At 60.1% G+C, this 57,671-nt stretch carries 45 protein-coding genes (1 of these 45 running past the window's edge); 16 read left to right on the top strand and 29 right to left on the bottom strand.

Translation table 11 applies throughout. The annotated features are described in order from the left end of the window. From C4S63_RS14930 to C4S63_RS14920, 3 genes are all read left to right on the top strand, one after another. Nucleotides 1-361, top strand: partial view of a MerR family transcriptional regulator gene (locus C4S63_RS14930; protein ID WP_103918102.1) — the end only. 485 nt of this gene lie to the left of the window's left edge; the window shows 361 of its 846 coding nt (coding positions 486-846); its start codon lies beyond the left edge, outside the window; its stop codon occupies nt 359-361. A gap of 330 nt (nt 362-691) precedes the next feature. Next, nucleotides 692-3,781 carry a penicillin acylase family protein gene (locus C4S63_RS14925; protein WP_103918069.1) on the top strand — a complete coding sequence of 1,030 codons (3,090 nt, stop codon included), beginning with the start codon at nt 692-694 and terminating at the stop codon, nt 3,779-3,781. Between the two features lie 203 nt (nt 3,782-3,984). Further along, nucleotides 3,985-4,965: an NADPH:quinone oxidoreductase family protein gene (locus tag C4S63_RS14920; protein WP_103918068.1), complete on the top strand. Its 981-nt coding sequence runs from the start codon at nt 3,985-3,987 to the stop codon at nt 4,963-4,965. 36 nt (nt 4,966-5,001) lie between these two features. Here C4S63_RS14920 and C4S63_RS14915 read toward each other — a convergent pair whose 3' ends face one another. Together C4S63_RS14915 and C4S63_RS14910 are read right to left on the bottom strand one after the other, a co-directional pair. Then, nucleotides 5,002-5,442 (bottom strand): thioesterase family protein, encoded by a 441-nt coding sequence (locus C4S63_RS14915; RefSeq protein ID WP_103918067.1) that lies wholly within the window; start codon nt 5,440-5,442, stop codon nt 5,002-5,004. 143 nt (nt 5,443-5,585) lie between these two features. Further along, nucleotides 5,586-6,980, bottom strand: a complete 1,395-nt coding sequence (locus tag C4S63_RS14910) for a phospholipase D family protein (RefSeq protein ID WP_103918066.1) — start codon at nt 6,978-6,980, stop codon at nt 5,586-5,588. 212 nt (nt 6,981-7,192) lie between these two features. Here C4S63_RS14910 and C4S63_RS14905 point away from each other — a divergent pair, with 212 nt between their 5' ends. Next, nucleotides 7,193-9,052 carry a hypothetical protein gene (locus C4S63_RS14905; protein WP_103918065.1) on the top strand — a complete coding sequence of 620 codons (1,860 nt, stop codon included), beginning with the start codon at nt 7,193-7,195 and terminating at the stop codon, nt 9,050-9,052. A gap of 66 nt (nt 9,053-9,118) precedes the next feature. Next, entirely contained in the window at nt 9,119-11,119 is a 2,001-nt protein-coding gene (locus tag C4S63_RS14900) for a bifunctional 2',3'-cyclic-nucleotide 2'-phosphodiesterase/3'-nucleotidase (protein WP_103918064.1), read from the top strand. Here C4S63_RS14900 and C4S63_RS14895 read toward each other — a convergent pair whose 3' ends face one another. Next, entirely contained in the window at nt 11,120-12,010 is an 891-nt protein-coding gene (locus C4S63_RS14895) for a DNA ligase (RefSeq protein ID WP_235000042.1), read from the bottom strand. It lies immediately after the preceding gene. Nucleotides 12,011-12,161: 151 nt separating this feature from the next. Here C4S63_RS14895 and msrB point away from each other — a divergent pair, with 151 nt between their 5' ends. After that, on the top strand, nt 12,162-13,223 hold the full coding sequence (msrB, locus tag C4S63_RS14890; RefSeq protein WP_103918062.1) for a peptide-methionine (R)-S-oxide reductase MsrB: 1,062 nt from the start codon (nt 12,162-12,164) through the stop codon (nt 13,221-13,223). Here msrB and C4S63_RS14885 read toward each other — a convergent pair. Next, nucleotides 13,206-14,531 carry a Na+/H+ antiporter NhaC family protein gene (locus C4S63_RS14885; protein ID WP_103918061.1) on the bottom strand — a complete coding sequence of 442 codons (1,326 nt, stop codon included), beginning with the start codon at nt 14,529-14,531 and terminating at the stop codon, nt 13,206-13,208. The two genes, msrB and C4S63_RS14885, sit on opposite strands and share 18 nt — an antisense overlap. 305 nt (nt 14,532-14,836) lie before the next feature. Then, complete coding sequence (locus C4S63_RS14880; RefSeq protein WP_235000041.1) at nt 14,837-18,190, bottom strand: carboxyl transferase domain-containing protein; 3,354 nt, start codon at nt 18,188-18,190, stop codon at nt 14,837-14,839. A gap of 322 nt (nt 18,191-18,512) precedes the next feature. Between C4S63_RS14880 and C4S63_RS14875 the strand changes: the two genes are divergently transcribed. Next, a complete protein-coding gene (locus tag C4S63_RS14875) occupies nt 18,513-18,773 on the top strand; it encodes a hypothetical protein (RefSeq protein WP_103918059.1) in 261 nt (86 codons plus the stop codon). 47 nt (nt 18,774-18,820) lie between these two features. Further along, nucleotides 18,821-19,444: an FMN-binding negative transcriptional regulator gene (locus C4S63_RS14870; protein WP_103918058.1), complete on the top strand. Its 624-nt coding sequence runs from the start codon at nt 18,821-18,823 to the stop codon at nt 19,442-19,444. Between the two features lie 37 nt (nt 19,445-19,481). Here the strand turns inward: C4S63_RS14870 and C4S63_RS14865 are convergent, their stop codons facing one another. From C4S63_RS14865 to mnmG, 19 genes are all read right to left on the bottom strand, one after another. Then, the gene (locus C4S63_RS14865; RefSeq protein WP_103918057.1) at nt 19,482-20,966 is read right to left on the bottom strand and encodes a carotenoid oxygenase family protein; all 1,485 of its coding nucleotides are present in this window, start codon (nt 20,964-20,966) and stop codon (nt 19,482-19,484) included. Nucleotides 20,967-21,174: 208 nt separating this feature from the next. Further along, a complete protein-coding gene (locus tag C4S63_RS17325; RefSeq protein ID WP_146063395.1) occupies nt 21,175-21,798 on the bottom strand; it encodes a YceK/YidQ family lipoprotein in 624 nt (207 codons plus the stop codon). Nucleotides 21,799-21,830: 32 nt separating this feature from the next. Continuing rightward, nucleotides 21,831-22,250, bottom strand: coding sequence for an RDD family protein (locus tag C4S63_RS14860; protein ID WP_103918056.1), 420 nt, complete (start codon nt 22,248-22,250; stop codon nt 21,831-21,833). 94 nt (nt 22,251-22,344) lie between these two features. Further along, the gene (gene glmS, locus C4S63_RS14855) at nt 22,345-24,174 is read right to left on the bottom strand and encodes a glutamine--fructose-6-phosphate transaminase (isomerizing) (RefSeq protein ID WP_103918055.1); all 1,830 of its coding nucleotides are present in this window, start codon (nt 24,172-24,174) and stop codon (nt 22,345-22,347) included. 90 nt (nt 24,175-24,264) lie between these two features. Next, on the bottom strand, nt 24,265-25,623 hold the full coding sequence (gene glmU, locus C4S63_RS14850; RefSeq protein WP_103918054.1) for a bifunctional UDP-N-acetylglucosamine diphosphorylase/glucosamine-1-phosphate N-acetyltransferase GlmU: 1,359 nt from the start codon (nt 25,621-25,623) through the stop codon (nt 24,265-24,267). 204 nt (nt 25,624-25,827) lie between these two features. Further along, entirely contained in the window at nt 25,828-26,250 is a 423-nt protein-coding gene (locus C4S63_RS14845) for a F0F1 ATP synthase subunit epsilon (RefSeq protein ID WP_062815055.1), read from the bottom strand. Between the two features lie 21 nt (nt 26,251-26,271). Beyond that, nucleotides 26,272-27,654, bottom strand: a complete 1,383-nt coding sequence (gene atpD, locus C4S63_RS14840; protein ID WP_062815056.1) for a F0F1 ATP synthase subunit beta — start codon at nt 27,652-27,654, stop codon at nt 26,272-26,274. A gap of 58 nt (nt 27,655-27,712) precedes the next feature. Then, nucleotides 27,713-28,573, bottom strand: a complete 861-nt coding sequence (gene atpG / locus C4S63_RS14835) for a F0F1 ATP synthase subunit gamma (RefSeq protein WP_062815057.1) — start codon at nt 28,571-28,573, stop codon at nt 27,713-27,715. A gap of 23 nt (nt 28,574-28,596) precedes the next feature. After that, nucleotides 28,597-30,141 carry a F0F1 ATP synthase subunit alpha gene (gene atpA / locus C4S63_RS14830; protein WP_062815058.1) on the bottom strand — a complete coding sequence of 515 codons (1,545 nt, stop codon included), beginning with the start codon at nt 30,139-30,141 and terminating at the stop codon, nt 28,597-28,599. A gap of 16 nt (nt 30,142-30,157) precedes the next feature. Then, entirely contained in the window at nt 30,158-30,694 is a 537-nt protein-coding gene (locus C4S63_RS14825; protein ID WP_062815059.1) for a F0F1 ATP synthase subunit delta, read from the bottom strand. A 15-nt stretch (nt 30,695-30,709) separates the two neighbouring features. After that, nucleotides 30,710-31,180 (bottom strand): F0F1 ATP synthase subunit B, encoded by a 471-nt coding sequence (locus C4S63_RS14820; protein WP_062815060.1) that lies wholly within the window; start codon nt 31,178-31,180, stop codon nt 30,710-30,712. Between the two features lie 64 nt (nt 31,181-31,244). Beyond that, nucleotides 31,245-31,466 carry a F0F1 ATP synthase subunit C gene (gene atpE, locus C4S63_RS14815; RefSeq protein WP_007151035.1) on the bottom strand — a complete coding sequence of 74 codons (222 nt, stop codon included), beginning with the start codon at nt 31,464-31,466 and terminating at the stop codon, nt 31,245-31,247. Between the two features lie 56 nt (nt 31,467-31,522). After that, complete coding sequence (gene atpB, locus C4S63_RS14810; protein WP_062815061.1) at nt 31,523-32,434, bottom strand: F0F1 ATP synthase subunit A; 912 nt, start codon at nt 32,432-32,434, stop codon at nt 31,523-31,525. A gap of 16 nt (nt 32,435-32,450) precedes the next feature. Next, nucleotides 32,451-32,876, bottom strand: coding sequence for an ATP synthase subunit I (locus C4S63_RS14805; RefSeq protein ID WP_231866127.1), 426 nt, complete (start codon nt 32,874-32,876; stop codon nt 32,451-32,453). A 230-nt stretch (nt 32,877-33,106) separates the two neighbouring features. Further along, the gene (locus C4S63_RS14800) at nt 33,107-34,234 is read right to left on the bottom strand and encodes a hypothetical protein (RefSeq protein ID WP_103918053.1); all 1,128 of its coding nucleotides are present in this window, start codon (nt 34,232-34,234) and stop codon (nt 33,107-33,109) included. A gap of 27 nt (nt 34,235-34,261) precedes the next feature. After that, complete coding sequence (locus C4S63_RS14795) at nt 34,262-35,182, bottom strand: ParB/RepB/Spo0J family partition protein (protein WP_062815063.1); 921 nt, start codon at nt 35,180-35,182, stop codon at nt 34,262-34,264. A gap of 13 nt (nt 35,183-35,195) precedes the next feature. Continuing rightward, nucleotides 35,196-35,993, bottom strand: a complete 798-nt coding sequence (locus C4S63_RS14790) for a ParA family protein (protein ID WP_062815064.1) — start codon at nt 35,991-35,993, stop codon at nt 35,196-35,198. Between the two features lie 34 nt (nt 35,994-36,027). Next, nucleotides 36,028-36,660 carry a 16S rRNA (guanine(527)-N(7))-methyltransferase RsmG gene (rsmG, locus tag C4S63_RS14785; protein ID WP_103918052.1) on the bottom strand — a complete coding sequence of 211 codons (633 nt, stop codon included), beginning with the start codon at nt 36,658-36,660 and terminating at the stop codon, nt 36,028-36,030. Next, nucleotides 36,657-38,552, bottom strand: coding sequence for a tRNA uridine-5-carboxymethylaminomethyl(34) synthesis enzyme MnmG (gene mnmG, locus C4S63_RS14780; protein WP_103918051.1), 1,896 nt, complete (start codon nt 38,550-38,552; stop codon nt 36,657-36,659). The genes rsmG and mnmG overlap by 4 nt, the downstream gene beginning before the upstream one ends. 530 nt (nt 38,553-39,082) lie before the next feature. Here mnmG and C4S63_RS14775 point away from each other — a divergent pair. The 3 genes from C4S63_RS14775 (at nt 39,083) to C4S63_RS14765 (ending at nt 43,935) form a co-directional block, all read left to right on the top strand. Next, the gene (locus C4S63_RS14775; RefSeq protein ID WP_062815067.1) at nt 39,083-40,783 is read left to right on the top strand and encodes a potassium/proton antiporter; all 1,701 of its coding nucleotides are present in this window, start codon (nt 39,083-39,085) and stop codon (nt 40,781-40,783) included. Between the two features lie 159 nt (nt 40,784-40,942). Further along, entirely contained in the window at nt 40,943-41,752 is an 810-nt protein-coding gene (locus C4S63_RS14770; protein ID WP_103918050.1) for an SDR family oxidoreductase, read from the top strand. 368 nt (nt 41,753-42,120) lie between these two features. Beyond that, the gene (locus C4S63_RS14765) at nt 42,121-43,935 is read left to right on the top strand and encodes an acyl-CoA dehydrogenase C-terminal domain-containing protein (RefSeq protein ID WP_063508333.1); all 1,815 of its coding nucleotides are present in this window, start codon (nt 42,121-42,123) and stop codon (nt 43,933-43,935) included. Between the two features lie 517 nt (nt 43,936-44,452). On the opposite strand, the gene C4S63_RS14760 is transcribed toward C4S63_RS14765, so the two are convergent. Beyond that, on the bottom strand, nt 44,453-46,051 hold the full coding sequence (locus C4S63_RS14760) for an isocitrate lyase (protein ID WP_063508332.1): 1,599 nt from the start codon (nt 46,049-46,051) through the stop codon (nt 44,453-44,455). A 492-nt stretch (nt 46,052-46,543) separates the two neighbouring features. On the opposite strand from C4S63_RS14760, the gene C4S63_RS14755 reads away from it, so the two are divergent. From C4S63_RS14755 to C4S63_RS14740, 4 genes are all read left to right on the top strand, one after another. Then, nucleotides 46,544-47,917, top strand: a complete 1,374-nt coding sequence (locus C4S63_RS14755; protein WP_062815071.1) for a wax ester/triacylglycerol synthase family O-acyltransferase — start codon at nt 46,544-46,546, stop codon at nt 47,915-47,917. Nucleotides 47,918-48,118: 201 nt separating this feature from the next. After that, nucleotides 48,119-49,006, top strand: a complete 888-nt coding sequence (locus C4S63_RS14750; protein WP_103918049.1) for a D-hexose-6-phosphate mutarotase — start codon at nt 48,119-48,121, stop codon at nt 49,004-49,006. Between the two features lie 195 nt (nt 49,007-49,201). Continuing rightward, the gene (locus C4S63_RS14745; protein WP_011590014.1) at nt 49,202-49,405 is read left to right on the top strand and encodes a cold-shock protein; all 204 of its coding nucleotides are present in this window, start codon (nt 49,202-49,204) and stop codon (nt 49,403-49,405) included. Nucleotides 49,406-49,629: 224 nt separating this feature from the next. Beyond that, nucleotides 49,630-50,073 carry a transposase gene (locus C4S63_RS14740; protein ID WP_103918048.1) on the top strand — a complete coding sequence of 148 codons (444 nt, stop codon included), beginning with the start codon at nt 49,630-49,632 and terminating at the stop codon, nt 50,071-50,073. 102 nt (nt 50,074-50,175) lie between these two features. On the opposite strand, the gene C4S63_RS14735 is transcribed toward C4S63_RS14740, so the two are convergent. From C4S63_RS14735 to C4S63_RS14720, 4 genes are all read right to left on the bottom strand, one after another. After that, the gene (locus tag C4S63_RS14735; RefSeq protein WP_103918047.1) at nt 50,176-50,841 is read right to left on the bottom strand and encodes a M48 family metallopeptidase; all 666 of its coding nucleotides are present in this window, start codon (nt 50,839-50,841) and stop codon (nt 50,176-50,178) included. A 215-nt stretch (nt 50,842-51,056) separates the two neighbouring features. Then, nucleotides 51,057-54,152 (bottom strand): efflux RND transporter permease subunit, encoded by a 3,096-nt coding sequence (locus C4S63_RS14730; protein WP_103918046.1) that lies wholly within the window; start codon nt 54,150-54,152, stop codon nt 51,057-51,059. After that, complete coding sequence (locus tag C4S63_RS14725) at nt 54,149-55,270, bottom strand: efflux RND transporter periplasmic adaptor subunit (protein ID WP_103918045.1); 1,122 nt, start codon at nt 55,268-55,270, stop codon at nt 54,149-54,151. Before C4S63_RS14725 ends, C4S63_RS14730 begins: the two co-directional genes overlap by 4 nt. 364 nt (nt 55,271-55,634) lie before the next feature. Beyond that, complete coding sequence (locus C4S63_RS14720) at nt 55,635-57,266, bottom strand: fatty acid--CoA ligase (RefSeq protein WP_103918044.1); 1,632 nt, start codon at nt 57,264-57,266, stop codon at nt 55,635-55,637. Nucleotides 57,267-57,398: 132 nt separating this feature from the next. Here C4S63_RS14720 and C4S63_RS14715 point away from each other — a divergent pair. Continuing rightward, nucleotides 57,399-57,671: transposase (locus C4S63_RS14715; protein ID WP_146063394.1), on the top strand; the 273-nt coding region annotated here is incomplete at its 3' end.

Below are 57,671 nucleotides of genomic sequence, written 5' to 3'. Positions count from 1 at the left end.
AGGTATGCGCCTGCGCATTCCCTACCCGCGCATTTACAACGCCGGCAAGGAACTCAGCGAGGCCGGTGTGCCCCTGGACGCGGTGCTCACCCAGGTAACCCTGGTGCGCGAGGAAGTGGACAAGCTGGCCGAGCGTTTTATCGGCATGATCATTCACTACCTGGTGGACGAGAAGTACGGCGACGAAGGCCTGCCGGAAGGCGAAGACGTGCCCAAACTGGCCGACTTCATCACCCGCATCCGCCCGCTGGCCGACGCGGTGGTCAGCGACGAGCTGGGCCGGGTCCTGGAAAAGAGCATCAACAAGATTCTGGTCGACCGCCTGGCCAACGTGCTGGCGCATATCGAAAAGAATATCTGAACACACCGCGCCTCTACGTAGGCGCGTCGCTGGCGGCGCGATCATACCCCCAGCTTCGAGGTACGAGTCACGGGGAGCGAAAACCCGGTCCTCAAGCGATAGGGTTTGATTTTCGACACTCGCATCTCGTAACTCGCACCTCACAAAATCACGCCGCGAGCAACGCTCCTACCCCCTCCTTTACACACCGATACATGATTAGCCGCCGGTTGGCTTTTCTTGCTGTTTTGTTGCCGGGGCTCCCTTCATACCCGCGGGAATGCCAATCTTGGGACGTTAGTGCGAATCTTGTTCGCCCTGCCAAAATAATAATGTCCCGAGGAGAGCCCCATGAAACCCGGCCTGTTACTCAGTACCCTGCTGAGCGCCAGCCTGCTTGCCGCCTGTGGCGGCGGCGGTTCCAGCAACCCGGCACCAGCCAGCAACACCCCCACACCCAGCAATCCATCGACGCCGGAAACGCCCACGGGCCCGGAACCGCGTCCTTCCAATGTCACCGCCCCCTTTGCGGATTACGGCACTGTTCTCAATATCCTGCCCCCGGGTCAGGATGATATCGGCGGGGTGGCCAACCTGGCTGCCGACATTCCCGGCCTGGGCGATCTGCTCAGCACCCTGTTCGACGACCTGGTGGCGGAAACCGGCCTGGTACCGGCCCTCAGCAAGGAGCCCCATTTCGACGACCAGCTCGGTCTCTACGATGCCCTGGTGCGCAGCGAACCCGGGCTGACCGATGACCAGCTCGGCGACTACTTCAAGGCCGCCCCACTGCTGGCGCCGGACGCGGGCAACTGGGAAAGCGAGCTGAGCCTGGATGCGGCCGGCTATCAAGTGGATATCAAGCGCGACAATTTCGGGGTGCCCCACATTTTCGGTGACTCCCGTCGCGATGCCCTGTTTGGCGTGGGCTATGTGACCGCTGCCGACCGCCTGTTCCTGCTCGACGTGCTGCGCCGCGCCGGACGCGGTGAGTTGTCCCGCTTCCTGGGGCCAGCCGACTTCTCCTTCGACAAGGATATCGCCGTCAACGCTCCCTACCGGGAGGAGGATCGCACCACCATGATCGCCAATACCATCGCCCGCTTCGGCGACGATGGCGCCCAGGTGTTCGATGATGCCACCAACTATGTGGCCGGCCTCAACCAGTACGTGGCCGACGCCCGTAGCGGGCTGCTGCAAGTGCCCGTGGAATACGTGGCCCTGGGGGTGCAACTGGAACCGTTCGTGATTGAAGACGTGGTCGCCATCGCCACCCTGATCCAGGGCATCTTCGCCGGCGGCGGCGGCAACGAACACAACAATGTGCTGCTGCTCCAGGCCCTGGAGGCCCAGACCGGCAGCAAGGACATCGCCTGCGACCTGTGGAAGGACCTGCGTCATGGCACCGATCCGGAATCCTCCGTGACCACCACGAAATCCTTCGCCACCCAGTCCCCCCCCACGCTACCGGACATCTGTCCGCTCAGTGGTGAGCTGGCTGGCCAGTTCCCCGGCGCGGTAATGTTCGATGCCGGTTCCTTCCAGAGCTATGACCCGCTCAGCCATGCACCCTGTGGCCGCCCCGGCCAGCCCGAGTGTCCGGAAGCCCTGGGCAATGTTCCCGCCCTGCCCGGCACCGGTGTGGTCGGTGGTCTGCTGGATACCGTGGGTGACCTGCTCGGCGGCATCCTGTCCCTGTCCTTCCTGGACGATGGCGGCCAGGCCCTGTCACAGCAGTGGGCCAGTCTCACACGCCAGTTGCCCGCACTCTGGACCCGGGAGCACAGCCTCAGCGAGCAACAGCAGCAACAGGCCATGCAGCGCATCGCCGCCATCGAAACCGGCATTCAGGGTCTGCGTGACGGCTTCCCCAGCGTCATGTCCAATGCCCTGCTGCTCAATGCGGAGCATTCCGCCAGCGGCCAGCCACTGGCCGTGTTCGGTCCGCAGACCAGCTATTTCGTGCCCCAGCTGCTGCTGGAAATGGCCGTCCATGGTGGCGACATCAACACCCGCGGCATGACCTTCACCGGACTGCCCTATGTGGTCATCGGGCGCGGCCCGGACTTCGCCTGGAGCGCCACCTCCGGCAGCTCCGACCTGACCGACGTGCGCGTCGTGCAGCGCTGTGAACCGGCGGAGTCGCCGGCCCATGGTGAGGGTGGTTACCAGGTCAACGGCCAGTGCAAACCCTTCGATGTGATCGACGAGCAATGGGTGGCCCGCTGGAATCTGGCCTCTTCCACCGATCCGGAAGCAGTGGGTCAGAACGAAGCGGTCACTCGCCGGGTGATCCGCACCGAGGAATACGGCCCGGTGATCGGCTTTGCCACCGTGTCCGGCATGCCCGTGGCGGTCACCCGCCAGCGCAGCACCTACTTCGCGGAGCTGGATACCGCCCTGCCGTTCCTGCAGGCCAGCCGCAACGATGTGCACGACGTGCAGAGTTTCTACGACGTGTTCCACAACACCACCGGCAGCTTTAACTGGTTCTATATCGATGATCGGGATATCGCCTTCTTCCATTCCGGCGACTACCCGCAACGGGCCAACGGCATCCATCCGGAGTTGCCCAGCTGGGGCAATGGCCAGTACGACTGGAACGGCTTTATCCCGCAACAGGCACACCCGCAGGAGAGCAACCCGCCGCGCGGCTACCTGGCCAGCTGGAACAACCGCCCGGCCCGGGACTGGTGGGCCGCCGACGCCCATGCGCCCTATGGTTCCGCCCATCGCAACGACATCCTCGATGTGCGTCTGCAGCAACTGGTTGAGGAAGGCAGCGTAACCCGGGCGCGCATGGTGGAAGCCATGGGCGACGCCGCCACCGTGGATCTGCGCGGCCAGGAAATCGTCCCCGCCGCCCTGGCGTTGCTGGAAAGCGCGCCGGTCACCGGCGATCAGGACAGCGCCATCCGCCTGATGCAGGACTGGGTCGCCAACGGCGCCCTGCGCCGGGACCGGGACGGTGACGGCAACTACGACGAGGAAGCCGCCGTGGCCCTGATGGATGCCTGGTACCCGCTGATGATCGACACCCTGCTGCCGCAGATTACCGCTGTGGAAGACGTGGATGGCCAGAACCTGTCCCTGATGGGGCGTGACAACAAACCTGGCGCCATGGGCTCGGCCTATAACAATGGCTACTACGGCTATCTGGAGCGGGTGCTGGAACAGGCCGCGGGCACCAGCGCCAGCCCCTACCGGGCCCTGCGCTGCGCCGGCAGCAATGACCTGGCCACCTGCCGCAGCGCCCTGGCCAACAGCCTCAACCAGGCCATAGCAGAACTGGGCGGCATCGCCAGCATGGACAGCTGGAACGTGGACGAAACCCAGGACCAGATCCAGCATCGCGCCATCGGCCTGGCCAGCGTGCCTGCCATCCACTGGCAGAACCGCCCCACCTTCCAGCAGGTGGTGGAGTTCACCGGGCATCGGTAAGCCCCCTCTGTAGGAGCCATGCTTGCATGGCGAACCGGCTCGCGATAGCCCATCCTCAGGGCTATTCGCCATGCGAGCATGGCTCCTACCCTTCTTTATAAGCCGCCTTTATTCCCCCCCATCCACCCCATGCATTTGTCTAATCCCCCCATCGGCGTTAGCGTCTGCTACACATAAAAAACGGAATTCCGGGAGAGCAACGCATGCGCGCGATTTTGTGTAAGGAACTGGGACCGGCGAATACGCTGGTCATCGACGACATCCCTTCCCCCGAGCCGGGCAAGGGTCAGGTGAAGGTACGGGTAAAGGCCGCCGGGCTGAATTTCCCCGACACCCTGATCATCGAAGGCAAGTACCAGATCAAGCCGGAGCTGCCGTTTTCACCGGGTGGCGAAATGGCCGGTGAAGTACTTGCTGTGGGCGAAGGCGTTCAGCGTTTCAAACCCGGTCAGCGGGTCATGGGCCTGACCGGCTACGGTGCCTTTGCGGAAGAAATCCTGGTGCCGGAAAACCAGCTGATCCCGGTGCCGGACGGCATGAACGACCACACCGCCGCCGCCTTCTCCATGGTCTACGGCACCAGCTACCACGCCCTCAAGCAGCGCGCCAACATCCAGCCCGGGGAAACCCTGCTGGTGCTGGGTGCCAGCGGCGGGGTGGGCCTGGCGGCCGTGGAGCTGGGCAAGGCCATGGGCGCCACCGTGATCGCCTGTGCCAGCAGTGAAGAGAAACTGGCGGTGGCCAAAGAGGCCGGCGCCGATGACCTGATCAACTACGCCGAGGAAGACCTGAAGGACGCGCTCAAACAGCGTTATCCGAAAGGCGTGGACGTGATCTACGACCCGTTGGGCGACAAGTTCACCGAAGCCGCCATCCGCAACATGGCCTGGAACGGCCGCCTGCTGATCGTCGGCTTCGCCGCCGGCGACATTCCGAAAATCCCCGCCAACCTGGCACTGCTGAAAGGCTGCTCCATCGTCGGCGTGTTCTGGGGCGCCTTCACCCAGAAGGAGCCACAGACCAACATCCAGAACATCATGGAACTGATGCAGCTCTTCAATCAGGGCAAGATCAACCCGCGCATCAGCCAGGTGTTCAAGTTCGAGGACTACGAACAGGCGCTCGCCGCGCTCACCTCACGTACCGCCAAGGGCAAAGTGGTGCTGGATGTGGCAGGCGACTGAGTCGCAAATCGCAAGCTGTAAGACGCCTTGCAGTTTTTAACGCCCACTCTGGTCAATCACCACACCCGGTGCCCCGGTCTGTAGCAGTTCGCGCAGGCCCTCCGGCACCGGTGTTTTCGCAAACGGTTCCGTGGTCATCATCACGTACACCGCTTCCGCGCGAGCGATGGCGCGCCCTTCATCCGCATGGCGAATATCCGCTTCCAGAGTGAAGGAGGTGTTGCCCAGATGTGTGAGGGATACGAACACCTCCAGCACGTCATCAAAGCGTGCCGAGGATTGCCATTCCGTGGTCAGCTTCACCACCTGGTTATCCAGCCCCTGGGCCAGCAGCTGGTTGTAGTCACAGCCCATGGCGCGCATAAACTCGGTCATGGCGAGATCCACGTAATCCCCGTAACGGGCATTGAAAACCACTTGCTGGGCGTCGCATTCGTTGTAACGAACCCGAAAGCGGAAACAGAACGGCTGGGGCATGACATTCTCCAAAACTTATCAATACTCTACGAAGCAACTGTTGGAGCTATGCCTGCATGGCGAATGGAGCATTGTTCGCCATGCAAGCATAGCTCCAACAGCAGAAATAAGATGGTTTTGAGCATTGCCAGAGCTTGCCGCGCTTACAACATCCGCTCAATGGGCAATAGCGACAGCAACCACGCCAGCATGCGTCGCCATACGGTCACGTCGGGTTCGTTATGGTGCACCTCCGGCCGACCGTCATGGCCATCCCCGGCCCAGGCCAGTGCTCCCTGCTCTTTATCGACCCGATAACTGTTTTCCGGCGCCAGGCCTTCTTCGATGAACGCCGCGACCTGCTGGCCCAGTTCCGCAGACGCCACGTAGTAGCCCATCTCCGTGTTCAGATGTACCGAGCGCGGATCAATATTGAACGAGCCCACGAACACTTCGCGCCGGTCCAGCACCATGGCCTTGGTATGCAGGCTGGCCCGGGAGCGCCCCTTGAACAACCGTACCTGACGGTGCAGGGCACGGGCGTTGGCTTTCAATTCGTGCAGCTCCACACCAGCCTCCAGCAAGCCATTCCGGTACCGGGCATAGGCACCGTGGGCGGCAATCACATCATTGGTGGCCAGGCTGTTGGTGAGCACCGCCGCGCGGCCACCCCGTTGTTTCATCTCCGCCAGCTCCGCCACAAAGGCATCGCCGGGAATAAAGTAGCTGGCCTCCATCAGCAGCTCCTGATGGTCGTCCCGGGCCAGCAGGTGGGCGAGTTGATCGCCCATCAACGTCTGCTTGACCCCGGCGGCCTTGTCCGGGCTGTCGAACAGCAACACCGCATGGGCCTGCACACACTGGCGATCCTGGGCCGCCAGGTATTCGTTGAAGAACGCTTCGTGCTGGGGAAACAGGTAGGGGTAGTTCTTGAGAGAGCGGCGCCATTGCCGCAACCACTGCCAGACTCGATCCGCCGCCGTTTCCCGGTAACGACGCAGGGTCTTCATGGGCATGGCCAGCGGGCTGTCCCAGTAGCAGTCAAAGGCGGCCTGGGTATCGGCAACGATGGGGCCGCGGGCGTACAGGTCCAGATCACGAAAATTGGTGGACGCATTCACGCCAAAATAATGATCGGCAATATTACGACCGCCCACGATTGCCCGTTCGCCATCCACGATCCAGGCCTTGTTATGCATGCGGTGATTCAGCAGCGGCGCATGGTGCAACCATTGCAGGAAGTGCTTGTAGCGACCATGGAAGGCGTTGAAAAGACGCACCTCGATATTGGGGTGCGCGTCCAGTGCCGCCCACTTCACATCCCGGCCCAATTGATTGGCGTGATCCAGCAGCATGCGCACTTTCACCCCCCGGCGCGCCGCTTCCAGCACCCGGTAGATCAGCAGCTTGCCGGTGGTGTCGTCATCCCAGATGTAATACTGCACATCCAGGGTTCGCCGGGCCAGACGGACCAGGGTGACACGCAGGGTGAACGCCTGGTCGCTGTCAGACACCAGCGACAGGGAGGACAGTGCCGTCGGGCTGGCCTGCGCACTCATAATGTTCCCTCTCCATTCACCCACACCGCTCCATTGCCGTTGTTATGACCCGCTCATGACCGGGCCATGATGATTGTCCTGTTTTCGTCGGTAATGCCTACCCTGCCATAAAACGAACGGCATTCACCTAAAATTCACAGGTTTTTTACGGCCGGGACTTGTCACGCCGCCACCCTCTGGGCACTCCATTTTCTGCTCAGGGATGAACACTCATGAAGCACATTCTTTTCGCCGGCCTGCTGGCCGCCTCACTGGGGTCGGCCCATGCCTACCAGTGGAACTACCCCGCCCCCATCAAGACCCCCGGCGCCAACGACAACGGCAAGGTGGTGCTGTTCGACGTGTCCCACGGGGGCACCGAAGGCAACGCGGACTGGGTGATCGACGGCGCCTTTTCCGACTTCGCCGATGCGCTGGTGGCCGAAGGCTATACGGTGCAGGAATACCGGGGTGTGGACAAGAACAGTGACGGCGTTATCCAGTTTGTGGACGACTACACCACCCCAACCATCGCCAACAGCAACGCCAACGAAGCGGTCATCACTTACACCGCCATCAGTCACGCGGATGTGCTGGTACTGGCGGAAAGCAACCGTCCCTTCACCCTGGCCGAACAGCAAGCCCTGGAAGATTTTGTGGCCGACGGCAAGGGCATTTTCTTTGTGGCCGACCATTACAACGCGGACCGCAACCTGAACACCTGGGACAGCACCGAGGTGTTCAACGGCTATAACCGTTCCACCCTGTCCCAGTTCAATGTGGGCGGCAGCTATGGCGACCTGCGCAATCCCGGTACCGCCAGCGGCTGGCTGGCGCAGGAATTCGGCATTCGCTTTCGTTTCAACGCCATCGACTGGCACAGCGGCGCCAGCGGTATCGAGCCGGCCAGCCAGGTAGAGGGGCTTACCACCGGCGTAGGCCCGGTACTGATGGCCGGCGGCGCCACCCTGGCCATCACCGACCCGAACCGGGCCAAGGGCCTGGTGTATTTCTCCACCAGCGACAGCCCCAGCCGCTGGAGCCATGCTGTGGATTCCGGGCTCTACTTCGGCGGCACCGCCGAGGGCCCCTACGTGGCCATCGCCAAGTCCGGTGCCGGCAAGGCCGCCTTTATCGGCGACTCCAGCCCCATCGAAGATGCCTCACCCAAGTACAAGCGCCAGGACAATGGCAACACCAAGAGCACCTACCCGGGTTGGACCGATGCCGGCAACGCCGCCCAGCTCAGCATTAACCTGATCGACTGGCTGGCCACCCCGGAAAGCTACACCCAGTTCAACAGCAGCGCCCACCCGGCCGGCACCGCCACACCCACCCCCATGGCCAGCGAAGAGCTGGACGACCCGGACAACGGCCAGCCCTGGAATACCCCCTCCGGCGGCTATAACCCCTGGGATGCCAGCACCTTCGACTATGGCGCCTACGGTGCCCCGAACGGCCCCGGTGGCAGCTCTAGCGGCGGGGAGGTGCTGTCCGTCAGCGAGGCCCTGGCCGAACCCACTGGCACCTCCGTCACCGTGGAAGGCGTGATTACCCAGGCCATCAACGGCGAGTACGCCCTGGAAATAGAGGACAGTGCCGGCAGCGCCACCCTCTACGTGAAACTGGAAAGCCAGTACCGCAACGACTTCAGCCCGCAGAACAACCCGGCAGTGATCGGTGAAACCCTGCAGGTGAGCGGCGAGCGTGATGTCTACATGGGTGAGCCCAGCATCGAGTACGTCACCGACATGCAGCTGGTGGATGGCAGTACCGGCGGCGGCAGTTGTGGCAGCAGCGGCGCGGTGTCGGTAAGCGACGCCTACGCCAGCAGCCAGGGCACCCCGCTCACCGTAATCGGCGAAGTCATCAGCGGCGTCAACGACCCCTACGCCCTGGAGCTGGGCGACCTGAACAACAGCACCACCATTTACGTAAAGCTGGAATCCGACCAGCGCGCCGAATACAGCCCCGCCAACAACCCCGCCATGATCGGCCAGACCCTGGAAGTGGACGGCGTGCGCGACCTCTACATGAGTTACCCCAGCCTGGAATCGGTGAGCTCACTCACCGTGATCAGCAACTGCCCCTGACTCTTTTTGAACCCTTGCCTGGCGGCGTTCGCGCCGCCTTTCCCAACCCGACACACAGGACACATCATGAAAGCTTCACTGCGATTCCTGCTCGCCCTGTCGCTGGCCGGCGGCGCCCTGCTCAGTGGCTGCGGCGGCGATAATGACAACAACGCCGCAGAGCAGAACACCGGCCCCCGAGTGGATCTGCGTCTGATGGAAACCACCGACATCCACGCCAACGTGATGGACTACAACTACTACAGTGACAGCGTGGACAACGGCCATGGCCTGGTGCGCACCGCCATGCTGGTCAAACAGGCCCGCGCCGAAATCACCTACCCGGAAAATTCTGCACTGGTCGACAACGGCGACCTGATCCAGGGCAGCCCCATGGGCGACTGGCGCCAGGCGCAGGGGCTCACCAGCGGCGAGGTGCACCCGGTCTACAAGGTGATGAATGAAATGGCCTACGACGTGGGCAACTACGGCAACCACGAATTCAACTACGGCCTGGATTTCCTCGCCGAAAGCGTGGACGACGCCGCCTTTCCCTACATTAGCGCCAACGTGTTCAGCGCCGACGGCAGCACCCCGTATTTTGATCAGTACAAACTGATCACCAAGACAGTCTACGACCGGGACGGCAACCCCCACGACCTGACCCTGGGCTTTATCGGCTTCCTGCCACCGCAAATCATGCAGTGGGACAAGAAGAACCTGGAAGGCAAGGTCACCGCCAAGGACATCAAGGCCACCGCGGAGTTGCTGGTGCCGCAGATGAAGGCAGAAGGCGCAGACATCATCGTTGCCATTCCCCACTCCGGCATCAACACCACCGCCTACTCGGAAGAGGCCAAGGCAGAAAACAGCAGCTGGTACCTGGCGGACGTGGATGGCATCGATGCCATCATGTTCGGCCACAGCCACCTGACTTTCCCCTCGGACAGCTTTGCCAACACCGCCAACGTGGATCTGGAAAAAGGCACCATCAAGGGCGTGCCCTCGGTCATGCCCGGCTACTGGGGCAGCCACCTGGGCATCATCGACCTGACCCTGGCACTCAATGAGGACGGCGAAAGCTGGACCGTGGTGAACAGCAAGGTGGAAGCCCGCGCCCTGGACCCGGAAGGTGAAGCCGATGCCGCCCTCACCGCCCTGGTAAAGCCCGACCACGACGCCACCCTGAACTACATGGGTCAGGTGATCGGCGAGTCCACTGACGACATCTTCAGCTTCCTGGCAGTGGTGAAGGATGACCCTTCCATCCAGATCGTCAGCGATGCCCAGAAAGCCTATGTGGAAGACGCCATTGTCGGCACCGAGCTGGATGGCTTACCTGTATTGTCCGCCGCCGCCCCGTTCAAGGCCTGTGACCGTGACGGGGTCTGCGCCGAGGAAAGCAGCTTCACCGTGGTTCCCGCTGGCGAGCTGCAAGTGAAGAACATCGCCGATCTCTACCTCTACCCCAATACCCTGATGGCCGTGAAAGTGACCGGGGCAGAACTGGAACAATGGCTGGAATGTTCCGCTTCCCAGTTCTTCCAGATCACCGACACCGCCGACCGCCAGGAATTGGTGGATTTCAGTGGCTTCCCCACCTACAACTTCGATGTCATCGACGGGGTCAGCTACCAGATCGATGTGACCGAACCGGCCCGCTACGACCGGGACTGTGCCAAGGTCAGCGACGGCAGCCGTATCGTCAACCTGCAGTTCGAAGGTGCCGCCATCGACCCAGCCCAGGAGTTCCTGATCGCCAGCAACAACTACCGTGCTACCGGCGGCCACTTTGCCGGCACCGGTGGCGATCATGTGGTGATCGAATCTCCGGACGAAAACCGCCAGGTGGTCGGCAACTACATCCAGGCCAACAGCCCGGTAACCCCTACCGCCGACAACAACTGGTCCTTCGCCCCGATCCTGGGTTACAGCAGTGATCTGCAAATCGTCTTCCGGGTACCCAACACCGACCGCGCCAAAAACTTCGTGGCCGACGCGGTGGCCGGTGCCGGTGGCAGCTTCATGGCCACCCTGCTGGATGACAGCGGCAACGAAGCTATCTACGAGTTGAAGCTGCAGCCCTGATCAATCGGACTGCAACACCTGACGAGTCGGCGCCGCCGGCTCGTCGTTTCGTATTCGCAAAAAGCTGGCAAAGCGGGGCAACCCCGTGGACGTGAGACCGTAGAATTTATAGGTCACCGTGCTGCCCAGCGGTGGCGGGTTCGCGCGCTCGCTATCGCTAAGACCACTGCCCAGCTTGAAGCGCCGGCCCGCTTCGGTTTCCACCACCAATGCGCCAACCTGGCCCTGGTATTTGCCTTTCCCCGTGGTGTAATCCACCACCGTTGCTTCCGCATCCTGGAAGGTTTTTACCTTCAACAATGCTGCCGTGCGGCCGGTTTGGTAGATGCTGTCGCCATGGTGCAGCATCAAGCCTTCGCCCCCCGCCGCCAGCACCCGGTCCAGATCGGCCAGCAGGGCCTCATGGTCCGTGGCCGGCCGCTGTTCCACCATGGCCAGATGGTAGGAGCCGGTATCTCTGGTCAGCTGACGCATTCGGATAATGCGCTCGCTGAACGGCACACCGGAGGCCGGCAGGTCGAACAGCATGAAACGGATTTGCCGCCACTCTTCCGCCTTCGGCTGCAACCGGCGGATGGCCGCGGACACCTGGGCAAAGCGGCCCCGCCCCATCCACAGTTCGCCATCCAGAGGCTGATCCGGGAAATCCCGCAGGAACCACTCCGGCGCCGCAATCACATTGCCTCCCCGGGACAGCAACTGCTGCCCGTCCCAGTAGGCGCGCACCCCGTCCAGCTTTTCGCTGACCCAATAGCCCTGCAGGTCCATGCCCGGCTGATACACCCTGGCCAGCTGCAAGGGGGGCTCTCCGGCCCGGGCCACGGCCGCCAGCAACCACATAGCCACCACCAGGCCAAGCCGCAGACCGCCTTGTCGTACCGGTATCGTCACGGTCTTCTCCCTTTATTCTCGCTCACAGCCCCAGACTGTGACGGAAGGAGAGGCCCGGCTCTGTCCGCCTTCGCAGCGACAGCGCGTAAGAAATCACCGGTTTTGCAACAAATCCGCCGGTCGGGCATCCAAGCGTCAGGAGGTATCAATCATGCGTACTTTGTTGTTTCTGGCTGCTCTCACCGTGAGCAGCCCACTGTTGGCCGCCGAGGCCTACTTCGCCGGCGGCTGTTTCTGGTGTACCGAATCGGATTTTGAAGAGCTGGATGGGGTCAGCGATGCCATCAGCGGCTTTGCCGGGGGAGACGAAAAGAATCCCAGCTACGAGGATGTGGCCCATGGCCGCACCGGCCATACGGAAACCGTCAAGGTGATCTACGACCCGGCGGTGGTGAGCTATGACAACCTGCTCACCTGGTTCTGGCAGCATATCGACCCCACCGACCCCAACGGCCAGTTCGTGGATCGCGGCCAGCAGTATCGCAGCGCCATTTTCTACCAGACCGAGGCAGAGAAAACGGCAGCCCTGGCCTCCCGGAAAGCACTGGATGAAAGCGGCCGCTTCGACAAGCCGGTGGTCACCGAAATCACCGAACTGAAGGCCTTCTACCCGGCGGAGGATTACCACCAGGATTACTACAAGACCCACAGCCTCAAGTACAAGTACTACCGCTATCGCTCCGGCCGTGACCAGTTTCTGGAAGAACACTGGGACGACCCGAAACATCGCCCCTGGCTCACTGAACAGGTGACGCAACGCTGGCAGGGTCCGGACCAGTTCCAACGACCCAGCGATGAGGTACTGAAAAAAGCCCTGCCCAAGCTGGTCTACCAGGTGACCCGGGAAGACGCCACCGAGCGGGCTTTCCAGAATGAATACTTCGACAACAAGGCCGAGGGTATCTATGTGGACGTGATCAGCGGCGAGCCGTTGTTTTCCTCCACAGACAAGTACAAGTCCGGCACCGGCTGGCCCAGCTTTACCAAGCCCATCGACAAGGAATTCGTCACCCTGCACGAAGACAACAAGCTGTGGGCCACCCGCACGGAAGTGCGCAGCCGCTACGCGGACTCCCACCTGGGTCATGTGTTCAGCGATGGCCCCGCGCCCACCGGCCAGCGCTGGTGCATGAACTCCGCGGCGATGCGCTTTGTGCCCAAGGACGAGATGGCCGAACAGGGTTACGGGGAGTATCTATCCCTGTTTGAGTGACACCAACCGTGGCCGGTTGATGACAATGGCGATCACCCCGGCCACCGCCAGTGCCCAGCAGTAATGGATAGCACCGATCAGCGCCAGCGGTGACAGCCCGGCGATGGAACAGGCCAGCAACACCTGGGCGCCATAGGGAATCAGCCCCTGCACCACGCAGGAAAAGATATCCAGCACACTGGCGGAACGGCGCAGGTCCACACCATGGTCTTCGGCGATGTCCCGGGCCATCTCCCCGGTCAGCACAATGGCCACGGTGTTGTTGGCCACGAACACATTGGCCACCACCACCAGCAGGGCAATGCCCACTTCCCCGGCCCGTTGCAGGGGCAGTTTCAGCCAGCGGGTCAGGCCGTGAATCCGTTCGATCAACCAGCGGGTGCCACCCTGGTCGGTCATCAGTTGTGACAGCCCACCGATCAGCATGGACAGCAGCATGATCTCGAACATGCTTTCAAAACCGCTGTAGACCGCCCCATTCACCTGGGCCAGCCCATAGTCCGCCCCCTGCACCATGCCGGTGGCCCCGGCCACGGCGATACCGATGATCAACACCGCCAACACGTGCAACCCGCTCAGGGCCAAAGCAAAGACCAGCAGGTAAGGCAGCACCAACCAGGGCTGCAACGGCTCCGCCTGCACCTGATGGTCACCGCCGCCCAGCATCACCAGCACCATCACGGTCACCAGCGCCGCCGGCAGGGCAACCCAGATATTCACCCGGAACTTGTCCTTCAGCGACACGCCCTGGCTGCGAGTCGACGCAATGGTGGTATCGGAAATCATCGACAGGTTATCGCCGAACATGGCGCCGCCCACCACGGCCCCCACCGCCAGCGGCAAGGGCAGCCCGGTAGCCTGGGCAAAGCCGGCGGCAATGGGCGCAGTGGCGGCGATGGTGCCCATGGAGGTGCCCATGGCCGTGGCGATAAAGGCAGCGATCAGAAACAGGGCCGGCAATACCCAGTCAGAGGGAATAATGCGCAGGCCAAACTGTACGGTGGCATCCACACTGCCGATGCTCTCGCTGACACTGGCAAAGGCCCCGGCCAGCAGGAACACCAGACACATGAGGATGATATTGGGGTGGCCGATCCCCGCCAGCAGGCGCTCCACACTGCGGCCCAGCGCCTGCCGCGCCAGCACACAGGCCAGCACAATGGCCGCCATGGCCACCACCGGCGCCTTGATCTGGTAGAAAGCGAACTCGGTACCCTGCAGGCTGTAATAGATCCCGCTACCGAAGAACACCGCCATAAAAAACAGCAGTGGCAACAAAGGCAAGGCGCGGGCAGGGGCTTGAGTCATGGATCCGTCCGGATCAGCGGTGAATTTCCGCACAGTGTAGAGATTCCCGGCCGGGGACGGTACCGGCGCCGCCTTCCTTCCCTAGCCGCTGTAGGAGCCCATGCTTGCATGGCGAACCGAGCGTAGCGAGGCGACAGAGGTTCGAGCGGCAGCAATCTTTTTTGAAACCTGTCGAGCTCTGAAAACCCTGATCGCCCTACGGTCGATTTCCGCGCAGGCGCGGTTCGCCATGCAAGCATGGGCTCCTACAGCGGCTTCGTGCCTGGGTTTTCGCAACTCGAAACTCGTACCTCGCACCAGGCTTTTCAAAACGTATCCACAAACGGTCGACCGCCGTGCCGGCCGGTGTTGAACCCGGACGCATTCAATCCACGCAGAATCCACTGGCGGCTCTCCTGCGGATCAATCACCGCATCGATCTCCAGGAAGCTGGCCATGTTCAGGGCCTTGCCCTGCTGGTAGGCCTTGGCCACCAGCTTGTCGAAAAGGCGCTGCTGTTTCTCCGCGCTGGGCTGGGCCGCCAGTTCCTTGGCAAAGCCGAGCCGCACCGCCCCTTCCAGCCCCATGGCGCCGAACTCGGCACTGGGCCAGGCGGCGGTGAACAGCGGCGAATGGAAACTGCCCGCCGCCATGGCCTGGGCACCCAGGCCGTAACCCTTGCGCAGCACCAGGGTGAAGAACGGCACGGTGAGGCTGGCGGCGGTGACGAACATGCGTGACACATGGCGCACGGTACCCTGCTTTTCCGATTCCGGCCCCACCATGAAACCGGGGGTGTCGCAAAGGGACACCATGGGCAACCCGAACGCTTCGCACAGCTGCATAAAGCGCGCCGCCTTGTCGCCGCCCACCGCATCGATGGCGCCCCCCAGGTGCTGGGGATCGTTGGCGATCAGGCCGAACGGCTTGCCTTCAATGCGCACCAGGGCGGTGATCATGCCGGGGGCAAACGCCCGCCGCAGTTCCAGCACCGAACCGGTATCGGCCAGTGTCTCGATGACCCGGCGCATGTCATAGACGCGGGTGCGTTTTTCCGGAATGCGGTGACGCAGCTCCCGCGGGTCCGTCGCCTGCCAGTCCGCCACCGAGCCCTGGAAATAGGACAGGTACTGTTTGGCCACGGCCACCGCCTCGGCTTCATCGCGGACTCGCACATCCACCACCCCGTTGGCCGCCTGCACACTGACCGGCCCCACCTCTTCCGGCGTAAAGCGCCCCAGGCCACCGCCTTCGATCATGGCCGGCCCGGCCATACCAATGGAGGCATCTTCTGTGGCAATGATCACATCGCAACAACCCAGCAAGGCGGCGTTACCGGCAAAGCAGCGACCCGAACCGATGCCCACCAGTGGCACCTGGCCGGACAATTTCGCCATGGCAGCAAAGGTATGGCAATCCAGCCCCGCCACGCCGACAAAATCCGTATCCCCCGGACGACCGCCGCCCCCTTCCGCAAACAGCACCAGTGGCATTTTCCACTGGCCGGCCAGCTGCAGCAGGCGGTCGGTCTTCTTGTGGTTCATCATTCCCTGGGTACCGGCGAACACGGTGTAGTCGTAGCTCATGGCCATCACCCGCGCGCTCTGCTCGCCCACCTGATCCGCGTTGACCGTGCCGGTACCACCAATCAATCCGTCCGCCGGGCTCATGGCTTGCAGTTCCTCGGCACTGCGACGGCGGCGCTGGGCGGCCAGGGCCATGGCGCCATATTCCTGGAAGCTGCCCGCGTCGAGCAGATCGTCAAGATTTTCCCGGGCGGTGCGCTTGCCCTTGCCGTGGCGTTTTGCCACCGCCTGGGGCCGGCCTTCGTCGCTGATGGCCTGGTGGCGATCCAGCACCTCCGCCAGGTCCTTGCGGATATGGTCCAGGTCCACGCTTTCTTCCGTGGCGATGGCATCGCCCGCCACCTCACCGGGTTCCACAAACAGCAGCGGCGCGGATTCGTTCAGGGCATCGCCCTCCCCGGCGGCCAGGCTGTGCACGCTGCCAGCCGTGCTGGCGAGCACTTCGAATTCCATCTTCATGGCCTCCAGCACCGCCACCATCTGTCCCACCTGCACGGTATCTCCTTCCTGGACAAGCAGGGACACCAGCACCCCGGTGGTGGGGCTCAGCAGCGCCTCGCACCCGGCGGGGGTCGCCGACGTTTCACTCTGAGGGGCGCTGGCCACGGCAGGACGATCCCCTGCCGGCACCACCGGTATGGCCGCCAGCAAGGCGTCGAGATGGCTTTCCACATATCGGGTGGTGACCGTGTTGGCTGCCACGTGGTCACTGGCCAGCAGTGCCTGTAGCAAATCTCGGTTGTTTGGTACCCCCTCGATACGGGTCTGCGTCAGGGCGCGACGGGCCCGCTGCAATACCGACCCGTAATCCGTGCCGGTGACGATCAGCTTGGCCAGCAGGGAATCGTAGGCCGGGCTTACCGGGTACCCGGCGTAGCCATAACCGTCCACGCGGATGCCCGGGCCGCTGGCCGGCTCATAAGCGGTGAGGGTGCCCGCCGCCGGCGCGGTACTGCCATCGGCCTTGAGGGTTTCCAGATTGAGACGCAGCTGTACCGCCATGCCCTCACAGGCCGGGGCGGTTTCCAGGTTCAGGTCGGCGAGACTGGCCCCCGCCGCCAGCCAGATCTGACTCTGCACCAGATCCACCCCGGTGACCTGCTCGGTGACGGTGTGCTCCACCTGCACCCGGGGGTTGGCTTCCATGAAATAGAAACGGTCCTGATCCGGCTCCACCAGAAACTCGAAGGTGCCGATGCCCTGATAGTTCACTTCTGCCGCCAGGGTCAGGGCACTGTCGATAATGCGATCACGCAGGGCCGGGTCCAGGCCCGGCGCCGGCGCGAATTCCACCAGCTTTTGATGACGGCGCTGCAGGGTGCAGTCCCGCTCCCACAAATGGCTCACCGCCCCGCTGCCGTCCCCCAATACCTGCACTTCGATATGCCGGGCAGCCTCGACCAGTTGCTCCACGTAAACGGCGTCGTTACCAAAGGCAGCCTTGGCTTCCGACTGACAACGGGCATAAGCCGCGTCGAGCGCTGCCGAATCAGTGACCGCTCGCATACCTCGCCCGCCGCCACCGCTGAGGGCCTTGATCATCACCCCGCTGCCCTGCAGCGACGCCATGAACGCCCTCGCCTCTTCCAGCGACACCGCCTGCGCCGTGCCCTGCACCAGCGGCACCTGGCAGCGGGCAGCCAACGCCCGGGCCGCCGCCTTGTCGCCAAACAGTCGCAAGGTGTCCGCCCCCGGCCCGATCAGAGTGATGCCCGCCTCGGCACACTGGTCGGCAAAGTCCGCATTCTCGGCCAGAAAGCCATAACCGGGATGAATCGCCTCGCAACCCTGCTCCCTGGCAACCGCAATCAGCTGCGCCCCGTCCAGGTAGGCCGGCACCCCCCGCCCGGGCAGCGCTACCGCCGTATCCACCTGACGGGTGTGCAGGGACGCCTGATCATCCTGCGCAAACACCCCCACGGAACGAAGCCCCAGATCCGCACAGGCATTGGCAATACGAATGGCAATCTCGCCACGGTTGGCAATCAGGATGGCAGAAAACGGCACGGGCACGGCGGACTCCAGTCTTTGATTCGACGGCAAAGACCACAGTGTAGCCAGTCGGCCATAGCGATGACATTGATCGGGATGCATGGGGCATCATGCAGTGGGTTAATGCTGGTCAGCACGGGCAAGTCCTGCTCATGGAGCGGACACTCCCATTCTCAACGGGCCCTTCCGGTTATCCTGAAAAGACGTTGATCAACCACTGTATTAACGGGTCGTCGAAGTCTGTCGAATGAGGTATCTGGCACGGCGTTCACAGGTACCTTCCTCTACACTCCGTGCAGGGTGTGCGCCATTACTTTCTAGCGTCTTGCTATGGCAGGATTTAGCTCAAGAGAAAGAGGACAAGGGGCGGCTCCAGAGTTATACGGAGCGCTCTACTCAATACGCTGTCATATAGGGGTAAATCATGGAAGATTTGGCTGAAGGCTTCCTTCGAGGGTTCGGAAGGGCTCTTGGGTATTTACTTGTAAATATCCTCTTTGAATTCTTCTTTTACTATCTAGGCTGGCCCGTAGTGAAACTGTTCACCTTGGGAGCTTACCCCAGGGGTGCAGATAGATATGGCTGGAAAATAGAAAGTCATGAAGGTGTTTGGGTTAGTAGTATTGGTGTACTGGTCTTTGTTCTGGCTTCTATGGCCTGCTTTCACTATGCGGGTCTCATATAATTGACGGCGGCAGGCAGATCAAAATTAACCCATAGAGTGTCACCAGAATGTTAGTCCCGAGTCATTTCAAAGAAGAGAACCAGAAAACACTTCAGCAGTACATCAAGGAGTACAGTTTTGGTGTGCTGGTGGTCGCTGATAGTGATGGTATCGACGCCAACCATCTGCCTTTCCATTTCAGTGCCAGTGAAGAACATCCGCTTGGCACGCTGCGCTGCCATGTGGCGCGAGTGAATCCGGTTTGGCAACGCATTGAGAACGGCGCCTCTGTGCTGGCGATTTTTCAGGGGCCAGATGCCTATGTGTCTCCGTCGTGGTATGAAACAAAGGCAGAGACCGGACGGGTGGTGCCCACATGGAACTATGTGTCGGTTCATGCGCAAGGCAAAGGCACTATCTTCCAGGATCACGTTTGGCTAAAAACGCATCTTCATCAGTTAACCGATTTTCATGAGTCGAGCAGAGAGAATCCCTGGTCGGTGGAGGATGCGCCTTCCGATTTCACCGGTCGCCTGGTGAACGCGATTGTCGGTATCGAGATCCGCATCGACACTCTGACAGGACAAGTGAAAGCCAGCCAGAATCATCCAGCGCGAAATCGGGCTGGCGTAAAGGCAGGGCTCGCACAGGGTTCTGAGCGTGAATCGGCAATGTCTGAATTTATCAGCTAACCAGACAGCAAGGGGTCAACCCTGCCCCACATCCCTCCTAACCTATAAACGACCTGGGGCTGTAACCGCAGTGAAAACCGAAGGGCACGTGGTTTTTCAGCGGCACCACGGCCACCTCGTCCAGGGTGCGGGCATCGAAGATGACCACTTCGCTGCTGTGATCACGGGCATCGTAGACCATGCTCACCAGCCAGCCTTCCTGGTTGTCGTCTTCCTCACCCGATGGCACATGCATGGCTTCAGAGGTATAACGGCCTTCACCCAGTGCGTGGGTTTTTACCTTGCCGGTTTGCAGATCAATCCGTTCCACGCCATCGAAGAAGGTGGAGTCATCGCCCATCATGCAGGCGGCATACATCACCGAGGTGGGCTGGGTGGTGTAGCGGTGATCCCACTGGGGGAACTCGCCGCCCAGGGCCTCCTTGTATTCGTTCGCCTCAATCGTGTCACTGTGGAGATCCAGGCGGTAACGCATGAATCGCCCGGCAGAGGTATCGCCCTTGCTGTGGAGCACATTTCGCAGCTGCTCGTTCACGGAAAAATCTTCGTAGCGGGTCAGGTCCACCTCGATGTTGCCATCGTCCGCTTCCCAGGCATTGGAGAAATGAATGGCCACGAAGGGATCGTCCACGGTGAACACCTTTTCCACCTGGAAATCCGCCGTGCGCAACACATAGATTTTCATGCCCAGTTCCGGGCGCCAGGCAATGGCCTGATCGAAGGGAATCAACCCGGCCAGCCAGGGCACCGGTGACTTCATGGCAATGGGGGACTGGAAGAAGATCATGTAGTTTTCCGTCAGCGCGAAGTCGTGACAGAAACTGAGGAAATCCACCTCAAAGGAGCCCTTCTCAACCAAATGCCCGGAGGGCGCGATCTTGTAGAGATCAATGGCGCCCTTGCCGGTGAGTGCGCCTTTCGGGTTGAACGACGGACGAATGCCGAAGTTGTAATAAATCCCGGTGCGTGGATTCACCTTGCCGTGGGCACTGAAGGTATTGAACTTGCCCAGCTTGCCGTCGTAATCGTGCTCGCCAATGGTATCCAGGGTGGCCGGGTCCAGCTGCCAGGGACGACCGCCCTCCCACAGCGCCAGCAACTTTCCGCCGTGGTAAACCAGATTGGTATTGGCGCAGTTGGCCGGCAGCCGGCCGATGTTCTTGCGGATGCCGCCCGGCGCATTGTGGCCGAAGCTGCGCATGACGATTTTGTTGGCCCTGGTTTCCGCCAGGTACTTGGGAGTGCGCACATAACGGTTGCGGTAGACCACACCGTCACTCGTGAAAGACACGGAATGCAGCATGCCATCGCCATCAAACCAGTGACCGAACTCCTGCCCACCGATCTGGTTGCGCCCCGGGCCGATACGGAAAAAGGTGCCGCTGACGGCATCCGGGATCGTGCCCTTTACTGCGTTGAGAGGAACAAGGTAATCCAGCTCTTCGTTGAGCGCTTCAAAACCACCGTGGTGCGTTACCGGCTTACCGGGAGACGTCCGTAGCGAACTCACTTCTGCCGTCATGGGATAACCCCTGCATTTTTCTTGTCAGAGCTCCCTTTCTAAGCCTCGATGGGGTGGTGTGCAAGGTGGGTTAAACAGCTAATTGTTTGGTGTTTCACTGTGTGGATGATGGGGGGGGTTGGGATGGACGGTTGTGCTGTTGGATACGAGGGAAGACCTGACCACCGTGATCCTTGGTAATTCATGCGTGTCGTTGGTTTCTGCCATTTCACTGACAGATTTCATTCATCGAGATCTCATATTCAAATCCTGAATAATACTGCTTACTAACATAAATAGTTTGCTTCTGTGAACACCTTCCATGGCCTACATAACGTATGAATTTGACGTCTGTATGATCGCTACAATCAACACACTCAAAACCATGAAACAACAGCTCCGCAGCACCACCCATTCCTCCTTTCCCACTAGTGTCATTAACAGCTCTGATAAATTCATTAAACTCCGCCAATGACTCGAAGCGAGCTTCATAGTTCGGGTTAACATACGTGATATATGGTCCCCATCCCCCCTCAGTCTCTTTCCGACTTTGATTTATCCATGTTCCTGGAATAGCCAGCGCGAAAGAATCTGAAACAAGGCTTATTGGAACATCTACAAGATTGAATGGGAGCCAGAACATAAAGAGTCCGCCAAACTCTGAATCAGTTGTTGCAGCATCACCAAACCATAGAAAATTCTGTTGTGTAGCAGCATAAAGGCCCGGAGCCATTACCTTATATCGTGCGCTGTTAACGCTTTTCTCAGTTCCATCTTTGAAATAAACAGACTTTGTCGCGCATCCGGACAGAAGCATAAGCGTAAAAGAAACCAGATAAATTAACTTTCGCAAGATATCCCCCAATTCATGCGTGTCCCCGATTACTATTCTTTCTTTTTATCGGCGGGTTCCCCCGCGCAGACAACCCGTGTCCCAGCGATCATGTCATGAAACCCTTTCTGCTCCCGGGAAACAAGCACGGGAATAAAGAGGAAGACATTCAGGGATACCACCAGCGAGAACAGCAAGCAGCGGCGGAACCATTGAAAGCCGGATGGAGGCTGGCCGGTTTGCGCATCCACAACCTTCAAGCCAAATAGCCGTTTCCCCAGATGCAGACCTGTCAACCAGCACACAAAGAAGCCCAGGGGTATAGCCAGCAGCATCAGGGCTTCAGCAGGCATGAAACCTGCCACTAGCCCGGCGTCCACGGCGATTTTATTGCCTAGCATGATCACGCCTGCAACCAGCACCAAATCAATGATGAATGCCGGGATCCTGAGCAGCGCTGTCTTCATTTCCATATGCCGATTCCTTTTTATTCTTTGTTCAAGACAATAAAAAGCCCGGCGACGCCGGGCTCGTTGTTAACTATTCACTATTAACTGTTAACTGTTTTTATTCAACCGTCACCGACTTCGCCAAATTCCTCGGCTGATCCACATCGGTACCGCGCAGCACAGCCACGTGGTAACTAAGCAACTGCAACGGCACGGTATAGACGATCGGCGCAATGGTTTCCGGCACGGCGGGCATGTTCAGCACGTGGATGCCTTCGCCTTCCTTCACATGGGCGTGCTTGTCGGCGAACACGTAGAGTTCACCACCGCGGGCACGGACTTCCTGCAGGTTGGATTTCAGTTTTTCCAGCAGTTCGTCGTTGGGTGCCACGGACACCACCGGCATTTCGCTGTCCACCAGCGCCAGGGGGCCATGCTTCAATTCCCCGGCGGCGTAGGCTTCCGCATGGATGTAGGAAATTTCCTTGAGCTTGAGCGCACCCTCCAGGGCCACCGGGAAATGCACGCCACGGCCCAGGAACAGGGCGTGGTGTTTTTCCACGAAGGCTTCTGACAGTTTCTCGATGGATTTATCCAGAGCGGCGGCTTGTTCAATCAGGTTGGGTAGCTGGCGCAGTTCTTCCAGGACCTTTTCAATCTCGTCGTCGGCCAGGCCTTTTTGACGCCCAAGGGCCAATACCAGCATCAACAGGCCCGCCAACTGGGTGGTGAAGGCCTTGGTGGAAGCCACACCGATCTCCGGACCCGCCTTGGTGAGGAATACCAGCTCGGATTCACGTACCAGGGAGGAACTGTCCACGTTGCATACCGCCAGGCGACCAACGTAGTTGGGTGACTGGGTGTCGCGCAGGGCGGCCAGGGTATCGGCGGTTTCACCGCTCTGGGAAATGGTGACGAACAGGGTGCCTTCCGGGACCACATGCTTGCGGTAACGGAACTCACTGGCCACTTCCACCTGGCAGGGGATACCGGCAATGTCTTCCAGCCAGTAACGGGCCACCATACCGGCGTGGTAGCTGGTACCGCAGGCCACGATCTGTACGGTTTTCACCTTCTCGAAGATGGCCGGCGCCTTTTCGCCGAAGGCGTCGATCAGGGTCTCCGGGCTGTTGATGCGATCCTCGAGGGTTTTCTGGATGGCCGCCGGCTGCTCGAAGATTTCCTTCTGCATGTAGTGGCGGTATTCGCCTTTTTCTGCGTCTTCGTGGGTGCCATCAAATTCGTGGGTGTCGCGGCTGGCCGGTTGGCCTTGCGCATCCACAATGCGGATGCTGTCGGTGCTGATTTCCGCCTGGTCGCCCTCTTCCAGGAAGATGAAGCGGTTGGTCACCGGCAGCAGCGCCAGCTGGTCGGAGGCGATGTAGTTCTCGTCGATACCCAGACCAATGACCAGGGGGCTACCGGAACGTACAGCTACCAGCTTGTGGGGCTCATCCTTGTGGATCACGCCCAGGGCGTAGGCGCCGTCGAGTTTTTTCACCACTTGCTGGACGGCGGTAAACAGATCCACACCGGTGGCCAGCACCTGATGCAGCAGGTGCACGATGACTTCGGTGTCGGTTTGCGACTGGAAGGCGTAACCGGCAGCTTCCAGTTCGTCTTTCAGTTCCTGGAAGTTTTCGATGATGCCGTTGTGTACCAGGGCCAGATCGCTGCCGGACATGTGCGGGTGGGCATTGGCTTCCGAGGGCTTGCCGTGGGTGGCCCAGCGGGTGTGCGCAATGCCGGTGAAACCGGTGGTCTGCTCATCCACGGTGGCGCTTTCCAGACCGGCCACCTTGCCCTGACGGCGCACCCGGGTAATACCGGAATCATTGAGCAGCGCCACGCCGGCGCTGTCGTAGCCGCGGTATTCCAGGCGCTTGAGGCCAGTGATCAGGATATTGGTCACATTACGCTGGGCAATGGCCCCGACGATTCCACACATGTTGGTTTCCTTGAATATTGCTTGCCGGCCGTGTCTACAGGTTCACTGCCGTATCTATTCGCCATGCGAGCATGGCTCCAACGGATTCGGTTATTTCTTTTGCGGACGTTTCCAGTCGCTCACATTGCGCTGCTGGCCACGGGCAACCGCCAGGCCATTGTCGTCCACGTCTTTGGTGATGGTGCTGCCGGCGCCCACGGTGGCATTTTCGCCGATGGTGACCGGGGCCACCAGTGAAGAATTGGAACCGATGAAGGCACCGTCTTTCATTACCGTCTGGAACTTGTTGGCGCCATCGTAATTGCAGGTGATGGTGCCGGCACCCACATTGACGCCCTTGCCGATCTGGCTGTCGCCGATGTAGGTAAGGTGGTTCACCTTGGATCCCTCGCCCACGTAGGACTTCTTGGTTTCCACAAAGTTGCCGATCTTGGCCTTGTCGGCCAGCTCGGTACCCGGACGCAGGCGAGCGTAGGGACCGATGGTGCAATGCTCGCCAATGATGGCGCCGTCCAGCAAACTGTTGGCTTCTATGACGGAGCCCGCACCGATATTGGTATCGCGGATTATGCAGTTGGGGCCGATGACCACGCCTTCCTCAATGGTCACGTCGCCTTCCAGCACCACGTTCACGTCGATGATCACGTCGCTAGCGATCTGCACGCTGCCGCGCACGTCCAGACGGTTCGGGTCACGGAGGGTGACCCCGTCGCGCATCAGGGATTCGGCCTGGGCCAGCTGGTAGAGTCGCTCCAGGCGGGACAACTGTACGCGATCGTTGATGCCATCCACTTCCCAGGCGAATTCCGGCTGCAGGGTTTCCACGGAGAGCCCGGACTGTACCGCCATGGCGATGACGTCGGTCAGGTAGTATTCGCCCTGGGCGTTGTTGCTGGACAGTTTCGGCAGGCAATCTGCCAGGAAGCTGCGGGTGCAGGCCAGGATGCCGGTGTTGATTTCCGGGATACCCAGTTCCGCTTCACTGGCATCTTTCTGTTCGACGATACGCTGCACATTGTTCTGGCCATCGCGAACGATACGGCCATAGCCGCTGGGGTCGTCCAGGGTCAGGGTCATCAGTGCCAGGGTCTGGTCATCCACGCACTGAACAAATTCTCGCAGGGTTTCCGGACGGATCAGGGGCACGTCGCCGTACAACACCAGGACGGTATCTTCCTTCACCAGCGGCATGGCCTGGGCCACCGCATGGCCGGTGCCCAGTTGCTCGGCCTGCTCGGCCCATTGCAGGTGATCGCCGTTGACGACGCTCTTTACCTTGTCGCCACCGTGCCCATACACGATGACCGTATTATCGGCGGCCAGGCTGGTGGCGGCATCCACCACGTGCTGGACCATGGCCTTGCCGGCCACTTGATGCAGTACCTTGGGCAAGGCACTTTTCATGCGTGTGCCTTTACCGGCGGCCAGAATGACTACTGCGAGACTCATACCCTGTCCTTATCGTTTTACCCTTGTCGCGATTCGCTGTGCGGCTTTGTAGCATCACATCGTGACATTTCTGTCTCTTTAACCCGAATCCATGGCGCCAGCGTCGTCACATGGCATAAGCCTTTGCCGACGAGGACCTATGACAGAAACAAAAAAGGGTAGCACTTGGCTACCCCCTCTGTGTTGAAGATTTGCAAAAGGTGCTTACCGGCCTTTTTTCTTCAACTGTTGGATTGCGCGCAACTGGGCCACGGCCTCGGCCAGGGTAGCGGCGGCACGGGAGTAATCCATTTCGGAATTCTTCCCTTCCAGCGCTTCTTTGGCACGCTGTTTGGCCTGCTCGGCAGCGGCTTCGTCCATGTTGTCGGCGCGATCTGCGGTATCTGCCAGCACTGTCACCAGCTTCGGCTGCACTTCCAGGAAACCGCCGGATACGTAGAACACTTCTTCGTCACCATTCTGCTTCTTCACCCGTACCGGACCCGGCTTGAGCCGGGTCAGCAGCGGGGCGTGGCCCGGCATGATACCGAGATCGCCTTCCACACCGGAGGCCACCACGATCTCAACCAGACCGGAGAACAGCTGGCGTTCTGCACTAACAATGTCGCAATGCACGGTCATCGCCATTTGCTTGTCTCCCGGTGCAGGTTACTTGCTACGCTTGTTGTAGGCTTCTACAACTTCGTCGATGGAGCCCTTCATGTAGAAGTCCTGCTCCGGGATGTGATCGTAATCACCGTCAAGGATGCCCCGGAAGCCCGCGAGGGTGTCTTTCAGGGAAACATACTTGCCCGGGGAGCCAGTAAATACTTCGGCCACGAAGAACGGCTGGGACAGGTAACGCTCGATCTTACGAGCACGGGCAACGATCATCTTGTCTTCTTCAGACAGTTCGTCCATGCCCAGGATCGCAATGATGTCCTTCAGTTCCTTGAAGCGCTGCAGTACGGACTGCACGCCACGGGCCACGTCGTAATGCTCCTGACCAATCACCAGCGGATCCAGCTGACGAGAGGTGGAATCCAGCGGGTCGATCGCCGGGTAGATACCCTTGGAGGCGATGTCACGGCTCAGTACCACGGTCGCATCAAGGTGAGCAAAGGTGGTTGCCGGAGACGGGTCAGTCAAGTCATCCGCAGGAACGTATACGGCCTGAACGGAGGTAATGGAACCGGTCTTGGTGGAAGTAATACGCTCCTGAAGAACACCCATCTCTTCCGCCAGGGTCGGCTGGTAACCTACCGCTGAAGGCATACGGCCCAGCAGTGCAGATACTTCGGTACCGGCCAGGGTGTAACGGTAGATGTTATCCACGAAGAACAGTACGTCGCGGCCTTCATCACGGAACTTCTCGGCCATGGTCAGACCGGTCAGCGCCACACGCAGACGGTTACCTGGCGGCTCGTTCATCTGGCCGTATACCAGGGACACCTTGTCCAGTACGTTGGAATCCTTCATTTCGTGGTAGAAGTCGTTACCCTCACGAGTACGCTCACCCACACCGGCAAACACGGAGAAACCGGAGTGCTCGATCGCGATGTTCCGGATCAGCTCCATCATGTTTACGGTTTTACCTACACCGGCACCACCGAACAGGCCAACCTTACCGCCTTTGGCGAAGGGGCAGACCAGGTCGATTACCTTGATGCCGGTTTCCAGCAGTTCGTTGGTGGCTGCCTGATCCGCATAGGTAGGAGCAGCACGGTGAATCGGCATGCGCTCTTCTTCACCGATGGGGCCGGCTTCGTCGATGGGACGACCCAGCACGTCCATGATACGGCCCAGGGTCTTGGTGCCTACCGGTACCTGAATCGGCTCACCGGAGTCGGTCACGTTAAGACCACGCTTCAGACCTTCGGTGGAGCCCATGGCAATGGTACGAACCACGCCGTCGCCCAGCTGCTGCTGAACTTCCAACGTGGTTTCAGTACCGTCCACGGTGAGGGCGTCATATACCTTCGGTACGCCGTCGCGCGGGAATTCCACGTCGATCACAGCACCGATGATCTGAACAATACGACCGCTACTCATGCTTGCATCCTCTTAACTTGCGTTTTTGCCGCGTTCTTTCTACCAGCCTGCTGACAAATCAGACCGCAGCAGCACCACCAACGATTTCGGAGATTTCCTGCGTAATTGCAGCCTGGCGTGCCTTGTTGTACACCAGCTGCAGATCACGAATGATGTCGCCGGCGTTATCACTGGCCGCTTTCATCGCTACCATTCGCGCTGCCTGCTCACAGGCATTGTTTTCAACCACACCCTGATACACCTGGGACTCAATGAACCGCACCAGCAGCTCGTCGAGCAGTGCTTTCGGAGCAGGCTCGTAAATGTAGTCCCAGTGACGCTTGAACTCTTCATCTTCTGCCGGTTCCAGCGGCAGCATCTGAATGTTCTTGGGCGCCTGGGTCATGGTGTTCACGAACTCGTTGTACACGATGTACAGGCGATCGATCTCACCATTTTCGTAGGCATCCAGCATTACCTTGATGGAACCGATCAGGTCGTTCAGGTGCGGGGTATCCCCCAGACCGGACACTGTCGCTTCCACATTGCCGCCAACGCTCTTGAAGAAGCTGACACCCTTGGAGCCCACTACACAGTACTGGGCTTTGGCGCCTTGCTCTTCCCACTCTCGCGCGCTTTTGACGACATTCTTGAGCAGATTCACGTTGAGGCCACCGCAGAGACCCCGGTCGGAGGTCACCACGATGTAGCCAACGTTCTTCACTTCCCGCTCTTGCAGGTAAATGTGCCGGTATTCCAGATCGGCATTGGCCAGATGTGCAACCACCTGACGCATGCGAGTCGCGTAGGGCTTGCTTGCCGCCATACGATCCTGCGCTTTACGCATCTTGGAGGCTGCCACCATTTCCATTGCACGGGTAATTTTCTTCGTGCTCTGGACGCTGGCAATTTTGCCTTTGATCTCTTTACCGCTGGCCATAGGAAGTACCCTTTTTCAGCGAATTACCAGGTCTGGGTGGCTTTGAACTGATCGAGAGATTCTTTGATCTCGGCTTCGATCTCGCCGTTGTAGTCACCCTTCTCGTTGATTTTGTCCATCAACGCTTTCTTTTCGCTGTTCATGTAGTCCAGCAGAGCCGCTTCGAAGGCGCCGATTTTCTCGACTTCCATCCCTTTCAGGTAGCCTTCGTTCGCTGCGTACAGAACAACGCCCATCTCGGCAACGCTCATGGGGCTGTACTGCTTCTGTTTCATCAGCTCGGTAACGGCCTGACCGTGCTCCAGCTGTTCGCGAGTGGAGTCATCCAGGTCAGAGGCGAACTGGGCAAAGGCCGCCAGTTCGCGGTACTGAGCCAGTGCCAGACGAATACCACCGCCGAGCTTCTTGACGATCTTGGTCTGCGCGGAACCACCCACACGGGATACGGATACACCCGCGTTCATCGCCGGACGAATCCCGGAGTTGAACAGGTCGGTTTCCAGGAAGATCTGACCATCAGTAATGGAGATTACGTTGGTCGGTACGAAGGCAGACACGTCACCACCCTGGGTTTCAATGATCGGCAGTGCGGTCAGGGAACCGGTCTTGCCTTTCACTTCACCGTTGGTGAACTGCTCAACGTATTCTTCGTTTACCTTGGCGGCGCGCTCCAGCAGACGGGAGTGCAGGTAGAACACGTCACCAGGATAAGCTTCACGACCCGGAGGACGACGCAGCAGCAGGGAAATCTGACGATAGGCCCAGGCTTGCTTGGTCAGGTCATCATAAACGATCAGTGCATCTTCACCGCGATCACGGAAGTACTCGCCCATGGTGCAACCGGCAAAGGCTGCCAGGAACTGCATGGAGGCCGGATCGGAAGCGGAAGCCGCAACGATGATGGTGTTGTCCATGGCACCGTGTTCTTCCAGCTTGCGCACCACGTTAGCGATGGTGGACTGCTTCTGGCCGATGGCGACGTAGACACACTTAATGCCGGAGTTCTTCTGGTTGATGATGGCATCAACCGCGACCGCCGTCTTACCAATCTGACGGTCACCAATGATCAGCTCACGCTGACCACGGCCGATCGGCACCATGGCATCGATAGACTTGTAGCCGGTCTGGACGGGCTCGTTAACTTCACGACGCCAGATAACGCCGGGCGCTACCTTCTCGACCGCATCGGTCTGCTTGGCGTCGACCGGGCCTTTGCCGTCGATGGGGTTACCCAGGGCGTCAACCACACGACCCAGCAGTTCCGGACCTACCGGTACTTCCAGGATGCGGCCGGTACAACGTACCTTTTGACCTTCGGCCAGACCCAGGTAATCACCCAGGACCACGGCACCCACAGAGTCTTGCTCCAGGTTAAGGGCCATGCCGTAGATGCCGCCCTCAAACTCGATCATCTCGCCGAACATCACGTCGGCCAGACCATGAATACGCACAATACCATCGGATACGGATACCACCGTACCCTCGTTGCGTGCTTCGGTGGAGGTATCAAGTTTCGCGATGCGCGACTTGATAATCTCGCTGATTTCGGACGGGTTGAGTTGCTGCATCTCTAATCCCTCAAACTCAAGAGTTCAGTTGCTCTGCCAGACGGTTTAGTCGGCCACGCACACTGCCATCAATTACGGTATCGCCGGCTCGCACCAGCACGCCTCCAATCAGGGACTGGTCCACAGACGTGGTGACATTCACGTCAGTGCCAAGGCGTTTCTTCAGCGCTGTTACCAGCTTCTCGGTTGCAGCGTCATCCAGATCGAATGCGGAGATAAGCTCCACATCGGTGAACCGCTGCTCCTGGGCCAGAAGCTCGTGGAACAGTTGCAGGATGATCGGCAAAAGCGGCAGACGCTTGTTTTGCGTCAGCTGGGCGATGAAATTACGCCCACTTTCGTCGAGTTCATCGCCACAGACTTCTGCAAAAGCAGAAACCTTGGCAGCGTCATCCAGTTCCGGCTGGTCAAGGTAGGCACGCATGGTGGCATCACCTGCCACTGCCGCTGCCAAGCCCAGCATCTTTTCCCACTTGCCCAGGTCACCTTGTTCCTTTGCAAAAACAAAGGCGGCCTTGGCGTAGGGGCGTGCGATGGTGGTCAGTTCAGCCATGAGTTACCCGTAGTCTCAGAGTTCAGCCGCCAGCTGCTCAAGCATCTGCTTGTGCGCATCCTGGTTAACTTCGCCAGCCAGTACCTTTTCGGCACCGCTCAGCGCCAGGGCTGCCACTTCTTTCCGCAGTTGCTCACGAGCCTGATTAACCTCTTGGTCAATCTCAGAGTGGGCTTTGGCTACCAGACGCTCACCTTCGGTGCGCGCTGCATCTTTAGCCTCTTCCACAATCTGATTAGCCCGGCGATTGGCCTGATCAATAATTTCGGCCGCCTTCTCTTTCGCTTCTTTGAGATTGGCGGTCGCCTTTTCCTGCGCCAGTTCCAGATCACGCTCTGCCCGATCCGCGGCACTCAGGCCCTCGGCAATCTTCTGCTTACGCTCATCGAGCGCCCGAGAAATCGGGGGCCAAACGAACTTCATGCAGAAGAACACAAACAGGGCAAACCAAATGGCCTGGCCAATTAGTGTCGCATTCATATTCATGCCAACACCTCAATCCGCGTTGCTTAGATTTCCCAAAATCGGGGCTTAAAAAGTAAAGCGCGATTTACTGGAAAATCAGCAGGAACGCGATAGCGATACAGATAATCGGCACAGCATCCAGCAGACCAGCGATGATGAACATGCGGGTTTGCAGCATCGGAGCCAGTTCAGGCTGACGCGCTACGGATTCCAGAAAACGGCCACCCATCATGCCAAAACCCAGACCTGCGCCGATGGCCGCCAGGCCAGCTACGATAGCAGCAGCAAGAAATTGAATGCCTTCCATCTTTACACTCCCGTTAAGTGCTTGGTTGGTTTAATTAAAAACCGGTTTAAAAAATCTTAGTGGTCTTCGACCGCCATGCTCAGGTACACGATAGTGAGTACCATGAAGATAAATGCCTGCAGGGTGATAACCAGGATATGGAATACCGCCCAGGGCCAGGCACCGATAAACTGCCAGGTGCCCATCATGGCGGCCAGCAGAATAAACACGAACTCACCAGCGTACATGTTGCCGAAGAGTCGCAGACCCAGGGATACCGGCTTGGCCAGAAGACCGATGGTCTCCAGCAGCAGGTTGACCGGGATCAGCAGAACTTTCACTACCGGGTTGCTGGCTTCAAAGGGGTGCAGAGCCAGGGTACCGATAAAGCCGCCCACACCTTTCGCCTTGATGGTGAAGAAGATCACCAGCAGCATCACACAGAATGACATGGACAAGGTGATGTTCGGGTCGGTGGTGGGTACGATCTTGAAGTAGGCTTCCTGTGCGGTCCAGCCGAAGAACGATGTCATGATCCAGCTGAAGGTGGCCGGAACCACGTCCACCGGAATGAGATCCATCAGGTTCATCAGGAAGACCCAGCAGAAGATCACCAGTGACAGCGGTGCCACCAGCTTGCTTTTGCCGTGGAAAGAATCACGAACCTGGGTATCAATAAATTCGATGATGGTTTCGATGAAGTTCACGAAACCGGAGGGAACGCCAGCGGTCGCCTTGCGGGCTACCAGCCAGAACATCAGGCACATGATGATGCCGAGGCCGCCGGACCAGGCGAGAGAATCCACGTGGAATGCCGCGAAGCCCATGTCTTTGGCTTCATTACCGTTGCAGGCAAACGTCCAGGTGGTTTCAGTCAGAGTTACTGTGTCTCGCCCGTCACACTCACGGACGTAGCCTTCGGGCAGTTTGCCATAGGTCAGATTGCCCAAATGGTGCTTGATGTACTCGCCCGGAGAGCTACCAGCCATATCGATACCTACAGTCTCAGTCGTTTTGCTCGTCTTGTCCTGCTGTGCGTCCGTCGAGACGCGCTACCTGGATCCAACCCACGACCTGGGTCAGCAGGAAGCCTAGCAGCAGAACCATTGCAATTTTCATTTCCCGCGCTTCGGGGACCTTGGCGAAAGTGAGCCAGAACAGCAATAACATGATTGCGATCTTGCCCATCTCTGCCCGCACCGCCGCAGTGGCCATGCGTTTGGGTGCGCGGTTAGCCGGGTGCAGCCAAATCTGAAAGCCGCCCCAGGCATATGCCATCAGGCTGATAGTGCCTCCCCAGGCCGCTACCAGACCGGCCAATGTACCGGCCAGGGTGGTTACCAGCAGTGCGAAAATCACCAGCGTCGCCAGCTGGGCGCGCATTAAGCCCCAGAACAGTGTTCTGTTGGGCTGGAATTCGTTGCTGGTCACCGTGAAGCCTCTGGGCTGATGCAAGTTGATGCCGCACCAGGCGCAAGGTCATGGGCACCCCTGATCTTTAGCGCGGCGAAGTATATGGAGTTGGCACCCATGTGGCAACCGTACTGGACGGATTGTTAGTCAATGTCAGAGCAATTGCGCAAGGCAAATAGAATGAGAGCGGGGCCACGCCCATCATGAATTTGATTCAGTTAATTGGGTAAACTTTAAATTTTTTTTGTTTACCCTTTTGCCAGGGGCTCCCGCGACCCGTTGGCGGGCAAAACCGGCGCCAACGCCGCAAGCTGATCCTGGTCCCCATGGACCGCCAGCACCGGCCATACCGCTGTCGCTATTGCCGCCGCCTCATGGCTCTGCTCAAGCCGCAGCAGCGCATGGGCAGCATCACCCCCCACCATGGCCAGGACAGGCCATATCGCCGGATTACCGGCCAGTGGCTGCAGCTTGTCCAGGGCCAGACGAAGGCTGGCGGCGGCAGCTTCGTTGCGACCCTGGCGTAACGCCACGATCCCCGCCACCCAGGGCACAAAGGCATCACCGTATTCCGGCAATAACGCCGGGTCCACCTCCAGCAGCAGACAGTGGGCGCGGGCAGCGGATCCGTAGCGGGCCTCCATCAGCGCATAATCCAGAGTCTGGCCGGGGTCCTGCTGCGAGGCCGCCACGGCCTCGCGGTGGCAGCATAGCTGGGCGTCATGCTCCCGGGCCGCCAGGTAGACGCGGGCCTGCTGGGCGGCATACATGCCCGGCATCAACATATCCATGACCGGCTGCCAGGGGGCCAGGGTGGCGAGTGCCTCATCGGTATCCCCGACCCTCGCCTGCACACAGGCGCGCTGCACCGTCAATTCCATGGCCACGGATTCATCGCGGATACGGCGACCCAGGCGGTCCCCCAGGGAGGTGGCTTTTTGCCAGTGCCCCAGGGCAATGGCGGACAGCATGGCATCAAAATCCCGGGCGTCGCGGTATTTCCACAGGGCGATGGCCGCCACCGTCAGAGGGACCAGCAATAGCAGACCGGCCCAGAGTCGATAATCGACCAGCCACAGCAGCACCGCCCCGGGCACGGCCAACAACCAGAGCAAGCCGGTTTGCCTGAACAGCATCAACAGAAAGGGGCGCAGCCCGTGACGGGCCTGAAAGGAGTGGCGCAGTTCGGCGTAGTCCCGGTCTGCCAGACCCCGGGTATCCAGGGGCATGGCGGCACTCATGGCATCATTTTGCAGACGCACGGACTGCAGGCCCTGCGCCTTGAGCAAAGCCATCGCCTCGGCGGCGCTGTTCGCATCCTGAATACCGGATACCGGCTGGCCATCGGCCTCGGCCCGGTAAAGAAAGCGTGCCACTGCCCCTCCCTGGAGATTCCGGGCGTATTACTTGATGTGGGCCAGGATGCCGTCCAGTTCATCCAGGTTGTTGTAGCTGATCACCAGCTTGCCCTTGTTGCCCTGGCCTTGCTGGATCTGCACCGGCGCGCCCAGACGGTCGGACAGGTCGGTGATCAACGCTTTCACGTTGGGGTCTTCCTTCACCGGTGCCGGCTTGGCGGGCTTGGCTTTTTCGAAATCCCGGACCAGTTCTTCGGTCTGGCGCACGGACAGGCCCTTGGCCACCACGGTGCGAGCCGCTTCCACTTGCTTGTTACCCGTGAGGGCCAACAGCGCTCGGGCATGGCCCATTTCCAGGTCACCGTGTTCGAGCAGCTTCTTGACGTCGGATTCCAGGCTCATCAAGCGCAGCAGGTTGGTGACCATGGCGCGGGATTTCCCCACCGCGTCAGCGACCTGCTGGTGGGTGAGCCCGAATTCTTCCTTCAAGCGACCCAGGGCGATGGCCTCTTCCATGGGATTGAGGTTTTCCCGCTGGATATTCTCGATCAGCGCCATGGCAATGGCGGCTTCGTCGGGCACCTCGCGGATTACCGCCGGGATGGTCTCCAGCTCGGCCATCTTGGCGGCGCGCCAGCGGCGTTCACCGGCAATGATCTCGTAGCGCTTTTCACCGAGGGGGCGCACCACGATGGGCTGCATGACCCCCTGGGCACGAATGGACTCGGCCAACTCTTCCAGGGCATCCGGGGACATGTCCCGGCGCGGCTGGTAGCGACCGCGCTCCATGCATTCCACCGGCAGGTGGCGCAGTTCGCCGTCGCGGGGCGGATGCTCCACGCCACTGGCCCGGTCTTCCGCCTGCTGCTGAATCCGCACTTCGTCCTGGTGCTGCTGGTAGGACTCGCTGCTGCTGAGCAGGGCATCCAGGCCCTTGCTGAGACCGCGTTTACGCTTTGCCGCCATGATCTTTCTTTCCTTATGAAGCTGCTGCAGGCTGGGCCTTGAGGGCCTGCTCACGACGCAGGATCTCACCGGCCAGGGCCAGATAACTGACTGCGCCACGGGATTTGGGGTCATAGGTGATCACCGGCGCACCATGGCTGGGCGCTTCCGCCAGCCGCACGTTGCGCGGAATGATGGTGCGATACACCTTGTCGCCGAAGTGGCTGATCAGCTGGTTGGACACATCGTTGGACAGGCTGTTGCGCGGGTCGTACATGGTGCGCAGCAGGCCGCCGATGTGCAGCTTGGGATTGAGGACCGAGCGGATCTTTTCGATGGTATTCATCAGCGCGGTCAGGCCTTCCAGGGCGTAGTACTCGCACTGGATCGGCACGATCACCGAGTCCGCCGCCGTCAACGCATTCACAGTCAGCATGTTCAGTGACGGCGGGCAGTCGATGAGGATGTAATCATAGTTGTCACGGATCCGCGCCAGGGCATTACGCAGACGGAATTCCTTGGACTTCAGATCCAGCAGCTGGACTTCCGCGGCGGTCAGGTCGCCATTGGCGGCGATCAGGGAAAAGCCGGAGTCTTCCGGGGTACCGGTCACCGCCTGCTCAATGGGCACGTCATCGCAGAGCACATCGTAGATGGTGTAATCCGTCTCGAACTTGTCCACCCCGGAGCCGGTGGTGGCATTGCCCTGGGGGTCGATATCCACCAACAGCACTTTCTTGCGGGTGGCTGCCAGCGACGCCGCCAGATTCACACTGCTGGTGGTCTTCCCCACGCCGCCTTTCTGATTCGCTACGGCAAATACGGTGGTCACTGCTGTCTCCTTATGGAGGCCACCCCGGTGGCCTTCAATCGCTGCGCTGTTGTACCACCACCAGTGTCCTGGGTTCATCGAGCCCGGGAATGGTCAGACTATGGTGGTTGCCTTGCCAGTGCGGCGGCATGGTCGCCAATTCCCGCTCTGTGCTGGCCGCTTTCATGGCCAGTACCCGGGTATTATCGGTAATTATCGGCGCCATGAGTGCCAGCATGTCCGACAAGGAGGCAAAGGCACGGCAAATTATCTGTGATGGGCTCTTACCGTACTGTTCCACGCGGGCGTGCACAACCTCCACGTTATCCAGCCCCAATTCACGGCGGGCCTGACGCACGAAGCGGGTTTTCTTGCCGTTGGAATCCAGCAGGGTAAATGCCTGCTGCGGACGGGACACCGCCAGAATAATGCCGGGAATGCCGGCGCCGGTGCCCACGTCCAGGGTGTCAGTGTCCGCCAGGTAAGGCAGCACGGCCAGGGAATCAAGCAGATGGCGGGTCACCATTTCTGCCGGATCACGAATGGCAGTGAGGTTGTAGGCCTGGTTCCATTTCACCAGCAGGTCCACGTACGCGAGCAGCTGGCGCTGCTGGTCATCACTGAGGGACAGGCCCAGGGCCTCAACACCCCGGGCCAGGGTGTCGGATAAGGTTGTGGAAAGGGTCATGCCTGTTGGGCCGCCTTCTGCTGGTGCTGGTGTTTCTTCAGGTAGATCATCAGCAGGGAAATGGCCGCCGGGGTCACCCCGGGAATCCGGCCCGCCTGGCCCAGGGTTTCAGGACGGATCTCTCCCAGCTTCTGCTTCACCTCGTTGGACAGGCCTTTCACCTGGCCATAGTCGAAGTCGTCCGGCAGGCGGGTGGTCTCTGCCGCCCGCAACTTGGCGATCTCGTCGTTCTGACGATCAATGTAGCCGGCGTACTTGGCAAGAATTTCCATCTGCTCGATCACTGCCGCATCCGGACGCTCGCCCAGCGCCACCGCGTCCGCCAGGGTGGCGTAGCTCAACTCCGGACGCTTGAGCAGATCCAGCAGGCTGTATTCGTGGGTCAGCGGCTTCTCGATCAGGGCGTTCACCGCCTCCGCCTGGGGCGTTTTCGGCTGCACCCAGGTGCTTTTCAGGCGCTGCTCTTCCTTGGCCATGCCCTCACGCTTGGCGTTGAACGCGGCCCAGCGCTCATCGTCGACCAGACCCAGCTCACGGCCTTTTTCGGTAAGGCGCAGGTCGGCGTTGTCCTCGCGCAGCAGCAAGCGGTATTCGGCGCGGCTGGTGAACATGCGGTAGGGCTCCTGGGTGCCCATGGTGATCAGGTCATCCACCAGCACGCCGATGTAGGCCTCGTCGCGACGGGGGGTCCAGGCGTCTTTTTCCTGGCTCAGTCGCGCCGCGTTCAGGCCCGCCAGCAACCCCTGGGCTCCCGCCTCTTCGTAGCCGGTGGTGCCATTGATCTGGCCGGCGAAGAACAGACCGGGCATGTGTTTCGTCTCCAGGCTGTGCTTGAGATCCTGGGGATTGAAATAGTCGTATTCGATGGCGTAGCCCGGCCGGGTGATATGGGCATTCTCGAAACCCCGGATGGAACGCACCGCCTCAAGCTGCACATCGAACGGCAGGCTGGTGGAAATGCCATTGGGGTACAGCTCGTGGGTATCCAGCCCTTCCGGCTCCACAAAGATCTGGTGGCTGTCCTTGTCCGGGTAGCGGTTCACCTTGTCCTCGATGGACGGACAATAGCGCGGCCCGACCCCGTCGATGACGCCGGTGAACATGGGGCTGCGGTCGAAACCACTGCGGATGATGTCGTGGGTCTGGGCATTGGTATGGGTGATGTAGCAGCACACCTGCTGCGGGTGCTCTTCCACCTTGCCCAGGTAGCTCATCACTGGCAGCGGACTGTCGCCCCACTGCTCTTCCATCACGGAAAAGTCCACGGTCTTGCCGTCGATGCGCGGCGGGGTACCGGTTTTCAGGCGGTCGACCCGGAACGGCAGTTCGCGCAGGCGACGGGCCAGGGCATTGGAGGGCTGATCGCCGGCACGGCCACCTTGGTGGTTATCCAGACCAATATGAATGACACCGCCCAGGAAGGTGCCGGCGGTGAGCACCACCGCATCGGCCACAAAGCGCAGGCCCATATTGGTGACCACCCCCACACAGCGGCCGTTGTCCACGATCAGGTCGTCCACCGCCTGCTGGAACAGGGTCAGGTTGGGCTGGTTTTCCAGGGTGGCGCGGATAGCCGCCTTGTAACGGACCCGGTCAGCCTGGGCACGGGTGGCCCGTACCGCCGGGCCCTTGCGGGCATTGAGCACACGGAACTGGATGCCGCCTTTATCCGTGGCACGGGCCATGGCACCGCCCAGGGCGTCGATCTCGCGCACCAGGTGGCTCTTGCCGATGCCGCCGATGGCCGGGTTGCAGCTCATCTGGCCCAGGGTTTCGATATTGTGGGTCAGTAGCAAGGTGGAAACGCCCATGCGCGCGGACGCCAGTGCCGCCTCGGTACCGGCATGGCCGCCGCCGATCACAATCACGCCAAATCGCTGGGAAAAATCCATCTCAACACTCGCCTTGCAGGGGGCCTGCTGTTCAAAATATAGCCAGAAGGGCGCGCTAGTATAATGGCAATGCTTCACGCTGCAAGCTCCGTGCAACCCCGCCTTACTGTAGGAGCGCCGCTGGCGGCGCGATCACAACAGCTAAATTCACTTCGCGATCATCACAAGGCCACCGTAGGAGTTCCTCTTGAGGGACGAACCACGCGTCAGCGTGGAAATCGACCGATAGGGCGATCAGCAATACCCGGCATCACCAGAGTGATTGGTGCACCCGCACGGCCTGCCTCCTCGCCCAAGCTCGGATTCGTCCCTCAAGAGGAGTTATTCGCTTCGCTCACCCTTTCGGCCGCACTGCGCTACGTGCGTTACTTCGCTACGCTCCGTTCCTACAGCGACATTGTAGATATCATGGGGCGCGGCTTCGTCTCACGCCTACGGCTAAAGATGAAAACCTCTTTCATGCAGCGTGCAGCAAGTTGCGTGTAAGCTAGTCTACTATAGAACCCTGACTCTCTTGGCATGGATTCGGCTTGGACTCTCTGAACCTGTTTCTTCTTATCGGCACCGGCCTGATGTTTACCGGCCTGCTGCTGGGCTCGCTGAGTGCCCGGTTCGGGGTGCCATCGTTGCTGATTTTCCTGGTGGTGGGGATGCTGGCCGGCGAAGACGGCATCGGCGGCATCCAGTTTGACGATTTTTCCACCGCCTATGTGATCGGCAATATCGCCTTGGCGGTGATTCTACTGGACGGCGGCCTGCGCACCCGGCTTAGCACCTTCCGCATGGGGCTGAAGCCGGCGCTCAGCCTGGCCACCCTGGGGGTGGCCATTTCCGCCGCCTTGGTGGGGGCCTTTGCCACCTGGCTGATGGGCGTGGACTGGCGGGTGGGCCTGCTGCTGGGCGGCATTATTGGCTCCACGGATGCGGCAGCGGTATTCAGCGTCATCAAGGGCGCCGGGGTCACCCTCAACGAACGGGTGGCCAGCACCCTGGAAATCGAATCCGGTCTCAACGACCCCATGGCCATCTTTATTACCCTGATGCTGGTCGGTCTGCTGGTGGACCCGGCGGCGGACTGGGGTGTGGGCATGCTGTGGACCCTGCTGCAACAGTTCGGCCTGGGCGCCCTGCTGGGCCTACTGCTGGGGGCGGTGATCAGTGAATTGCTGTTGCGGGTACGCAGTAACGAAGGGTTGCATGCCTTGCTGCTGTGCAGTGGTGGCGCCATGGTGTTTGCACTGACCAACCTGGTGGGCGGCTCCGGTTTTCTGGCCATCTACCTGACCGGTCTGGTGGCCGGCAACCGCCGTGGCGGCACCGGCGATAACGTGCTCAAGGCCATGGATTCCATGGCCTGGCTGGCCCAGTCCGGCATGTTCCTGATCCTCGGCCTGCTGGTGACGCCGTCCCGGCTTACCGAAAACCTGCCCTGGGCCCTGGCCGTGGCCGCTTTCCTGATGCTGCTGGCGCGTCCCATCGCCGTGTGGGTGAGCCTGCTGCCGTTCCGTTTCACCTGGCGGGAGGAAACCTTTATCGCCTGGACCGGCCTGCGCGGGGCGGTGCCCATTGTTCTGGCGGTATTCCCGTTGCTGGCCGGCGTGGAGCAGACCTATCTGCTGTTTGATATCACCCTGGTGGTAGTGCTGATTTCCCTGCTCGGTCAGGGTGCCAGCCTGCGATTCGTCGCCCGTAAACTGAAAGTGTCGGTGCCACCCACCACCGAGCCGAAACAGACCGTGCCGCTGGCCGCACCGCGGGACCGCTATCTGATGCAGTTCGAAGTGGAAGCCGGTGCCCGGGCAGTGGGTAAACCGCTGGCTGAGCTCAGTGAAGACAAACGGACACCGCTGGTTCTCTACCGCAATCAACAGGTACTCAGCCTGAGTGACAACCCGGATATCGAAGCGGGCGACCTGATCGCCTGGCTGGCGCCCCTGTCCCACAAGTCCGCCCTGTCCGACCTGTGCCACAAGATGAGCCACGACGAGAAACGCTATTACGGCGATTTCACTGTCCTGGGCCAGACACCGCTGGCCCAGTTAATCGCCATCTATGGCGTGGAACCGCCACCACCGCTATGGCAAGGTCTGACCGTGGCCGAACTGTTTACCAAACAGGTCGGCAAGCAAACTGTGGTAGGTGATACAGTCCGCGTTAGCGGCCTGCGTTTGCGGGCGCGATCAGTGGAAGACGGCAAGGTGGTGCTGGTCGGTTTGAAGCTGCCGGGATAATTCAGTTACGAGTTGAAAGTTTAAAGTTGAAACGCGAACCAGGCTACGCTGTCTTGCAACGCCATGCCCGCGATTAACGGTAAGGACGCGGGTACGACCTCTCAAAACCAGGGGCATATCCCGCGCTTTTGAACTTTCAACTTAACCCAAGGACGACTCATGGCCCGTTTTGACAACCATCGCATTCTGATCACCGGCGCCGGTGCCGGCATTGGCGCCCTGATGGCGGAGGAATTTGCCAAACAGGGCGCCGAAGTCATCGTCACCGCCCGGCGCATCAGCGCTGCCCGCGAGGTGACCGACCGCATCAAGGCCGCCGGCGGCAAGGCCCACCCCTATGTGCTGGATGTGAGCAAGATTGCCTCCATCGCCAAATTCCGCGACAAGTTGCACACCGAAGTGGGCCCGATCACCACGCTGATCAATAACGCCGGGGTGGTGTTTGGCGGTGAATTCGAGACCGTGGAGCTGGAACAGCACCTGAACACCTTCCGGGTCAATACGGAGGGGTTGATGGCTACCACCCATGCCTTTCTGGAGGATCTGATCCAGGCCTACGAGGGCTTTCTGGTCAATATCGCCAGTGCCTCCGCCTTTATCGGCCTGCCCTACGGCAGCACCTATGCGGCCAGCAAATGGGCAGTGGTGGGGTTCTCGGAATCCCTTCGCCTGGAACTGGCGGTGCGCAAGATCAAGCACGTGCACGTGACCAGCGTCTGCCCCAGCTATATTTCCACCGGCATGTTCGACGGGGTAAAAACCCCGCTGTTCTCGCCCATGCTGACCCCGAAGAAGGTGGTGAAAAGCATCATCCGGGGCATGCAGAAAAAAGACGCCTTCGTCATCGAACCGCCCATGGCCAAGTCCGTGGAACTGATGAAGGCCATTCTGCCTCAAGGCATCTGGGACGAAGTCGCCCGGCGCACCGGCGTGTCCACGTCCATGTACAGCTGGAAAGGGAAGAAGTAGGAGCAGGATCTGTCGTCTGTCGTAGGAGTTCCCTTCCAGGGGACGAACCGAGCGGCAGCGAGGAAATCGGTGGGGCTTCTCGCCCCGCTCCCAGAAAGTCGTTCCAGAAACCCGAACCCCCTGATCGCCCTGCGGTCGATTCCGCACTGCGTGCGGTTCGTCCCCTGGAAGGGAACTCCTACAGTGGCTCCGTAGCAATCCCGTTGCTTGCCACTCAATGTCCCGTGAACGCCCATTCACCCTAACGCCCGTCCGCGCCCGCCTTGACAGTCAATGTGTTTACGCTGGAATTCCCCAACAATGCCCGCCCTGTTGCGCTGTCCGTTCCTGACAGTTGAATCGATTTCTGCCTGACGAGGGTAACTGTTATGCCGACTTATAAGGCCCCCGTGCGCGATATGCGCTTTCTGATGAACGAAGTCCTGGACTTCGAGAGCCACTACAAAACCTTCCCGGAAGGTGAAGAAGCCACGCCGGATATGGTCGAAGCCATCATTGGTGAAATGGCCAAACTGTGTGAAAACACCCTGGCGCCGCTGTACCAGAGCGGTGACGAGGAAGGCTGCAAGTTTGAAAACGGTGTGGTGACCACGCCGAAAGGCTACAAGGAAGCCTACGACGAGTTCGTGGCCGGCGGCTGGCAGGGTCTCAGCCACCCGGTAGAGTTCGGCGGCCAGGGTCTGCCCGCGTCCCTGGGCCTGATCAAGTCCGAAATGATGGCCACCGCCAACTGGTCTTTCACCATGTACCCGGGCCTGTCCATGGGTGCCATGAACACCATCCAGATGCACGGCTCCGACCAGCAGCTCCAGGATTACCTGGTTCCCCTGACCGAAGGTCGCTGGGGCGGCACCATGTGTCTCACCGAGCCGCAGTGCGGTACCGACCTGGGCCAGGTGAAAACCAAGGCCGAGCCGCAGAAAGACGGCTCCTACAAGATTTCCGGCACCAAGATCTTCATTTCTTCCGGTGAGCACGACCTGACCGAGAACATTGTCCACATCGTGCTGGCTCGCCTGCCCGATGCGCCGAAAGGCACCCGCGGTATCTCCCTGTTCATCGTGCCCAAGTACCTGCCGGGCAAGATCGGTGAAGACAACGGCGTACACTGTGGTTCCCTGGAAAAGAAAATGGGCATCAAGGCCTCCGCCACCTGCGTGATGAACTTTGATGAAGCCACCGGTTTCCTGATCGGCCCGGAGAACAAGGGCCTGGAGTGCATGTTCACCTTCATGAACACCGCGCGTATCGGTACCTCCATCCAGGGTCTGGCCCACGCCGAGCTGTCCTACCAGGGCGCCCTGACCTACGCCAAGGAGCGTAAGTCCATGCGCGCCCTGTCTGGCAAGAAAGAGCCGGATGCCATCGCCGACAGCCTGATCCACCACGGCGACGTGCGCCGCATGCTGCTCAAGCAGAAGGCCATCGCCGAAGGCGGTCGTGCCATGATCTACTTCGCCGCCCAGTACGCGGACAAGATGATCAGCGCCGCCCAGGCTGACAACGATGAGGAATACCAGAAGTGGGATGACGAGCTGGGCTTCCTGACGCCGATCCTGAAGGGCTTCCTCACCGAGAAAGGTCTGGAAGTGGCCAACGACGGCATGCAGGTATTCGGTGGCCACGGCTACATCAAAGAGCACGGCATGGAACAGATCGTCCGTGACGCGCGCATCTCCACCCTGTACGAAGGCACCACCGGCATCCAGGCGCTGGATCTGCTGGGCCGTAAAGTGCTGCTGCTGACCAAGGGCAAGTGTGTTCGTGACTTCAGCAAGAAGCTGGTGGATTTCGGCACCAAGAACCTGCGTGATCCCAAGCTGCGTCCGTTCGCCTGGAAGCTGCTGAAGATCGCCGCCGAGTGGAACTACCTGACCACCCGCATCATGCTGGTGGCCGCCAAGGACCGCGATATCGTTTCCACCGCCAGCTACGACTTCCTGATGTACAGCGGCTACGCCATGATGGCCTACTTCTGGGCCCTGCAGGCGGGTGTTGCCAAGGACAAGCTGGAAAACGGCGGCAACGAGCCGGCGGAGTTCTACCAGGCCAAGCTGGCCACCGCCGAGTTCTACTTCGATCGCATGCTGCCCTCTGCCAAGGCCCACGCGGATGCCGCGCTGAAGCCCACCAAGAGCACCATGCAGCTGAAGCCGGAACACTTCTCCTTCGATTACGAGTAAGGGGAAGGTCCGACGTCGGGTGTCTGACGTCGGACACTAAAAAAGGGGCGGCCTTCGGGCCGCCCCTTTTTTTGTTGTCACAAAACCCGCGCGGTTTCCCAAGAACGTAGGGTGCACTGAGCCCAAGGCGAACTGCACCGATATGGCGTTTGATGGTGCAGTTCGCCTTGGGCTCAGTGCACCCTACACAATCTGTGGCGGCGGTGAGGAATTCGGCGTTGCGGTTCTGTCATCCGAAAGGAAAGCCCGTCTGCCCCCTTACCCCTTAGTCTCCCTGCAGGAACACCGGGGCCAATCCCCCTTTCCTATCCCACACTTTCCTCTCCGTAGGAGCGTCGCTGGCGGCGCGATAACCAAGCCTTTACGTGAAGGTTTTGATTTTCGAAACTCGCTTCTCGTTTCTCGAACCTTACGAAATCGCGCCGCCAGCGACGCTCCTACGGAAAAATTAGGCACAAAAAAAGCGGCCCCCTTTCGGAGGCCGCTTCTTCAAGACTTACCTTGAACAGATCGGAACTTAGTTGTTCTCGAACTGGTTCATGGTGTTGTCTTTACCGCCGGCTTTCAGCGCAGCTTCACCGGAGAAGTACTCTTTGTGGTCATCACCGATGTTGGAACCGGCCATGTCCTGGTGCTTCACGGTAGCGATGTTGCGACGGATTTCCTGACGCTGAACACCTTTGGCGTAGGCCAGCATGCCTTCTTCGCCGAAGTAGCCTTCTACCAGCTGGTCGGTGGACAGAGCAGCGGTGTGGTAGGTCGGCAGAGTGATCAGGTGGTGGAATACACCCGCTTCACGGGACGCCTTGGCCTGGAACTCTTTCGCCCACTCGTCAGCAACAGCTGCCAGTTCGGTGTCGTCGTACTTCACGCTCATCAGACCAGCGCGGTCGTAGGCGGACAGATCCTTGCCTTCCTTCTCCCAGGCATCGAATACCTGCTGACGGAAGTTCAGGGTCCAGTTGAAGGACGGGCTGTTGTTGTAAACCAGCTTGGCGTTCGGCTCTTGTTCCTTGATGCGATCAACCATCAGTTTGATGTGCTCGACATTCGGGGTCGGAGTCTCGATCCACAGCAGGTCAGCGCCGTTCTGCAGGCTGGTAACACAGTCCAGAACCACACGGTCGATGTTGGAATCACGACGGAACTGGAACAGGCCGGAAGCCAGACGGGTCGGCTTGAGCAGCTTGCCGTTGGACTTGATCACAACGTCGCCGTTGTTGATTTCGTCGGCGGACTCGATGTACTCACCTTCCAGGAAGGAGTTGTACTGGTCGCCCAGGTCGCCCGGCTCGTTGGTCACGGCGATCTGCTTGGTCAGGCCAGCACCTTCGGAGTCGGTACGGGCAACGATCACACCATCATCAACGCCCAGCTCGAGGAAGGCGTAACGAACGGCATTGATCTTGGCCAGGAAGTCGGCGTGGGGAACGGTCACTTTACCGTCCTGGTGGCCACACTGCTTCTCGTCGGAAACCTGGTTCTCGATCTGGATGCAGCAAGCACCTGCTTCGATCATCTGCTTGGCCATCAGGTAGGTGGCTTCCGGGTTACCGAAACCCGCATCGATGTCAGCAATGATCGGCACAACGTGAGTTTCGAAGTTGTCGATCTTTTCGATGATTTCTTTCTGCTTGGCCGCGTCGCCAGCGTCTTTGGCATCGTCCAGAGCACGGAACAGGTGGTTCAGTTCCCAGGCATCCGCCTGCTTCAGGAAGGTGTACAGTTCGCGGATCAGGTCAGCGACAGCAGTCTTCTCGTGCATGGACTGGTCAGGCAGCGGACCGAACTCGGAACGCAGAGCAGCAACCATCCAGCCAGACAGGTACAGGTAACGACGCTTGGTGCCACCGAAGTACTTCTTGATGGAGATCATCTTCTGCTGGCCGATGAAGCCGTGCCAGCAACCCAGGGACTGGGTGTACTTGGAGTTGTCAGCGTCATAGGCCGCCATGTCTTCACGCATGATCTTGGCGTTGTACTTGGCGATGTCCAGATGCGTGTTGAAACGGTTTTGCAGACGCATGCGAACAGCAGATTCCGGATTGATGTCTTTCCAGGTGCTGTTGGCACCAATCACGGAGCTAAGTGCTTCGATGTCTTTGGTGTATGACATGGTGAACCTCTGATTAACAAATTGGTTTATCGATACCGGGAGGGGCAACCCTGCTCATGCCAGACAGAACACATGCCGGTCTACCGATGCGGCGCATTCTAGAGCCAGTCGACCCATAAACATAATCAATATGGTCTATGTTCGGTATTTTTCTGATGAATATAAGGGGTAATTCGTAGTTGGCTCCGCCCCTCTGGCCTGCCGCAACCGGCTCGCCGCGGGTGCCATGACCAACAACCGGCGGCCCGACTTGCCAATCGGCGAGCCGATGTTCAGGGTGGAGGAAGATGCGTTTTTTTCTGCACACACTGCCATTCATCAATGTTCCATCCGGCGGCAGTTACCGCATCGCCCGCCGATTTACACCTTGCACACAGTGACCCGCAGGCAGCTTTGCTACTATGATCTTCCCTTGGCATGGAGAGTGCATTGCCGTTTTCAGGTAATCGTTTTGGTTGTGTTCAGGGATATAAAAATGACGAAGGGGAATCTATGAAAGCGCTTAGCCCGGTGGATCAACTTTTTCTGTGGCTGGAAAAACGACAACAGCCCATGCACGTGGCCGGACTGCAACTATTTTCCTTCCCGGAGGACGCGGGCCCCAAGTATGTCAGTGAACTGGCTCAGCACATGCGTGACTACTGCTGCCCGGTGGCGCCCTTCAACCAACGCCTGACGCGCCGGCTGGGCCAGTATTACTGGACCGAGGACAAGCACTTCGATATCGACCATCACTTCCGCCACGAGGCCCTGCCCAAGCCCGGCCGTATCCGTGAGCTGTTGTCCCTGGTCTCCGCCGAGCACTCCAACCTGCTGGACCGGGAACGCCCCCTGTGGGAAGCCCACCTGATCGAAGGCATCCGCGGGCGCCAGTTCGCGCTCTATACCAAGATCCACCATTCCGTGGTGGACGGCATTTCCGCCATGCGCATGGGCATGCGCGCCCTGTCCACCGACCCGGACGAACGGGACCTGCCGCCGGTGTGGGCCTACGAGCCGAAAAAACGCAGCCGCTCCCTGCCCAGCAACCCGGTGGATGTGGCCTCCAGCCTGGCGCGCCTGGGTGCCGGTATCAGCAAGCAGGCCGCCACGGTGCCGGGCCTGGCCCGGGAAATCTACAAGGTGAGCCAGAAGGCCAAGAAGGACGAGAACTATGTGTCCATCTTTCAGGCCCCGGACACCGTTCTCAACCAGACGGTCACCGGTTCCCGGCGCTTTGCCGCCCAGAGTTATTCCCTGTCACGTCTGAAAGTAATCGCCAAGGCATTCAACTGCACCATCAATACCGTGGTGCTGGCCATGTGCGGCCATGCCTTGCGCGAATACATGATCAGCCAGAACGCCCTGCCGGATGAGCCGCTGATTGCCATGGTGCCCATGAGCCTGCGCCAGGATGACAGCGCCGGCGGCAACCAGATCGGCATGATCCTGGCCAATCTGGGCACCCATATCTGCGACCCGGCCAACCGGCTGCGGGTGGTCAATGATTCGGTACAGGAAGCCAAGGAACGCTTCTCTCAGATGAGCCCGGAGGAAATTCTCAATTTCACCGCCCTCACCATGGCCCCCACCGGTCTCAACCTGCTCACCGGGCTGGCACCGAAATGGCGGGCCTTTAATGTGGTGATCTCCAATGTGCCGGGGCCGAAAGAGCCCCTGTACTGGAACGGCGCCAAACTGAAAGGCATGTACCCGGTGTCCATCGTGCTGGACCGCATCGCCCTGAATATCACCCTGACCAGCTACCAGGACCAACTGGAATTCGGCCTGATCGCCTGCCGGCGTACCCTGCCTTCCATGCAGCGTCTGCTGGATTACCTGGAGCAGTCCATCCGCGAACTGGAGATTGCGGCGGGGATTAAATAACCGCCGCAACAAACGCCTCCTCGTGGCAGGAGCGTCGCTCGCGGGGCAATTGAAACCGTAACGAGACACGAGACGCGAGTTTCGGAAAGCATATCCCGGGAGCGACTTTATAGGGGTTTGCCTTTCGAAACTTGCTTCTCGCAACTCGAAACCCTGATTATCGCGCCGCGAGCGACGCTCCTACATTTGCGTGGAGAGGGTATGACAGCAACCATCAAACAGATTACCCGCGGCGAGCTGGCCTGCTGGGAAGTTCGCCATCGCAACCAGACCCTGGTGATCGCCGAACAGGGTGCACAGGTGCTGGAGTACCAACGGGATGACGAGCCACCGCTGATCTGGCTCAGTGAAGACGCGGCCTATCACAACGGTCAGGGTGTCCGTGGCGGGGTGCCGGTGTGTTGGCCCTGGTTTGGCGGCCTGGATTTCAATCCCACTGAAATCCGCCAGCAATATACGCTGGCACAGCCACCGGCCCATGGCCTGGTGCGCCAGCAGCCCTGGACCCTGAGTCATTCGCACCAGGATGATGAACACATCACCCTGAGCTTCGCCCTCTCCCCCCATGCTGACCGGCAATTTCTGCCCGCGGTGACCCCCACTCTGACCGTGCGACTGGACGACGGCCTGACCCTGTCTCTGATCAACCATAACCACGGTGATGAACCGGTATGGATCAGCCAGGCCCTGCACAGTTACTTTGCCGTATCCGACTGCCGTCAGTTCGAGATTCACGGCCTGGACACCTGCCCCTATGTGGATGCCCTGGATAACTGGCAACGCCACCGGCAGCAAGGCCCGCTGACATTCCGGGGGGAAACCGACCGGCTCTATCTGCAACTGCCCGACACCCTGCATATCGACGACCCCGGCTGGCAGCGGCGGCTGACGCTGACGAGCACTGGCAGCCGGTCGGCGGTGGTATGGAATCCCTGGATAGACAAAAGCCAACGTCTGAGCCAGTTCGCTGACGATGCCTGGCAGAGAATGCTCTGTATCGAGACCGCCCGGGTGCTGGAAGATGCCCTGTTTCTGGGCCCGGACGAACGCCACCAAATGAGCGTCCGCTTTGTGACAACGGCATTATAACTGCCGGTTTAAGCGCCTATAAAAAGGGGTGGTGCTCGCCGAAAAAGGAGGGTAAAGTCGGAAGTGGCTGCGAATTATGGCCGTGGATTGTTTTGGTAGTTGTCTTCCCTGCGTGAAGCTGAAGTTGTCTCCGAACACCGCCCAACATGGTTTGCAAGCAACACCCTAAGTAATAGTTTCGAGGTATAGATTCACATGGCTACTGGTACTGTGAAGTGGTTTAACGAGTCCAAGGGTTTTGGTTTCATTTCCCAGGACGATGGTGGTGCGGACGTTTTCGTTCATTTCAGCGCAATTACCGGCTCAGGCTTCAAAACCCTGGCCGAGGGTCAGAAGGTTTCCTTCGAGATCCAGCAGGGCCCCAAAGGTCCGCAGGCCGCTAACGTAGTTGCTGAATAAGCGATTGCATTAGCAGAAAAAAGCCCGCTTCGGCGGGCTTTTTTTATGTCTGGCGAAAACAAGGCAGCTCCCCCCCTCTCCGTAGGAGCGTCGCTCGCGGCGCGATCCTAGGTTGGCCTATCGCGCCGCAAGCGACGCTCCTACGGAAAAGCTTGATCATTACCTACAGGCTTTTCAGCCGCTAACGCTTTTTCCCCGAGCTCTCTCTCATCACCCTTGAATCCATGGACTCGCTACATCATGGATACAGATTGAGGCAAGGGCGTTGCTCACAACCACATCAGCACTATCTGATCACCGGAGTTATCCGAAACCGAATACCCTGGTTTGAGAATACCGACAGGGCACGACTGCTTTCGCGCAATTTCCTCAACCTGGACCAGCAAGGGGCCTGCATGTCTCTATGCTTTGTGGTGATGCCGGACCATTTTCACTGGTTGTTGGAGCTGTCCGATAAGCATTCCCTTTCGCAAACAGTAGGCATGCTAAAGAGCCAGACTGCCCGAGCCATTGGGCAATCCATCTGGCAGCGGGGGTTCCATGACCACGCGCTCCGACAGGAAGAGGATGCCCTGCAAATTGCCCGCTATATCGTCGCTAATCCGCTCCGAGCCGGTTTGGTAAAAAGCGTCAAAGATTATCCCTATTGGTATGCCATCTGGCTGTAGGATCACATTTTAACCGTAGGAGCGTCGCTCGCGGCGCGATTCCATACGTTGGGCTATCGCGCCGCCAGCGACGCTCCTACGAGGGGGATGCGGTGGTTTTATTCAGGGTTGAAAAAGCGGCTGGTCGAGGAGTTGTTTGCGTTGGCGCCAGTCGGGCATGCGGGCGTCCATGAGGGCGTGGAAGCCGGGGCCGTGATCCATGTGTTGCAGGTGACACAGCTCGTGCATGACCACGTAATCCAGCGCCGTCGGTGGATAGTGCAGCAGGGCCATGTTCAGGTTGATGTAGCCCCTGGCTGACAGCGACCCCCAGCGGGTGCGCATTTTTTTCACCCGCAACACCGGCTGTGAATAACCCTGGCTGGCAAACCAGGGGAACTGCCGGGCAATGCTGTCTTCGAACAGCGGCCGCGCCTGCTTGCGCAGCCAGTTTTCCACCGCCTGCCTTACCGCTGGCTCGCTGTCCGGTTCCGGCACCCGGATCTGCAGGTAACCGCCAGACACCACCACCGCATTGCGCCCGGCGGACACATCCATGGTCAGCGATTGCCCGCGGAACGGAAAGGCCGCCCCATCCTGCCAACGCTGCCGGGGCCGACTGGCCTGGCGCTGTTGCTGATCGGCAATCCACTGGCGGCGGCTATCCACGAACGTCTGCACCATCCGCAACGACGCCCGCTGCGGCGCCCGCACCTGCACCCGGCCATCGTCCAGCACGCGCAGCTCCAGGCTGCGGCGTTTGCTGCGGATCAGTTCGTAGTCAGTCATGAATACAGCGGCAAGCTTCAAGCTTCAAGCTGCAACGCGAAACTGCCGCGTAGCCAAACTGAAGAGAATGGATTCCGCGCCCCACACTTTATGGTCGCGGGCACAGCCTGTAATACAGTCCTACCCTTTCTCGCGCCTTGTAGCTTGAAGCTTGTAGCTTGCAACTCCGTCCCCTCTAGTAGCACGGCATCTGGATCGCGCCGCCAGCGACGCTCCTACTCCTGCGGTTGACCCATCTCTTTTTCCAGCTGCTGCTTCACCGCATCCGCCGGCGAGGCATAGGGTGCCAGCCACTGGTACAACACCGGGATGATAAAGAGTGTCAGCACGGTGGCAAAGAGCAGACCACCGAGGATCACCACGCCAATGGTGAAGCGGCTTTCTGCGCCGGCGCCGGTGGCCAGTACCAGTGGAATGGCACCGAAGATGGTGGAGACGCCGGTCATCAATACCGGGCGGAAGCGCACGATGGCCCCCTGGTAAATGGCCTCTTTCACCGCCAGCCCCTGATCACGTAACTGGTTGGCGAATTCCACGATCAGGATACCGTTCTTGGCCATCAACCCCAGCAGCATGATCATGCCGATCTGGCTGTAGATGTTGAGGCTGTCGCCGGTAACACGGATGGCCAGCACCGCCCCCGCCAGGGCCAGGGGCACGGTGAGCATGATGATCAGCGGGTGTATCCAGCTTTCAAACTGGGCGGCCAGTACCAGGAACACGATCACCAGCGCCAACACAAAGGTGATCAGGATGGCGGCGGCGGATTCCTGCAGCTCTTCCGCCATGCCCTTGTAACCGATACGTGCTTCCAGCGGCAGTCGTTCCCGGGCCTGTTCTTCCACATAGGTCATGGCCGCCGCCAGGTCGTAGCCGTCGGCCAGGTTGGCCGACAGGGTAATGGCCGGCAGCCGGTCCACCCGGCGCAGCTCCGGGGCATCGCCGGTGGTGGTCAGTTCCACCACACTGGAGAACGGCACCAGCTCACCGTTGGCGGCGCGCAGATAGATCGGCAGCACATCATCCGGGCCCTGGCTGTTGCGTTTTTCCGCTTCCAGCAGCACATCGTATTCCCGGCCCCGGTCCACGTAGGTGGAGGCGGTCAGGGTGGCGAACATGGCCTGCAGGGTCTGGCCCACATCCGTGGCGGTGATCCCCAGATCCGCCGCCCGCTCCCGGTCCAGCTTCACGTCCAGTTGGGGTTGGGTCTGTTCGAAATCCGTATCAATGCTGGTCAGCCCCGGGTTCTCTTCCATGGCCTCCATGAGCGTTTCGCTCCAGGCCAGCACCTGGTCGTAATCCGGCCCGGCCACCACCACTTCCAGGGCCTGATCGAAGGCGCTCTGCCCCAGCCCGGGCGGGTTTACCGCGAAGGCCCGCAGCCCGGCCACCTGGGATAATTTGCCGCGCACTTCATTGACGATTTCCTGCTGGGAGCGATCCCGCTCGCCCCAGTCCTTGAGTCGCACAATACTGAAGGCCCGCTCGGTGACACCGCGGAAACCGACGATGGACAGGGCCCGCTCCGCCTCGCCGCTTTCCACCAGCGGCGCCATGATGTTTTCCACTTCCTTCACATGGTGCAGGCTGTACTCCGCGGTGGAACCCTGGGGCGCCGACGCGGGGATAATAAAGACGCCCCGGTCTTCCGTGGGCGCCAGCTCCTGGGGCAACCCCCGGAACACCAGCAGTGCCACCACGCACAGGGCCACACAGCCCACCACCAGCGGCCAGGGTTTGCCCAGGGCCGCCGCCAGACTTCGGGCATAACCGCTGTTGAGTTTTTGCAGGGAACGCTCAAAAGCATTGCCCTCCCCTTGCAGCTCCTTGACGCTGTGCCGGTGCAACCAGCGGGAACAGAGCATGGGGGCCAGACTCAATGCGACGATGCTGGAAATGATCACCGCCGACGCCAGGGTAAAACCGAACTCGCCAAACAGTCGGCCCACGTCGCCACCCATAAAGGAGATCGGTACGAACACCGCCACCAGGGTCAGGGTGGTGGCCACCACGGCAAAGGCAACCTGGCGGGCCCCCTGGTAGGCGGCCACCAGACGGGTTTCCCCCTCATCGATGCGGCGCTGGATGTTTTCCAGCATGACGATGGCATCGTCCACCACCAGGCCAATGGCCAGGATCAGCGCCAGCAGGGTGAGCACGTTGATGGAGAAATCCATGATGCCCAGGCCGATAAAGGCCCCGATGATGGATACCGGAATGGTCACTGCCGGAATCAGGGTGGCGCGCAGGTTGCCCAGAAAGGCGAAGATCACCGCGATCACCAGCACCACGGAAATGCCCAGGGTGACCAGCACTTCCTTGATGGAGGCGCGGATAAACAGGGATTCGTCGTAGTTCACATCCAGGCTGATATCCGCTGGCAGGCTGGTGCGCACCGCTTCGATTTCCGCCTGCACGTTGTCGGAGACTGCCACGGTATTGGCCTTGGACTGGCGGATGATACCCAGGCCGATGGCGGTTTCGCCGTTGGCACGTAGCACGGTGTCATCGCTTTCCACGCCCAGTTCCACCCTGGCCACATCCCCCACCCGCAGCAGGTAATCGCCCTGGCGACGCACCACCAGATCCTCGAATTCGTTCACCGAGGACAGGCGGTTGTCGGCCCGCACGGTAAAGGCACGGGACTGGGATTCCAGCCGCCCGGCGGGCAACTCCACGTTGTTGCTGCGCAGGGCCTGTTCGATATCGGTGACCGTCACCTGGTTGGCGGCCATGCTCTGACGGTCCAGCCAGACGCGCATGGCATAGCGGCGTTCCCCGCCAATGAAGACTTCCGATACCCCATCCAGCACCGCAAAACGGTCCACCAGGGAACGCTCGGCAAAGTCGGTGAGTTCCTGGGGGGCCAGGGTACTGCTGGTCAGGGTGACCCAGATAATGGGCCGGGCATCCGCGTCGGACTTGGCGATCACCGGAGTCTCCGCTTCTTCCGGCAGCCGGTTGAGCACCCGCGACACCGCATCGCGCAGGTCGTTGGCGGCCACGTCCACATCCCGGTCCAGGTTGAATTCCACACTGGTACGGGCGGAGCCCAGGCGGCTGCGCGACTCGATCTTGCGCACCCCTTCCACCCCGGCCACGGCCCCTTCGATGACCTGGATAATCTGGGTATCGATCACTTCCGGGGCGGCGCCGGCGTAGTCCACCGAGATGGACACTTCCGGCGGATCGATGTCCGGGTATTCACGCACCGACAGTTTCATCAAGGCGCTGATACCGAACACCACGATCAGCAAGCTGATCACGGTGGCGAAGACCGGTCGCTTGATGGAGATATCGGAAAGAATCATGCAGCGGCCTCGCTGTCCGCCTGATCGGCGTCCGGCGAGGCGGGTTCCAGCAGGGCCCGCTGGCCCGGCAGCAAGGCTTCCGGGTTATCCAGCACCTGCACCGCCTGACCGCTACCCAGCCGGGAATGGCCGTTGACCACCACATCCGGCTGGCCGGTCAGGCCGCTGGTAATTTCCACCCAGCCATCACGACGGCCACCCAGGGTGACCGGATGGCGTTCGGCTGTGTTGTCGCCCGTAACGGTGAACACATAGCTCTGTGCCCCCTGGGTAATGATCGACTGCTCGGGTACCAGCAGCGCATCACGCTCGGCCAGTTGCACCGACACACGCAGAAACTGCCCCGGACGAATCCGGTCCTGGGGGTTTTCCAGCCGGGCCCGGGCGGTCAGGCTGCGACTCGCCGTGCTCACCCGGGAATCCAGGTCGGTGATAGTGCCTTCGAACACCTGATCCGGAAACGCTTCATTGCGGGCCTGCACCGGCAGCCCGGAAACCAGCCGTGCCAGATAGCGTTCCGGCACCTGGAAATCCACTTCGATATAGCCCAGGTTATCCAGGGTGGTGATGGCATCGCCGGTTTGCAGGTAACCGCCCGCATCCACCTGTCGCAAGCCCACCACACCGGCGAAGGGCGCGCGGATGGTATGGTCATTCAGATTCGCCCGGGCGGCGTCGCGACTGGCCTTGGCCCCATCCAGGGTGGTGCGGAAGGTATCCACTTCAGACTGGGAAATGGCGCGGCTCTTCACCAGTTTCTGGCCGCGCTGGAAATCGTTCAGCGCGCGCTGATATTCCGCTTCGCTGCGCGCCAGCTCGGCGCGGGCATTGCGATCATCCAGGGTGACCAGCACCTTACCCTGTTCCACCTTCTGGCCCTGACGGAAGTGGATCTGCGCCACCCGACCGGGGACTTCGGTGAGGATCATCACTGCCTGGGCGGCCCGCGCCGTCCCCACCGCCTCCACCCGGTCAAACAGGGAACGTTCGATGCTCGGCGCCAGATTGACCACCGTGGGCGGACGCTGCCCCATGGGGGCCGGCGCTGGTGCGAGGAGCCACCACAGGCCAGCACCTACCAGCACCACCAATATCAGGGCGGCGATAATCCGCTTCATGAACGTCTCCAAACGATGATTTGCAACAAACCGAAAAGGAAGCTTAGCGCCCAATTATGCAAGCAATTTGTAGAGGGAGCGTTAAAGTGACAGGTAATTATGAAGGAAATTCAGTTTTAGCGCAGATTGTTGCCACAGGAACGTCGCTGGCGGCGCGATGAAAGAACCGCGAGGTACGAGTTGCGAGAAGCGAAAATCTGCCTTTCCCGGTGTTCCGGTTTTGATTTTCGTCACTCGCTTCTCGCAACTCGAGACTCAGGTAATCGCGCCGCCAGCGACGCTCCTACAGTAAGGAGGCACGACGACCAGCCAATAAAAAGCCCGCCGAGTGGCGGGCTTTTCGGTAGCGTGACGCCTTCAGGCGTTACACCATTTCGGCACGCATCTTCTTCTTGTCGAGCTTGCCCACGGAGGTGCGCGGCAGCTCATCCACGAAGATGACGCGATCGGGAATGCCATAGCGGCTGATGATGCCCTTTTCAGCGTAATCCGCCATCAGGGCCTTGATGCCTTCCTCATCCGCATCGCCGTTCTTGACCACCAGGGCCACCGGGCGCTCGCCCCATTTTTCATCGGGTACGCCGACCACGGCACACTCACCCACGCCCGCATGCTGCAGGATCATGCCTTCCAGGTCGATGGAGGAGACCCATTCGCCACCGGTCTTGATCACGTCCTTGATGCGGTCAACGATCTTCAACCAGCCGTCTTCGCTCATCACCGCCACATCTCCGGTGTGCAGCCAACCGCCGGCCCACAGTTCCTCGGATTTCTCCGTGTCGTGCAGGTACCCCTGGGTCAGCCAGGGCGCGCGAACCACCACTTCACCCTGGCTCTTGCCATCGTGGGGCACATCGTTCATTTCCCCATCGACGATACGCAACTGCACCATGGCCACCGGACGGCCGGTGCGGGTGCGGTAGTCCGCCTGGGTTTCCAGGTCGGCCTTTTCCAGTTCCGGGGTCAGTTGTGCCAGGGTCAACAGCGGACAGGTCTCGCTCATGCCGTAGCCGGTATAGATGTCGATGCCGCGCTCCAGCGCGCCCATGGCCAGGGCCTTGGGCAGGGCGGAACCACCAATGATCACTTTCCAGCCACTCAGGTCGATGCTCTTGGCCGCTTCCGCCTGCAACAGCATCTGGATGATGGTGGGTACACAGTGGGAGAAGGTGACCTTTTTGGTGACCAGCAATTTCAGCAAACTGGCCGGCTCATAACGACCCGGGTACACCTGCTTCACACCCATCAGGGTGGCCATGTAGGGAATGCCCCAGGCATGCACGTGGAACATGGGGGTAATCGGCATGTAGACATCGTCTTCATTGAAGCGACCCTGACCGATCCCGGACATGGTGTTGCGACCGGCAAAGGTATGCAGAACCAGCTGACGGTGGGAGAAGTACACGCCCTTGGGCAACCCGGTGGTACCGGTGGTGTAAAAGGTGGTGGCGCGGGTGTTTTCATCCAGCTCGGGGAAATCATAACGGGCCGGCGCCTTGGCCAGCAGGTCCTCGTACTCACCGGCGATGGGCAGCGCATCGCTGCTTTTCACGCCGTCGTCGTCGAGCAGAATGTAGGTCTTCACCGGCTCGATGCGGTCCTTCACCGCTTCCAGGATCGGCAGGAATTCGCTGTTCACCAGGATGGCGTCATCCTGGGCGTGGTTGATGGTGTAGAGCACCTGTTCCGGGCTGAGCCGCACATTCACGGTGTGCAGTACCGCCCCCATCATGGGAATGGCGAAAAACGCCTCCAGGTAACGGTTGGTGTCCCAGTCCATCACCGCCACGGTGTCGCCGGGCTTGATGCCCTGGGCTGCCAGGGCGCCGGCCAGACGGTGTACCCGCTCTTCAAATTCCCGGTAGGTAAAATCCCGATCACCGTAGGTGATGGTCTGCTCCGGCGCCTTGCCCACGCCGGCTTCGAGAATGCGGTTGATTACCAGCGGCGGCTCCACGGCGGAGGGGGTGCGCTGGATAGTGAGATTACTGCTCATAGTGGCTCCGTTACCTTGTTATTCTGCCGATAAGGGCGGGGCTGAAAGCGCCCATACCTGTGGGTGTAGTGGTCTAATGAATCCGGACACCAACGTAGGGTGGTAAAATCACCACCTTAAGCGAGGTGTCATATGACCAGAAAACGACGATCCTTTACACCTGAATTCAAGCAGGAAGCCGCCAGCTTGGTGCTGGACCAAGGCTACACCGTTCCCCAAGCCAGCACATCGCTTGGTGTAGTCGAGAGCGCGCTGCGGCGCTGGGTTAAGCAGCTTGAGGCTGAACGCCAAGGTGTTACCCCCAAAGGCAAGGCTCTTACCCCGGAACAGCGCCGAATACAGGAGCTTGAGGCTCGGTGTGAGCGCCTGGAACGGGAGAAGAACATTCTAAAAAAGGCTACTGCT

The sequence above is a fragment of the Alcanivorax sp. DSM 26293 genome (assembly GCF_900107995.1).
Taxonomy (GTDB): domain Bacteria; phylum Pseudomonadota; class Gammaproteobacteria; order Pseudomonadales; family Alcanivoracaceae; genus Alcanivorax.
This window is presented reverse-complemented; position numbering and strand designations above follow the sequence as displayed.

Coding starts and splice junctions, on each gene's coding strand:
- C4S63_RS14925 (WP_103918069.1), top strand. CDS start 692: ATGAAACCCGGCCTGTTACTCAGTACCCTGCTGAGCGCCAGCCTGCTT.
- C4S63_RS14920 (WP_103918068.1), top strand. CDS start 3,985: ATGCGCGCGATTTTGTGTAAGGAACTGGGACCGGCGAATACGCTGGTC.
- C4S63_RS14915 (WP_103918067.1), bottom strand. CDS start 5,442: ATGCCCCAGCCGTTCTGTTTCCGCTTTCGGGTTCGTTACAACGAATGC.
- C4S63_RS14910 (WP_103918066.1), bottom strand. CDS start 6,980: ATGAGTGCGCAGGCCAGCCCGACGGCACTGTCCTCCCTGTCGCTGGTG.
- C4S63_RS14905 (WP_103918065.1), top strand. CDS start 7,193: ATGAAGCACATTCTTTTCGCCGGCCTGCTGGCCGCCTCACTGGGGTCG.
- C4S63_RS14900 (WP_103918064.1), top strand. CDS start 9,119: ATGAAAGCTTCACTGCGATTCCTGCTCGCCCTGTCGCTGGCCGGCGGC.
- msrB (WP_103918062.1), top strand. CDS start 12,162: ATGCGTACTTTGTTGTTTCTGGCTGCTCTCACCGTGAGCAGCCCACTG.
- C4S63_RS14885 (WP_103918061.1), bottom strand. CDS start 14,531: ATGACTCAAGCCCCTGCCCGCGCCTTGCCTTTGTTGCCACTGCTGTTT.
- C4S63_RS14880 (WP_235000041.1), bottom strand. CDS start 18,190: ATGCATCCCGATCAATGTCATCGCTATGGCCGACTGGCTACACTGTGG.
- C4S63_RS14875 (WP_103918059.1), top strand. CDS start 18,513: ATGGAAGATTTGGCTGAAGGCTTCCTTCGAGGGTTCGGAAGGGCTCTT.
- C4S63_RS14870 (WP_103918058.1), top strand. CDS start 18,821: ATGTTAGTCCCGAGTCATTTCAAAGAAGAGAACCAGAAAACACTTCAG.
- C4S63_RS14865 (WP_103918057.1), bottom strand. CDS start 20,966: ATGACGGCAGAAGTGAGTTCGCTACGGACGTCTCCCGGTAAGCCGGTA.
- C4S63_RS14860 (WP_103918056.1), bottom strand. CDS start 22,250: ATGGAAATGAAGACAGCGCTGCTCAGGATCCCGGCATTCATCATTGAT.
- glmS (WP_103918055.1), bottom strand. CDS start 24,174: ATGTGTGGAATCGTCGGGGCCATTGCCCAGCGTAATGTGACCAATATC.
- glmU (WP_103918054.1), bottom strand. CDS start 25,623: ATGAGTCTCGCAGTAGTCATTCTGGCCGCCGGTAAAGGCACACGCATG.
- C4S63_RS14845 (WP_062815055.1), bottom strand. CDS start 26,250: ATGGCGATGACCGTGCATTGCGACATTGTTAGTGCAGAACGCCAGCTG.
- atpD (WP_062815056.1), bottom strand. CDS start 27,654: ATGAGTAGCGGTCGTATTGTTCAGATCATCGGTGCTGTGATCGACGTG.
- atpG (WP_062815057.1), bottom strand. CDS start 28,573: ATGGCCAGCGGTAAAGAGATCAAAGGCAAAATTGCCAGCGTCCAGAGC.
- atpA (WP_062815058.1), bottom strand. CDS start 30,141: ATGCAGCAACTCAACCCGTCCGAAATCAGCGAGATTATCAAGTCGCGC.
- C4S63_RS14825 (WP_062815059.1), bottom strand. CDS start 30,694: ATGGCTGAACTGACCACCATCGCACGCCCCTACGCCAAGGCCGCCTTT.
- C4S63_RS14820 (WP_062815060.1), bottom strand. CDS start 31,180: ATGAATATGAATGCGACACTAATTGGCCAGGCCATTTGGTTTGCCCTG.
- atpE (WP_007151035.1), bottom strand. CDS start 31,466: ATGGAAGGCATTCAATTTCTTGCTGCTGCTATCGTAGCTGGCCTGGCG.
- atpB (WP_062815061.1), bottom strand. CDS start 32,434: ATGGCTGGTAGCTCTCCGGGCGAGTACATCAAGCACCATTTGGGCAAT.
- C4S63_RS14795 (WP_062815063.1), bottom strand. CDS start 35,182: ATGGCGGCAAAGCGTAAACGCGGTCTCAGCAAGGGCCTGGATGCCCTG.
- rsmG (WP_103918052.1), bottom strand. CDS start 36,660: ATGACCCTTTCCACAACCTTATCCGACACCCTGGCCCGGGGTGTTGAG.
- mnmG (WP_103918051.1), bottom strand. CDS start 38,552: ATGGATTTTTCCCAGCGATTTGGCGTGATTGTGATCGGCGGCGGCCAT.
- C4S63_RS14770 (WP_103918050.1), top strand. CDS start 40,943: ATGGCCCGTTTTGACAACCATCGCATTCTGATCACCGGCGCCGGTGCC.
- C4S63_RS14765 (WP_063508333.1), top strand. CDS start 42,121: ATGCCGACTTATAAGGCCCCCGTGCGCGATATGCGCTTTCTGATGAAC.
- C4S63_RS14760 (WP_063508332.1), bottom strand. CDS start 46,051: ATGTCATACACCAAAGACATCGAAGCACTTAGCTCCGTGATTGGTGCC.
- C4S63_RS14755 (WP_062815071.1), top strand. CDS start 46,544: ATGAAAGCGCTTAGCCCGGTGGATCAACTTTTTCTGTGGCTGGAAAAA.
- C4S63_RS14750 (WP_103918049.1), top strand. CDS start 48,119: ATGACAGCAACCATCAAACAGATTACCCGCGGCGAGCTGGCCTGCTGG.
- C4S63_RS14745 (WP_011590014.1), top strand. CDS start 49,202: ATGGCTACTGGTACTGTGAAGTGGTTTAACGAGTCCAAGGGTTTTGGT.
- C4S63_RS14740 (WP_103918048.1), top strand. CDS start 49,630: ATGGACTCGCTACATCATGGATACAGATTGAGGCAAGGGCGTTGCTCA.
- C4S63_RS14735 (WP_103918047.1), bottom strand. CDS start 50,841: ATGACTGACTACGAACTGATCCGCAGCAAACGCCGCAGCCTGGAGCTG.
- C4S63_RS14730 (WP_103918046.1), bottom strand. CDS start 54,152: ATGATTCTTTCCGATATCTCCATCAAGCGACCGGTCTTCGCCACCGTG.
- C4S63_RS14725 (WP_103918045.1), bottom strand. CDS start 55,270: ATGAAGCGGATTATCGCCGCCCTGATATTGGTGGTGCTGGTAGGTGCT.
- C4S63_RS14720 (WP_103918044.1), bottom strand. CDS start 57,266: ATGAGCAGTAATCTCACTATCCAGCGCACCCCCTCCGCCGTGGAGCCG.